Source organism: Siminovitchia acidinfaciens (assembly GCF_003605385.1).
Taxonomy (GTDB): Bacteria; Bacillota; Bacilli; order Bacillales; family Bacillaceae_C; genus Siminovitchia; species Siminovitchia acidinfaciens.
Genome location: NZ_QYTV02000010.1, coordinates 1 through 57,671 on the forward strand (window position 1 = coordinate 1; position 57,671 = coordinate 57,671).

The 57,671-nt window shown below is 41.9% G+C and carries 50 protein-coding genes and 1 riboswitch; of the genes, 26 read left to right on the top strand and 24 right to left on the bottom strand.

What is annotated here, in order from left to right; all coding sequences use genetic code 11:
- Positions 1-92: 92 nt before the first annotated feature.
- The 7 genes from D4T97_RS16985 to ypfJ all read right to left on the bottom strand — a co-directional run bounded on the left by D4T97_RS16985 (position 93) and on the right by ypfJ (position 6,917).
- A complete protein-coding gene (locus D4T97_RS16985; RefSeq protein WP_126051970.1) occupies positions 93-1,070 on the bottom strand; it encodes an alpha/beta hydrolase in 978 nt (325 codons plus the stop codon).
- 51 nt (positions 1,071-1,121) lie between these two features.
- Positions 1,122-1,655 carry a helix-turn-helix domain-containing protein gene (locus D4T97_RS16990; protein ID WP_126051971.1) on the bottom strand — a complete coding sequence of 178 codons (534 nt, stop codon included), beginning with the start codon at positions 1,653-1,655 and terminating at the stop codon, positions 1,122-1,124.
- 145 nt (positions 1,656-1,800) lie between these two features.
- Positions 1,801-2,238, bottom strand: coding sequence for a phosphate-starvation-inducible protein PsiE (gene psiE / locus D4T97_RS16995; RefSeq protein ID WP_126051972.1), 438 nt, complete (start codon positions 2,236-2,238; stop codon positions 1,801-1,803).
- A 214-nt stretch (positions 2,239-2,452) separates the two neighbouring features.
- Complete coding sequence (locus D4T97_RS17000; protein ID WP_126051973.1) at positions 2,453-3,904, bottom strand: alanine/glycine:cation symporter family protein; 1,452 nt, start codon at positions 3,902-3,904, stop codon at positions 2,453-2,455.
- A 187-nt stretch (positions 3,905-4,091) separates the two neighbouring features.
- The gene (locus D4T97_RS17005; protein ID WP_126051974.1) at positions 4,092-5,453 is read right to left on the bottom strand and encodes a PFL family protein; all 1,362 of its coding nucleotides are present in this window, start codon (positions 5,451-5,453) and stop codon (positions 4,092-4,094) included.
- A 15-nt stretch (positions 5,454-5,468) separates the two neighbouring features.
- Positions 5,469-5,744, bottom strand: a complete 276-nt coding sequence (locus D4T97_RS17010) for an ACT domain-containing protein (RefSeq protein ID WP_126051975.1) — start codon at positions 5,742-5,744, stop codon at positions 5,469-5,471.
- Between the two features lie 94 nt (positions 5,745-5,838).
- Positions 5,839-5,917: riboswitch (glycine riboswitch) on the bottom strand.
- Between the two features lie 154 nt (positions 5,918-6,071).
- Entirely contained in the window at positions 6,072-6,917 is an 846-nt protein-coding gene (gene ypfJ / locus D4T97_RS17015) for a KPN_02809 family neutral zinc metallopeptidase (protein WP_126051976.1), read from the bottom strand.
- A gap of 227 nt (positions 6,918-7,144) precedes the next feature.
- Between ypfJ and D4T97_RS17020 the strand changes: the two genes are divergently transcribed.
- Positions 7,145-7,729, top strand: a complete 585-nt coding sequence (locus D4T97_RS17020) for a 3D domain-containing protein (RefSeq protein ID WP_126051977.1) — start codon at positions 7,145-7,147, stop codon at positions 7,727-7,729.
- Positions 7,730-8,047: 318 nt separating this feature from the next.
- The gene (locus D4T97_RS17025; protein WP_235872294.1) at positions 8,048-9,217 is read left to right on the top strand and encodes an EAL and HDOD domain-containing protein; all 1,170 of its coding nucleotides are present in this window, start codon (positions 8,048-8,050) and stop codon (positions 9,215-9,217) included.
- Positions 9,218-9,243: 26 nt separating this feature from the next.
- Here the strand turns inward: D4T97_RS17025 and D4T97_RS17030 are convergent, their stop codons facing one another.
- From D4T97_RS17030 to fdhA, 6 genes are all read right to left on the bottom strand, one after another.
- Positions 9,244-10,005: an SDR family oxidoreductase gene (locus D4T97_RS17030; protein ID WP_126051978.1), complete on the bottom strand. Its 762-nt coding sequence runs from the start codon at positions 10,003-10,005 to the stop codon at positions 9,244-9,246.
- A 39-nt stretch (positions 10,006-10,044) separates the two neighbouring features.
- Positions 10,045-10,680: a GTP cyclohydrolase I FolE gene (gene folE / locus D4T97_RS17035; RefSeq protein ID WP_126051979.1), complete on the bottom strand. Its 636-nt coding sequence runs from the start codon at positions 10,678-10,680 to the stop codon at positions 10,045-10,047.
- 157 nt (positions 10,681-10,837) lie between these two features.
- On the bottom strand, positions 10,838-11,764 hold the full coding sequence (speB, locus tag D4T97_RS17040) for an agmatinase (RefSeq protein ID WP_126051980.1): 927 nt from the start codon (positions 11,762-11,764) through the stop codon (positions 10,838-10,840).
- Positions 11,765-11,970: 206 nt separating this feature from the next.
- Positions 11,971-13,848, bottom strand: a complete 1,878-nt coding sequence (htpG, locus tag D4T97_RS17045) for a molecular chaperone HtpG (RefSeq protein ID WP_126051981.1) — start codon at positions 13,846-13,848, stop codon at positions 11,971-11,973.
- A gap of 261 nt (positions 13,849-14,109) precedes the next feature.
- Positions 14,110-14,937 (bottom strand): MIP/aquaporin family protein, encoded by an 828-nt coding sequence (locus D4T97_RS17050; protein ID WP_126051982.1) that lies wholly within the window; start codon positions 14,935-14,937, stop codon positions 14,110-14,112.
- Positions 14,938-15,032: 95 nt separating this feature from the next.
- Entirely contained in the window at positions 15,033-16,283 is a 1,251-nt protein-coding gene (gene fdhA / locus D4T97_RS17055) for a formaldehyde dehydrogenase, glutathione-independent (protein WP_408021626.1), read from the bottom strand.
- Between the two features lie 202 nt (positions 16,284-16,485).
- Here fdhA and D4T97_RS17060 point away from each other — a divergent pair, with 202 nt between their 5' ends.
- Positions 16,486-18,234, top strand: a complete 1,749-nt coding sequence (locus D4T97_RS17060; protein ID WP_126051983.1) for a sigma-54-dependent Fis family transcriptional regulator — start codon at positions 16,486-16,488, stop codon at positions 18,232-18,234.
- A gap of 173 nt (positions 18,235-18,407) precedes the next feature.
- Here the strand turns inward: D4T97_RS17060 and D4T97_RS17065 are convergent, their stop codons facing one another.
- The 3 genes from D4T97_RS17065 to D4T97_RS17075 all read right to left on the bottom strand — a co-directional run bounded on the left by D4T97_RS17065 (position 18,408) and on the right by D4T97_RS17075 (position 22,025).
- Positions 18,408-19,847: a polysaccharide deacetylase family protein gene (locus D4T97_RS17065; RefSeq protein ID WP_126051984.1), complete on the bottom strand. Its 1,440-nt coding sequence runs from the start codon at positions 19,845-19,847 to the stop codon at positions 18,408-18,410.
- 187 nt (positions 19,848-20,034) lie between these two features.
- Positions 20,035-20,538, bottom strand: a complete 504-nt coding sequence (locus tag D4T97_RS17070; protein WP_126051985.1) for a DinB family protein — start codon at positions 20,536-20,538, stop codon at positions 20,035-20,037.
- Positions 20,539-20,597: 59 nt separating this feature from the next.
- On the bottom strand, positions 20,598-22,025 hold the full coding sequence (locus tag D4T97_RS17075; RefSeq protein WP_126051986.1) for a S8 family peptidase: 1,428 nt from the start codon (positions 22,023-22,025) through the stop codon (positions 20,598-20,600).
- Positions 22,026-22,220: 195 nt separating this feature from the next.
- Here D4T97_RS17075 and D4T97_RS17080 point away from each other — a divergent pair, with 195 nt between their 5' ends.
- On the top strand, positions 22,221-22,643 hold the full coding sequence (locus D4T97_RS17080; protein WP_126051987.1) for a DUF1801 domain-containing protein: 423 nt from the start codon (positions 22,221-22,223) through the stop codon (positions 22,641-22,643).
- A 412-nt stretch (positions 22,644-23,055) separates the two neighbouring features.
- Here the strand turns inward: D4T97_RS17080 and D4T97_RS17085 are convergent, their stop codons facing one another.
- From D4T97_RS17085 to D4T97_RS17105, 5 genes are all read right to left on the bottom strand, one after another.
- Positions 23,056-23,676, bottom strand: a complete 621-nt coding sequence (locus D4T97_RS17085) for a hypothetical protein (protein ID WP_206435589.1) — start codon at positions 23,674-23,676, stop codon at positions 23,056-23,058.
- Between the two features lie 19 nt (positions 23,677-23,695).
- On the bottom strand, positions 23,696-24,523 hold the full coding sequence (locus D4T97_RS17090; protein ID WP_126051988.1) for a DUF4352 domain-containing protein: 828 nt from the start codon (positions 24,521-24,523) through the stop codon (positions 23,696-23,698).
- A gap of 80 nt (positions 24,524-24,603) precedes the next feature.
- Positions 24,604-25,584, bottom strand: coding sequence for a helix-turn-helix transcriptional regulator (locus D4T97_RS17095; protein ID WP_126051989.1), 981 nt, complete (start codon positions 25,582-25,584; stop codon positions 24,604-24,606).
- Between the two features lie 16 nt (positions 25,585-25,600).
- Positions 25,601-25,894 (bottom strand): hypothetical protein, encoded by a 294-nt coding sequence (locus tag D4T97_RS17100; RefSeq protein ID WP_126051990.1) that lies wholly within the window; start codon positions 25,892-25,894, stop codon positions 25,601-25,603.
- 266 nt (positions 25,895-26,160) lie between these two features.
- On the bottom strand, positions 26,161-27,129 hold the full coding sequence (locus D4T97_RS17105; RefSeq protein WP_126051991.1) for an NAD(P)-dependent alcohol dehydrogenase: 969 nt from the start codon (positions 27,127-27,129) through the stop codon (positions 26,161-26,163).
- A 338-nt stretch (positions 27,130-27,467) separates the two neighbouring features.
- Between D4T97_RS17105 and D4T97_RS17110 the strand changes: the two genes are divergently transcribed.
- The 6 genes from D4T97_RS17110 (at position 27,468) to D4T97_RS17135 (ending at position 33,994) form a co-directional block, all read left to right on the top strand.
- The gene (locus D4T97_RS17110; protein ID WP_126051992.1) at positions 27,468-28,151 is read left to right on the top strand and encodes a response regulator transcription factor; all 684 of its coding nucleotides are present in this window, start codon (positions 27,468-27,470) and stop codon (positions 28,149-28,151) included.
- A gap of 3 nt (positions 28,152-28,154) precedes the next feature.
- Complete coding sequence (locus tag D4T97_RS17115) at positions 28,155-29,156, top strand: sensor histidine kinase (protein WP_126051993.1); 1,002 nt, start codon at positions 28,155-28,157, stop codon at positions 29,154-29,156.
- A gap of 99 nt (positions 29,157-29,255) precedes the next feature.
- Positions 29,256-30,017, top strand: a complete 762-nt coding sequence (locus D4T97_RS17120) for an ABC transporter ATP-binding protein (protein WP_126051994.1) — start codon at positions 29,256-29,258, stop codon at positions 30,015-30,017.
- Positions 30,007-31,950 carry an ABC transporter permease gene (locus tag D4T97_RS17125; RefSeq protein WP_126051995.1) on the top strand — a complete coding sequence of 648 codons (1,944 nt, stop codon included), beginning with the start codon at positions 30,007-30,009 and terminating at the stop codon, positions 31,948-31,950. Before D4T97_RS17120 ends, D4T97_RS17125 begins: the two co-directional genes overlap by 11 nt.
- Before the next feature lie 333 nt (positions 31,951-32,283).
- On the top strand, positions 32,284-33,318 hold the full coding sequence (locus D4T97_RS17130; RefSeq protein ID WP_126051996.1) for an ABC transporter permease: 1,035 nt from the start codon (positions 32,284-32,286) through the stop codon (positions 33,316-33,318).
- Position 33,319: 1 nt separating this feature from the next.
- Positions 33,320-33,994, top strand: coding sequence for an ABC transporter ATP-binding protein (locus D4T97_RS17135; protein ID WP_126051997.1), 675 nt, complete (start codon positions 33,320-33,322; stop codon positions 33,992-33,994).
- Between the two features lie 89 nt (positions 33,995-34,083).
- Here D4T97_RS17135 and D4T97_RS17140 read toward each other — a convergent pair whose 3' ends face one another.
- Positions 34,084-35,253 (bottom strand): TraB/GumN family protein, encoded by a 1,170-nt coding sequence (locus D4T97_RS17140; protein ID WP_126051998.1) that lies wholly within the window; start codon positions 35,251-35,253, stop codon positions 34,084-34,086.
- A 449-nt stretch (positions 35,254-35,702) separates the two neighbouring features.
- The gene (locus tag D4T97_RS17145) at positions 35,703-37,145 is read right to left on the bottom strand and encodes a sigma-54 interaction domain-containing protein (protein ID WP_126051999.1); all 1,443 of its coding nucleotides are present in this window, start codon (positions 37,143-37,145) and stop codon (positions 35,703-35,705) included.
- A gap of 1,102 nt (positions 37,146-38,247) precedes the next feature.
- On the opposite strand from D4T97_RS17145, the gene D4T97_RS17150 reads away from it, so the two are divergent.
- From D4T97_RS17150 to D4T97_RS17185, 8 genes are all read left to right on the top strand, one after another.
- On the top strand, positions 38,248-39,537 hold the full coding sequence (locus tag D4T97_RS17150; RefSeq protein ID WP_126052000.1) for an ArgE/DapE family deacylase: 1,290 nt from the start codon (positions 38,248-38,250) through the stop codon (positions 39,535-39,537).
- 155 nt (positions 39,538-39,692) lie between these two features.
- The gene (locus D4T97_RS17155) at positions 39,693-41,009 is read left to right on the top strand and encodes an MFS transporter (RefSeq protein WP_126052090.1); all 1,317 of its coding nucleotides are present in this window, start codon (positions 39,693-39,695) and stop codon (positions 41,007-41,009) included.
- Between the two features lie 243 nt (positions 41,010-41,252).
- Complete coding sequence (locus tag D4T97_RS17160) at positions 41,253-41,690, top strand: hypothetical protein (RefSeq protein WP_126052001.1); 438 nt, start codon at positions 41,253-41,255, stop codon at positions 41,688-41,690.
- The gene (locus D4T97_RS17165; RefSeq protein ID WP_126052002.1) at positions 41,678-41,968 is read left to right on the top strand and encodes a DUF2653 family protein; all 291 of its coding nucleotides are present in this window, start codon (positions 41,678-41,680) and stop codon (positions 41,966-41,968) included. The genes D4T97_RS17160 and D4T97_RS17165 overlap by 13 nt, the downstream gene beginning before the upstream one ends.
- Before the next feature lie 253 nt (positions 41,969-42,221).
- Complete coding sequence (locus D4T97_RS17170) at positions 42,222-43,544, top strand: short-chain fatty acid transporter (RefSeq protein ID WP_126052003.1); 1,323 nt, start codon at positions 42,222-42,224, stop codon at positions 43,542-43,544.
- A 466-nt stretch (positions 43,545-44,010) separates the two neighbouring features.
- Positions 44,011-44,667 carry an amino acid ABC transporter permease gene (locus D4T97_RS17175; protein ID WP_126052004.1) on the top strand — a complete coding sequence of 219 codons (657 nt, stop codon included), beginning with the start codon at positions 44,011-44,013 and terminating at the stop codon, positions 44,665-44,667.
- 2 nt (positions 44,668-44,669) lie between these two features.
- Positions 44,670-45,392 (top strand): amino acid ABC transporter ATP-binding protein, encoded by a 723-nt coding sequence (locus D4T97_RS17180; RefSeq protein WP_126052005.1) that lies wholly within the window; start codon positions 44,670-44,672, stop codon positions 45,390-45,392.
- A gap of 18 nt (positions 45,393-45,410) precedes the next feature.
- Positions 45,411-46,187 (top strand): transporter substrate-binding domain-containing protein, encoded by a 777-nt coding sequence (locus D4T97_RS17185; RefSeq protein WP_126052006.1) that lies wholly within the window; start codon positions 45,411-45,413, stop codon positions 46,185-46,187.
- 76 nt (positions 46,188-46,263) lie between these two features.
- Here D4T97_RS17185 and D4T97_RS17190 read toward each other — a convergent pair whose 3' ends face one another.
- Positions 46,264-47,910: a PucR family transcriptional regulator gene (locus D4T97_RS17190; RefSeq protein ID WP_126052007.1), complete on the bottom strand. Its 1,647-nt coding sequence runs from the start codon at positions 47,908-47,910 to the stop codon at positions 46,264-46,266.
- Between the two features lie 199 nt (positions 47,911-48,109).
- On the opposite strand from D4T97_RS17190, the gene D4T97_RS17195 reads away from it, so the two are divergent.
- The 8 genes from D4T97_RS17195 (at position 48,110) to D4T97_RS17230 (ending at position 57,594) form a co-directional block, all read left to right on the top strand.
- A complete protein-coding gene (locus tag D4T97_RS17195) occupies positions 48,110-49,462 on the top strand; it encodes an aspartate aminotransferase family protein (protein ID WP_126052008.1) in 1,353 nt (450 codons plus the stop codon).
- A 239-nt stretch (positions 49,463-49,701) separates the two neighbouring features.
- The gene (locus D4T97_RS17200) at positions 49,702-50,379 is read left to right on the top strand and encodes a CoA transferase subunit A (protein WP_126052009.1); all 678 of its coding nucleotides are present in this window, start codon (positions 49,702-49,704) and stop codon (positions 50,377-50,379) included.
- Positions 50,364-51,017: a 3-oxoacid CoA-transferase subunit B gene (locus D4T97_RS17205; RefSeq protein WP_126052010.1), complete on the top strand. Its 654-nt coding sequence runs from the start codon at positions 50,364-50,366 to the stop codon at positions 51,015-51,017. Before D4T97_RS17200 ends, D4T97_RS17205 begins: the two co-directional genes overlap by 16 nt.
- Positions 51,018-51,062: 45 nt before the next feature.
- Positions 51,063-52,244: a thiolase family protein gene (locus tag D4T97_RS17210; RefSeq protein ID WP_126052011.1), complete on the top strand. Its 1,182-nt coding sequence runs from the start codon at positions 51,063-51,065 to the stop codon at positions 52,242-52,244.
- Between the two features lie 51 nt (positions 52,245-52,295).
- On the top strand, positions 52,296-53,558 hold the full coding sequence (locus D4T97_RS17215; RefSeq protein WP_126052012.1) for a peptidase: 1,263 nt from the start codon (positions 52,296-52,298) through the stop codon (positions 53,556-53,558).
- A 122-nt stretch (positions 53,559-53,680) separates the two neighbouring features.
- Positions 53,681-54,529 carry a putative beta-lysine N-acetyltransferase gene (gene ablB / locus D4T97_RS17220; RefSeq protein WP_126052013.1) on the top strand — a complete coding sequence of 283 codons (849 nt, stop codon included), beginning with the start codon at positions 53,681-53,683 and terminating at the stop codon, positions 54,527-54,529.
- Positions 54,530-54,580: 51 nt separating this feature from the next.
- Positions 54,581-56,035 (top strand): Na+/H+ antiporter NhaC, encoded by a 1,455-nt coding sequence (gene nhaC / locus D4T97_RS17225; RefSeq protein ID WP_235872295.1) that lies wholly within the window; start codon positions 54,581-54,583, stop codon positions 56,033-56,035.
- A gap of 236 nt (positions 56,036-56,271) precedes the next feature.
- Positions 56,272-57,594, top strand: a complete 1,323-nt coding sequence (locus D4T97_RS17230; RefSeq protein WP_126052014.1) for a sodium-dependent transporter — start codon at positions 56,272-56,274, stop codon at positions 57,592-57,594.
- The last annotated feature ends 77 nt before the right edge of the window (positions 57,595-57,671 follow it).

A 57,671-nucleotide genomic window follows, 5' to 3' on the forward strand; every position in this document is an offset into this window, starting at 1 on the left:
ACAGAAATCATCTTCTCCATGCGGCATGACCTTTTTCAAAAATGTCCTTTACAAAGGGTACATTTTACAATTGTGATGTCACCTTTTCATTTTTATGAAACTTTTATTTTATTTTCTTTCCATTCATTCAACCAGGACGACAGATGCCTAATCAATTCCGGGTGAATAGGTTTGCTGATTGAAGCCAGATATTCTTTCTTAAAGTTTAACGCTGATATGGGGTTCAACTGCTCCTTTAAACCGTGATCCATATTTTCAACAAGAACACATGTTGATACACCTTGTGAATGTTCAGGTATTCTTTTTAAAAAGTCGGGACCTGCCTGGAAATCCTTCAATCCGTTGATTGCAAGCACCGGGCATGTTATCTTTTTTAGACCTCCAACAATATCGTACGCGAAGTGTTCACGGAAGTACTTTGCAGGTAATTTGACGAAACCGACGACCTTGATCACATCTTTGTTTGTTGAAGTCATTTTGTTAAACATTTTCTTTGCTTGTTTCTCATTTTTTTCCGGGGCCTTAAGGCTTTTGTAAATAAATCCTTTCATTCCCTTCGCCTGTCTCATGTCCTGGTAAAGCTGGCTCCTTTGAAAATCAAGGTTCTCACGGAGCCCGCCTCCACCGCCAGACAAAAGGATCAGTCCATTTACAGGCCTTCTTTCATTTAAAGCCGTTCCTACTATACACCCTTCGCTGTGACCCATCACCAAGATTCGATCCGGGTCCACTTGCGGATGGGATGCAAGCCATTCAACGGCCGCTTCTGCATCTGACACTGCATCCCACAGCCCCGCTCTAAGAGAATCTCCTTCACTTTCACCGACTCCCCGCTTATCATACCGAAGAGTTGCAAAACCCAAGGTCGTAATGTACTCCGCCAATTCTCTATAAATATTAAATTTGAATTTCCCTTTTACTGCATTTCCGTTTCTATCTATATTTCCTGAGCCCGGAAGAAGCATAACTGCCGGCAGCAATCCCTCATCTGTTTTCGGTAAAGTAAGCGTCCCTTTCAATACAACATCACCTTTAATGACAACCTTCTGTTGTTCCATTTCCATCTTCATTCGTTTCCTCTCCTTTTTTCCAGATGAGGGCGGAAAACCACCTTCAGCTGCCTAATTATTTTCTGCAGTAACAATCGTTGTCATCATCCGCCTGCGCCTTCCAGGTATTTCTTTATTCGACGTCAGCTTTGCCAGTTCCTTGCCCATTTTTTCAATAAAATTTCGGTATTCCTCATCCTTAGCATAAAAAGATACCTGTCGATATCCGGCTCCATCCTTCTGAAAATTGACATCTTCCTGATTCACATATCTCTCAAAATCACCCAAAACGATTGACATGAACTTCAGAAATGCATCCATATGTTCCTCTGCTGTCCACTTTTCTATATCATCAAGAGAAATAACCCCTGCCTGATCGGGTAAAGCATATACTTTTTCTACTGCTCCCCTGATTGGATTTTTTTCTACTACTTCCACTATTTTTGCGTCCAGCAGCTTTTTTAAATGTCGATACAAAGTTGCTTGGGGCACATCAGAGAGCTTTTCTCCAATTTGCTGCACAGTCCGCTTTCTTCCGTTAACTAATGTTTGAATAATTCTCATCCGTACTGGATGCAATATGATATCTGCTTTTGATTCTTTCATGGATAATCCCTTTCTTATTGTTATTATTATCAATAATGATAACAATGGGCTTAAAAAAAGAGTGTTATTACCTTTATCACTTTTGATAATAATACACCGAAGATTGATTGTCAATCACAAATTTTCGAATGACAATCTTCTTATTCTACTTTTTAAAAAACCATCTGCTGTCAGGCCTTTCGCGGGGTGTGATATTCATGATGAAATAGCCGATGATCAGGATAAGAATAACTAGCGAATAAAGCAATGTGTTGATGGGATGGTCGTGATCGACGATGATCAATCTGATCATAGCCGTGATGCCAATGTAAAGAAAGTACCTTAGAGGGAAATGATAATCCTCCTTGAAATACTTGACAATCATAGTGATGAACTCAAAGTATAAAAAGAACAGAAGAATATTCGCCAGGAATAGCTGGTAATCAATGTTTTCCTCCTGAAGCAGGATCTTGCTGAAAATGATCAGCTCCTGGACAAGCAGAACGGATAGAATCAATGCAAGGAAAACCAGAGAAATATTCAATACAGCCTGCAGTATTTTAGGGATCCACTGTACCAAAGTTAAATCCTTTATTTTAATCATCTACGCCTCCTTTGACTTTATTTACTTTTATTTTAAACGATTCCTTCTATGAGATTTCTTTAGAAAATTATCGATTGTATGACAAAGTTGGAAAAGTAACGTGTTCCCTAAGGAAGCGCAGAAAGAATTAAAAAAAGCGGGTTCAAATGGAAACCCGCCCAAACATTAAATAAGGAGTACCCCGCTGTCATGAAGGGTACCCCTGATTTTTCAATTAGCTTACATCTCGCTTATCAAAATCTTCACTTTCCCAAAAATCCGCATTTTTAATGCCAATCTCCGCTGGATCAAAGACAGGATCCTTACCTTCATTACGTTGCCGTTCATAGTCTTTTAAGGCGAGCATCGCCGGTTTGTATAAAATCAAGATAGCTATCAGGTTTAACCAGACCATGATTCCAAGGCCAATATCCCCAAGATCCCACGCCACTTTCGCGGTTTTTATACTTCCATAGAAAGAAGCAGCTAACAGAACAATTTTTACAAAAAACATTGCCAGCTTTCCGTCTCTTCCCCTGGTGAGATAAGCTACATTCGTCTCTGCAATATAGTAATAGGCCATGATCGTTGTAAATGCAAAGAAGAAAAGAGCGATAGCAACGAATCCTGAACCAAATCCTGGCATAACTGTTTCTACAGCAGCCTGTGTATAAATAGGACCTGGCTCGACATCACCCAAGCGTTTCACAATAAACGTCTTGTCAGGCCGAACAGTATTGTACATTCCTGTAATAATAACCATGAAAGCAGTGGCGGAACAGACGACAAGCGTGTCAATATAGACGGAAAAAGCTTGAACAATCCCTTGCTTTGCCGGATGAGACACTTCCGCTGCCCCGGCAGCATGTGCGCCTGATCCTTGACCTGCCTCGTTCGAATAGATTCCTCGCTTGACCCCCCATGAAATCGCCATCCCGATAATACCGCCAAATGCTGCGTCGAAACCGAAAGCACTTCTAAAAATTAATGAAAGAACTGCTGGTAATTCCGTAATGTTGAAAGCAATAACAATTAAGGAAACGAGAACATAACCAACCGCCATGAAAGGAACTATTAATTGTGCAGCTGCGGCAATTCTTTTAATTCCGCCAAAAATGATAAATCCCAATAATAATATGATGATGATGCCTGTAATTAATGTACTTAAACCAAATGCATTTTCAAGTCCCATCGCAATGGAATTTGCTTGGACACCTGGCATAAGCAGCGACATGGCAATGGCTGAAGCCACTGCAAAAATGACCGCATACCACTTTTTCCCCATCCCTTTTTCAATATAATAGGCTGGTCCACCGCGGTATTGTCCGTCCTGCTTCACTTTGTAGATTTGCGCCAACGTAGATTCGACATAGGCTGTACTTGCACCAAGGAATGCGATCGCCCACATCCAAAAAATAGCACCCGGTCCGCCAAATGCGATCGCCGTTGCCGTTCCGGCAATATTACCTGTACCAACACGGCCGGAAAGTGCGACAGACATTGCCTGAAAAGATGAAATCCCGGCATCCGAGCTTTTTCCGGAGAAAAGTTGAGTCACCATATCTTTAATTAACCGGACTTGCATAAACCGAGTCATGATTGAAAAAAGAATCCCTACTCCGAGTGAAAAATAAATAATTGGCGAACTCCACAACACTCCATTAAGCCACTCCACAAACTGTACCAATCATTTCCCCCTCCTTGATTATATTATTTTAAAATAATGTAAGCGCTTACCAAATTATACAATTAATTTTCTTAAATCTCAATCCCTTTTTTGAAGATTAAAAAAATAACAATAAAAAAGCCGCCGGAACAATATCCGGTGCTGACCGGCAGTGTTCCAGCGGGAGCTAAATATTTTATGTTTCGGATTAATTGATCAGTGACTGAAGCGGTGCAGGGATGCGCCCGCCGCGGCGGATGAATTTTTCTGAACTGAAGGCGTTGACTCCCAATACGGGTGCCCGCCCGAGCAATCCTCCAAATTCAACCATGTCCCCCTCTTTTTTGCCTGGGACAGGGATGACACGGACAGCAGTTGTCTTTTTGTTGATCATGCCGATGGCCGCTTCGTCAGCTATGATGGCGGACAATGTCTCCGCCGTTGCCTCTCCGGAAAGGGCAATCATATCCAACCCGACGGAGCAAACACAAGTCATGGCTTCAAGCTTGGAAAGCGTTAAAGCATTATCCATGATTCCGCGGATCATTCCCTCATCCTCGCTGACAGGGATGAACGCTCCGCTCAAGCCGCCTACATAGGAGCTCGCCATGGCGCCGCCTTTTTTCACTGCATCGTTCATCAATGCAAGCGCAGCAATCGTTCCGTGAGTTCCAACACGCTCAAGGCCGATTTCTTCCAAGATTTCCGCCACGCTGTCATTCATGGCATTGGTCGGGGCCAATGACAGGTCCATGATTCCGAAAGGCACATCCAATCGGTCCGCCACAACACGCCCGATCAATTCACCGGCACGAGTTATTTTAAAGACCGTTTTCTTAATGACATCCGCCACCTGGCCAAGATCCGCATCCGGATGGCGCCTTAAGGCATTCAAAACAACTCCAGGACCGCTGACCCCCACATTCAAGACGACTTCCCCTTCTCCTGTTCCATGGAAAGCGCCCGCCATGAACGGATTGTCTTCAACAGGGTTGCTGAAAACAACCAGCTTTGCGCAGGCAAGTCCGTTTTGGTCTTTCGTCCTCTCCGCTGCCTCTTTGATGATTTTCCCCATCAAACCGACAGCATCCATGTTGATCCCTGTCCTCGTTGTCGCCACCGAGATCGATGAACAGACACGCTCTGTCACACTGAGCGCTTCCGGCAGCGCATCAAGCAGTGTTTGATCTCCTTTTGTGATCCCTTTATGTACAAGAGCCGAGTACCCTCCGATAAAATCGACACCAAGTACCTTCGCCGCTTTATCAAGTGTTTTGGCCAATTCAATCGCCTGCTCTTTTGTGGCATTCCCTAATATTTCAGCAATGGGTGTTACGGAAATCCGCTTGTTTACAATGGGAATCCCGTACTCTTTTTCAACTTCTTCCGCCACGCTTTTTAAGCGGCCGGCATAGCCCGTGATTTTCTCATACACGCGCTTGTTCATTTTTTCAAAATCAGAATCTGCACAATCCGACAGGCTGATTCCCATCGTGACCGTTCGTATGTCCAGATTTTCCATCTGCACCATTCTGATTGTTTCCATCATTTCATTTATCGCTATATTCATGATTAATTCCCCTTCTTATATCCGGTGCATGGATTGAAATATTTCTTCCCGCTGAATGTTGATCTTCTGGCCAATCTTTTCGCCAAGCTCGTCAAACTGCTTTTGCAAAGAGTCCAAGTTTTCAATTTCGGAAACGTCGACCACCATCATCATTGTAAAAAAGTCCTGTAAAATCGTCTGGCTTATATCAAGGACGTTTACATGATTATCTGATAAAACTTTTGTTACATTTGCAATGATACCTACCTGGTCTTTTCCAACTACACTAACTACTGCACGTCTCTTCTCCATTCGCAAGTCACCTCTAATGTATAATAAAAACAAAAAAAGATTGGATTAGCTCCAATCTCAAAGATAGTAGAATAACATACAAAAATCGTTCGTAAGTTACTCTTCTGTCCTTTTGCCTGAGATTGTGAATCCTTCGGCGCCGCTCATTTCGCGGTCTCTCCAGAAGCTGCTCCTGTTATAGTGTTACCCATAACACTCATCGCTTATTTTTTTAGTTGCTAAGTTATTTTATCAATCAATACAATGGAAGGTCAATAGCCGATTTTGGCTTTTATCTTAGGTATTTGTTCGTCTTCTTGTCCAAAACAATCCCGGCCCCGCATCAGTTTAGAGATTCGGAGTGTTGAACGTGTCTCCCCCTTCTAACGTACCGGTTTGATACCCCTTGGAAAACCAGCGCATCCGCTGTTCAGAGGTACCGTGAGTAAAACTCTCAGGCACTACATACCCTCTTGCTTCTTTCTGAAGGGTATCATCACCGACAGCGCTTGCTGCCTGGATTGCCTCTTGAATATCTCCTTCATCCAGCAGATTCATTCCCTGCACATGATTGGCCCATACACCTGCATAATAATCAGCCTGCAGCTCCAATCTGACGGAGTACTTATTATATTCCTTTTCACTGAGCCTTTGCCGAAGAGCTGCCATTTTATCACTCGTTCCCAAAAGGTACTGGACATGATGCCCGACTTCATGTGCAATGACATAGGCCATCGCAAAATCACCGGGTGCATTGAACTTTCGCTGCAACTCATTATAAAAGCTAAGATCGATGTACAGCTTTTGGTCGCCTGGACAATAAAAAGGTCCTACCGCTGAACTTGCTGAACCACAGGCAGATTGAACGCTGTTTGTATACAGAACAAGCTTCGGCTTTTCATAAACTAGTCCATGTTCCTTGAATATTTCTGTCCAGACATCTTCCGTTTCAGCTAAAACAACTGACACAAAGTTGGCAAGCTCTTCTTCTTCCCTCGATGCTTCGTAAGGAGCTGATTGATCATAGCTGGTTGACTGGATATCATTCAACAATGCGCCGGGATCCCCGCCAAGAAAGGTAAATATAAGGACAAGGATCAAGCCGCCGATCCCTCCGCCGAAAATCATACCGCCCCCGCCACGGCCCCTGCGGTCTTCAATGTTTGTGCTGGCTCTTCTTCCTTCCAATCTCATATATTGTCAACTCCTAGTACTTTCATTTCAATAGATAATAGAGAGTACTAGTGTTTTACCCAAATTTAGAAGATTTATTTATCAGTATTATCACCTTTGCTATCGGATGTATATTTGGAAGAAAAACCAATATTCACCATTTGTAACACAAATACTATACCATTGAAACATTATTGTTACATTCGGTTGTTATACTAGCCCTACAAAGAACAAAGGGGAATATTATCTTGAAAAAAATTGTACTATCAGCAATTACAGCTTTAATTCTAGTATTTGGTTTCTCTGGAGCTTCTTCTGCCGCTGGCACTACATATAAAGTACAAAAAGGCGATACATTATGGAAAATTGCAACTAAGAACAAGGTTACCGTCAACCAGATTAAAAGCTGGAACGGGTTAAAAAGCGATACAATCAGAATAAATCAAGTTTTAAAGATTACTAAACCTAAAGCGAAAGCTACTGCTAAAAAGACAACTGCTAAAAAAGCACCTGCCAAAAAAGCGCCGGCTAAAAAAGCTGCTTATAAAACAATGACAGTAAGGGCTACCGCCTATACAGCGGGATGTAAAGGGTGCAGCGGCATTACAGCCACAGGTATCAACCTGAAGAAAAACCCAAATGCGAAAGTCATCTCTGTTGATCCAAAACAGATTCCTCTCGGATCTAAAGTTTATGTGGAAGGTTACGGAATGGCGATCGCAGGAGATACTGGCGGTGCCATCAAGAAAAATAAGATCGACTTGCACATGCCAACTAAAAAGAAGGCTCTTAATTGGGGCGTAAGAACTGTTAAAATCAAAGTCTATTATTAATATATAAACCCGAATACCATTATATGGTGTTCGGGTTTTTCTGTTTCAATCGTTAAAAATATTACTTCCATCCGCTTTAGATTTTTTTCCAAACACCCCTATCCGCTTGATTTCGACAAATCCCGCCAATATTTCCCGGGAAACAATATAAAAAGACAGGAAAATTATAATGCATCCTTTGACCTATCGTTATATAATTTAGATAGAATAGTTTTAATATTTTTTATACATAAGGTCCGAATTAGTGGGAGGTTCTTAGAATGGAAGTCTTTGTCGCACGGCAGCCTATTTTCAACAAAAAAGAGGATGTTTTTGCTTATGAGCTTTTATATCGAAGCAACGAAGTTAATAAGGTTCCCCTCAATTGATGGGGATAAAGCTACTGCCGAGGTTATTATCAACAGTTTTTTCAATATTGGAATTAACGAGCTTTCGCAGGGAAAGCCGTGCTTCATTAACTTCACAAAGAAATTATTGGAACTGAAGGTGCCGACTTATTTTGAACCGCGGGATATTGTCGTTGAGATATTGGAAGACGTTCCTCGTACGATGGAGCTGATTCGCATTTGCAAGAACTTGAGGAAGCATGGATATACAATCGCATTGGATGATTTTATCATTGATGAGGAAAACCCGTTTTTGGCCGAATTATTTAAGTACATAGATATTATAAAAGTAGATATGTTGAATACTTCCGTTTCAATGAGACATAGGATTGAAACTGTGGCGAAATCCAACAATATAAAATTACTAGCGGAAAAAGTCGAAACAAGAGAAGAATTTGAACAAGCGAGGGAAAGAGGGTACGACTATTTTCAGGGGTATTTTTTTTCAAAACCGGTCATTTTATCTTCTCACGATATCCCTTCCTACTTTCACTCGTATTATGAAATTATGCAGATGCTGTCTGAGAAGGAGCCTGATATCCAAGCCATTGCACAATTGATTGAAAGCGACCTTTCTCTATCTTTTAAGCTATTAAAGCTGATCAATTCGCCAGCTATCCGTACGAAAAATAAAGTCCATTCCATCACACAGGCCATTGTCCTGTTAGGGTTGATTGAAATCAGAAAATGGGTATATGTGCTCGCGGTAAGAGATACTCCAGTCAAGCAAAGTGAAAAATCAAAAGAGCTGATGCAAACTTGCTTAATAAGGGGGAAAATGTGCGAATCCCTCGGAAAGCTGTTCAATAGTTCCTCTTCGAACTCTGGTTATTTTATGACGGGGATATTTTCTTTAATGGATTGTATTATGGGAATTCCCATGGAAAAAATATTGAATGATTTGCCCCTGAGTGACGATATTTGCAATGCGTTAAAAGGTGAAAACAATCATTATAAACAGGTATTGAACCTGGTGGCAGCTGCGGAAAATGGAGACTGGGAAACAGTTCATCAATTGTGCAAGACCTTTCAAATTGAGGAAAGTGAAGTTTACCAAATATATAAGGAAGCTTTGCTCTGGTCCAACCATCTAATGAATTAAGTCAGGCTCCGCATCCGGAGCCTGACTTATTTTTTATTTCTATTGACCACATTTATTCCGCCAGAAGCAGAAATGATACTGCCGGTGATCAGATCTGAATCTTTATCACAAATAAAGCTGATCAGCCGTGCAATATCCTCTCCTGTCCCAGATCTTCCGATTGGAGTCCGCCCGTCTTTTATTTCTCTGGCCGTCTCAATATCGGATTCTTTCATTTCACCGACAATGTCCCCTGGACAGACCATATTAGCCGTGATTCCATATTCCGCTTCCTCCAGTGCGATCGTCCTCGTTAGAGAAGCGAGCCCCACTTTGGCCGCACTGAAGGCGGAACGATACATCCATCCAGGTGAACTTTCCGCATCCTGAAACCCGTAAGTGATGATTCTCCCGAATTTCTGCTTCCTCATGACAGGAATGGTCAATTTCAAAAAGTGGTAAACAGCATTTAAATTCCCATCAATCATTTCATACCATTCGCTGTCTTCATAATCCATCAATTTTTTCCGTTCAAAAATGTAGGGACCGGCATTATTGATTAAATAATCGATGCGGCCGAACCTGTTCATCGCTTGCTCAACGATATTTGCGATGTCTTCCTTTTTTGTGACGTCCCCTTGGATAAATTGCAATTGCTCTTTATAGGGTTCCCACCTGCTTTTTAGCTCATCAACCCTGTCTTTGTCGCTATGGTAATTCACTGTCACCGAGCAGCCCTTACGAAGGAATTCCTCAGTAACCTTCATGCCAATCCCTTTCGATCCTGCCGTGATCACTGCATGTCTCATATCCTTCACCCCTACCCTTTCAAAAAACCTGCGCCCAAATTATCGATTAATTAAGGACAAAAATTCCATACGTAAATCAGCTCTGTCTTCAAATAATCCCCTGACAGAAGTTGTTGTCGTTGAAGAACTAGTTTTTTTAATCCCTCTTCCGCACATGCACATATGCTTTGCTTCAATCACTACCATTGCCCCCTGTGGGTGCAACACTTCCTCTATTGCGTCTGCAATCTCGTTTGACAACCTTTCCTGGACCTGGAAACGTTTCGCATAGCCTTCAACCATCCTGCCGATTTTGGATAACCCGGTAATTTTGGCGTCAGGTATATAGCCGACATGAGCTACACCGAAAAATGGTGCAAAGTGATGCTCACACATCGAATGAAACTCGATGTTTTTTACTAAAACCAATTCTTTGTGTTTCACATCAAATGTCTTTTCCAAATGGATAGCCGGATTTTCCTTATATCCTTCCGTATATTCCAAGAAAGCTTTTAAGACCCTGTACGGCGTTTCCTCGAGACCCTCACGGTTTGGATCATCTCCGCAAAGTTCAATCAGGTTTCTAACACCTTCCATGAAGTCTTGAGATTTATCTATTTTATTTGCTATATCAACCGCGTCCCCGGAAAAAAGATCCGGAAGCTTTTCGGTAATTAATTTAGTATCAGTAGGCATTCCTTTTTGACCTCCTCTTGTACATACAGTTCTATTATACAATATCAAACTGTTAAGTTCTTTTTCGAAAAAATTGCTCGACAATAAAAATATTATCCACCAATTGCACACCCAGCAAAAAAAGCCACTCGAAAAGGAGTGGCTCCAGATTGAATTCTTATTTTACCTTGTCTTGATTTATTTGTACTGCTGCAAGGCTCCCAAAATTGTGGACGATTGTTGCCGCTAACAGTGCTGTTATTTCGGCCGGATCATATGATGGCAGCACTTCAACCAGGTCAAACCCGATAAAGTTCATGCCTGTAAGGGAACGGATCATTTTCAAGGTTTCATGACTATTGAAACCACCAACTTCAGGTGTTCCTGTCCCCGGCGCATAAGCAGGATCTACAAAATCGATATCAAAGGTTAAGAAGCACGGAGTGCCTCCTATTACATTTTTGATTTGTTGTACAACGTCATCAATTCCCCGGGTAAACAACTCATCCTGTGTGACTACGTTATAACCCAACTCCAAGCTGGAATCAATGTCCCAACCGCGCATACCAATTTGAATAACTTTATCCGGCTGAACGAGTCCCTCTTCATACGCGCGGATAAAAGGAGAGCCGTGCCAATATTTCTCATCCATATATGTGTCCCAAGTGTCTGTATGGGAATCAAACTGAAGCAAAGCAACAGGTCCATGCACCTTGGCTGCCGCACGCAGACTAGCCAGTGTAATAGAGTGATCTCCGCCTAACCCAATAGGGACAATATTATTCTTCATCAGCTCTAACATGGCATTTTCCATAATATCATAACTTTTATGAATATTTTGGGTAATAACAGGCAAATCGCCTATGTCGATTGCTTGGGTATCTTCAAAAGGTGAAACTTTTAACATTTCATTCCGCGGTGATAGAGTCAAAGATGCTTGTCTGATCGCCTGCGGACCAAATCTTGCACCTGCCCGGTAAGACGCAGCTGTATCAAAGGGCATCCCTAAAATGGCTAATTTAGTATTTTCTCTTTGGGAAGGCAATCGCATAAAAGTGCCTGACGTGCAAAAGTCCGGAGTAAAGTTCTCAAAAGGGTTTGACATGTCCATTCCTCCATTTTTATATATAAAGGGAGCTGCCACCTATTTTTGTAGCAGCTCCATATCCCCTGTGTGTGCAAAATTCGCGAAGAGTGCCTGCTGGAAATTGCGTATACTCTCCAACCTAGCGATATACTTTTCGGTTTTCAAGAATACTAGCCGGTTTACGGAAATACTGTCCGCCTTACAGAAGTACTCATCAATCTAGTTTAAACCATCACCTTGCAAATATCATTTGTAAATTCTATCGGGTCTTCAATAGGCAGCCCTTCAATGAGCAACGCCTGATTATAGAGGAGATTTGTATACAGGCCTGCCTTTTCCGTATCCTGTTCGAATACAGTTTTCAAGGATTGGAAAACTTCATGATCCGCATTGATTTCCAGGATTTTGTCTGCTTTCACTTCCTGATTATTTGGCATTGCGCTGAGGATTTTTTCCATTTCAATGGAAACCTCGCCATCTGCCGTTAAGCATACCGGGTGGTTTTTAAGACGGGTGGAAATCTTTACATCCTTCACTTTGCCAGACAAGGTTTCCTTCATATAGTCCAGGAGGCCCTTGTTTTCCTTTTCCTCCGCCTTTGTCTTTTCCTTGCTTTCTTCATCAATGTCCAAATCGCCGCTTGCGACGGACTTAAATTCCTTATCCTTATAGGACATCAGCATTTTAATCGCAAACTCATCGACATCTTCCGTGAAGTATAGAATCTCATATCCCTTATCCGCTACAAGCTCAGTTTGCGGCATCCGGGCGATTCTTTCGTTTGTTTCGCCAGTCGCATAATAAATATATTTCTGGGCTTCCGGCATTCTTGACACATATTCGTCAAGCGTGACCAATTTCTCTTCCTTCGAGGAATAGAAAAGCAGCAGATCTTGCAATACGTCCTTATCCTGACCGAAATTGTTGTACACGCCGAATTTGAGCTGACGCCCAAACGAGTTGTAGAACAGTTCGTATTTATCCCTGTCGTTCTTTAAGAAGTTCTCCAATTCCCGTTTGATTTTGCTTTGAATATTTTTGGCAATAAACTTCAACTGCCTGTCCTGTTGTAAAATTTCTCTCGAAATATTCAATGACAGGTCTTCGGAATCTACCATTCCTTTAACGAAACTGAAATAATCCGGAAGCAGGTCCGCACATTTTTCCATGATCAGTACGCCGCTGGAATACAGCTCCAACCCTTTTTCAAACTCCTTGGAGTAGTAATCAAAAGGAATGTTCTCAGGAATGAACAGGATCGCATTGTATCTGATCGTTCCATCGACTTTGATGTGGATATGCTTGAGCGGCTTGTCAAAACCGTAGTGCTTTTCCTGATAAAAATTCACGTAATCTTCGTCGGTCAGCTCGTTCTTGTTCTTTTTCCAAATAGGAACCATGCTGTTGATCGTCTGTTCCTCTTTGTATTCTTCGAATTCATCCTCGCAGCCTTCCTTCAGCCTGCTTTCAGTGACTTCCATCTTAATTGGATAACGGATGAAGTCAGAATATTTTTTGATGATTGATCTTAAACGGTATTCCTCTAAATACTCGTCATAGCTCTCATCTTCCGTATTCTCTTTGATTGTTAAAATGATTTCTGTTCCGACAGTCTCTTTTTCAGAAGGCTCGATCGTATAGCCGTCTGCGCCTGTTGATTCCCATTTATAAGCCTGATCGCTTCCAAAAGCTTTAGTGATCACAGTCACCTTGTCCGCTACCATAAAAGCCGAATAAAAACCGACTCCGAATTGGCCGATGATGTCATGGCCGTCTTTTATCTCATTTTCATTTTTAAAAGCCAGGGATCCGCTCTTGGCAATGACGCCGAGGTTATTTTCAAGCTCCTCCTCTGTCATGCCAATCCCTGTGTCCATCACCTTCAGGGTACGGCTATCTTTGTCAGCATCAATTTTTATGTAATAATCCTTTTGGTCAAACGTCAGTGAATCATCCGTCAGCGCCTTATAGTACATCTTATCAATCGCATCACTAGCATTGGAGATCAATTCCCTTAAGAAGATTTCGCGATTGGAGTAAATGGAGTTAATCATCATATCTAGCAGTCTTTTGGACTCTGCTTTAAAAGCTTGTTTTGCCATCTGTAAAACCCCTTCCCTCGGTTGCTAGCACTCTGTACGAGTGAGTGCTAATTACTATTTAAATATCATACAGGATTATCCTTGTCAACCAAAATAAAAGCATTAGCATGACCCCCGCAGCCTCCATAGGAGAACGCCTTGATTTTTGCGGGGCTCAGTTTTGAAGCTATATAAAGCCAAAACGGCACTGGGCCCCGATAAAGAAAACCAAAAAGCCGACCTGTGATGGTCGGCGGATATCGTGATCATATATTACGTATGTTAAGCTCCAATTGTCGTTTCATCGGCCTTTTTCAATTTACTCGACTTCCCGAAGTGATGGGCTGAAATCAGAAGTATCAATATGAGAACCGCACATGCCCAAAACGCCCATGAATTGATGCGCAGGAAAAACTGTTGGTAAAACAATGCTCCAAATACTCCTCCCAATAAGGGCCCAACTACCGGAATCCAGGCGTATCCCCAGTCAGATGACCCTTTTCCGGCAATCGGCAAGAAAAAGTGCGCAATTCGCGGACCTAAATCACGCGCCGGGTTAATCGCAAAGCCCGTAGTTGACCCAAGCGCCAGCCCAATCCCAAGGACAAGAAATCCTACAATTAACGGATTCAGACCTTCGGTAAATTCGTTTGCTCCAATAGCCAATATTCCAAGAACAAGGATAAAAGTACCGATCATCTCACTGATAAAATTGGACAGAGGCTGTTTAATAGCCGGATTCGTAGAGAAAACAACCAGCTTTGTTCCTTGGTCCTCAGTCGCTTCCCAATGCGGCAAATAATGAAAATACAGTATAACCGCCCCGATAAAAGCACCGATTATTTGTGCGATGATATAAGGAAGCACACTTGTCCATGGAAAGGAGCCGATGAAGGCAAGGCCAAGAGTGACAGCGGGATTGAGATGCGCTCCGCTAATTCCGCCAACCGCGTAGACCGCAATCGCCACCGCAAATCCAAATCCCATCGTAATGACAATCCAGCCGGAGTTTTGTGCTTTCGTTTTATTAAGAACAACTCCTCCAACTGTACCGCAGCCGAGCAGAACGAGTATCATCGTGCCTACCAGTTCGCCTAAAAATGCAGACATATGCATCCTCCTAAGCTGAACGTAGTTTCACTTTCACGCTTTTTTTTCTACATTCAAAAGCTCCGTTCCCTTCACGAGAACGGAGTGGTTGCTTTTTAAGACATTTTAATTGCGTCTTTTGCTGCGGCAGTCCTTTTCCTTATGACCCCATGCGGATCAATGATGAACTTTTTGGCAGCCCCTTTATCAAATACTTCGTAACCGGAAGGAGCCTCATCCAAGCTAATGACCGTTGCATTTACAGCTTTTGCGATCTGTGCCTTTTCACTTAAAATCGCCTTCATTAAGAATTCGTGGTATTTCATGACTGGTGTCTGTCCGGTCACAAAATGGTGTGCTTTCGCCCAGCCAAGCCCAATCCTAATTTTTAAAGTTCCTTCTTTCGCATCGTCGTCAATCCCGCCTGGATCACCCGTTACATACAACCCTGGGATTCCCAGCCTGCCGCCGGCACGTGTCACCGTCATAACGGAGTTCAATACTGTTGCAGGGGCTTCACCACTGCCAGGGCCATGGCCGCTCGCTTCAAAGCCAACTGCATCGACAGCACAATCGACTTCCGGCACCCCGAGAATCTGCTCGATTTGTTCCCCTAAGCGATCATGCTTGCTAAGGTTGACCGTCTCACAGCCAAAGCTTCTCGCCTGCTCCAAACGCTCTTCAATCAAATCTCCGACAATGACGACCGAAGCCCCCAATAATTGGGCGGAATGAGCGGCAGCCAAACCGACCGGACCGGCACCGGCAACATAAACCGTGGATCCGATTCCAACCCCTGCACTGAACGCCCCATGGAAGCCTGTCGGGAAAATATCAGAAAGCATCGTCAAGTCTTGAATTTTATCCAATGCCTGTTCCTTATCAGGGAATTTTAATAATTGGAAGTCTGCATACGGAACCATCACATACTCTGATTGCCCGCCGACCCATCCCCCCATATCAACGTAGCCGTAAGCCGATCCGGGACGATCAGGGTTTACATTTGTACATATATGGGTATCCTGCGACTTACAATTTCGGCATCGTCCGCATGCAATATTAAATGGAACAGAAACGATATCTCCAACTTTCATGAATTCCACATCACTGCCCACTTCAATGACTTCACCCGTGATTTCATGTCCCAATACAAGGCCGCTTGGAGCTGTCGTTCGTCCACGCACCATATGCTGGTCACTGCCACAAATATTTGTTGCAATCACCTTGAGGATAACGCCATGATCACACTTCCGGCCCACGTTAAGTGGATTGACACCTGGTCCATCTCTTAAAACCAAATCCGGATATTCAATGTTTTCCACAGCTACCTTTCCTGGCCCTTTATAAACGACTGCACGGTTTGACAATGACATTACCTCCTGAATATTTTTTAACTTCACTTCAAATATGATGCAATTAGCATGCCACTCTTCAAATCATTGACATAATGAGGTAAGGTGGCAACCAATGACTGAAAATTGTTTCATTTCTAAACAATCCATTGTATAATTTAGGGACAATCAGTCAAATCACAGTAGCTCTATTAATCGGATAGGGAGTGATTTTTTCATGCAACAGATAGGTGAAAAGAAAAGGATGATTACATTCTCATGGAGACGTTGTTATGAATTTGGGTTATCTCCGACACAATTTCAACTAAGTAAAATTCTGAACGATAGGCAAATTGACCAGCTGTTAAAGAAAAATGCCGATCTTACCAACGTTGCCATTCCCCTCATAAATAATCTGTCTCCATTATTAACTCAACCCGGACATCTTGCTTCCCTTGCAGACCGAAATGGAACAATCATCTATACGAAGGGGGACACAGCATTTGAAAAGTCGGCAAAAAAATTGCAAATGCAAGTTGGTGCCAATTGGTTGGAGAAAGAAAGAGGAACGAACGCAATAGGAGTGGCATTACGCGAGAAAAATTCAATTTGTATCTATGGTGACCAGCACTTTTATGTAAATGCCCATTACCTTTCTTGTTCAGCAGCCCCAATTTTTTCCCCTTCCGGTGAGGTGATTGGCGTCATTAATATTAGCGGGGAAAAAGATTTGTTTCACCCTCATAACCACGTATTGGCGCAACTGATTGCTGATTCTATCCATCATCAGCTCATGCTTCGCCATGTAGAGGATGAAAAAAAACTGGCCGAAATAGAAATTGACTATATTACAAATAAGCTGATTACAGTTCCCTATCTATCTTTAAATGCCAAACACCGCATTATCCGTGCGAACGATGCCGCAAGGCGTGAGCTCGGCAAAGATTTGACCGGTGAAAAACTTAAAGACAAACATTACTTTTTCATAGAATCAATCCCAAGCGCTAATCGGAATTTACATAGATTTGCAGCGTTAAAGAGGACGGAACATTCCGCCATAAACAGGGAATTATATACATTTTCAGACATTCAAGGTGTGTGTCCAAGTATCATGCAAGCCAAAAAAGTAGGCCGTAAAGCAGCCACCACTGACATTCCTATTCTCATTATTGGAGAAACCGGTACAGGGAAAGAGCTTTTTGCCCAATCGATTCATACATCAAGCTTGCGTTCACCCCATCCTTTTGTGGCCGTCAATTGCAGTGCCATTCCTGAATCTCTTATTGAAAGTGAATTATTCGGTTATGTCGGGGGGGCATTTACAGGCGCCAGCAAAGAAGGTAGCATGGGAAAGTTCGAAGCAGCTCAAAACGGGACAGTTTTCCTCGATGAAATCGGGGACATGTCTTTGAGGTCGCAGGCCAGCCTACTTCGAGCATTGCAGGAAAAGGAAATAACGCCTGTCGGAAGCACAACAAGCAAACAAATAAATGTTCGGGTGGTAGCAGCAACAAATAAAAACCTGCTTCAAGAAATAGAAGCAGGCCATTTTAGAGCCGATTTATATTATCGGTTGAAGGGGATTCAAATTACGCTCCCCCCTTTGCGCAAGCGTAATGATTTGATTGACTTGGCGTACTACTTCCTGAATGACAACGGATATCAGAATAAAACAATGTCAAAAGAAGCAGAGGAGAGAATTTTAATCCATGACTGGCCGGGAAATATGCGGGAGTTGATGAACGTCCTATTTGAAGCCGCAGTTTTATCCGAAGAAAATACAATCCATGCCCATGACTTGCGAATTGATCACTTCCCAGTAGAAGACTCTAGTGAAATAGCACCATTAAAGGACGTTGAAAAAGAAACGATCAAAAGATATGTAAGATTGGCCAACGGCAATATGAGTTTAGCCGCAGAATTATTGGACATTAGCCGTACGACACTCTATCGGAAAATCAATGAATATAAAATTGAACTTCGGTAAAAAACAGGCTTTATCCAAAAAATAGACTGTAGTATTAAAGAGGGCGCCCTGGCACACTTCTATTGATGCCCGTTTTTACTGTATCCTCCAGGTAACGGGCATCTATCAGTGGCCATTTTTACTTGTTAATACAACATAACAGCCGGCTCTTTTCCTTCCCTTCAAATTAATAATCATTTCAAACTGCCAAAATGTGGCCCTGCGCCCTGATCTTCTTTCCAATTCAGCAGTTGAGAGACAGTGACAAACTGATATCCTTGTTTTTCCAATTCAGTCAAAAGATCAGGCAATGCATCCGCTGTTGAACCGTGAATGTCATGCATCAGGACAATTCCCCCGGGAGCGACATTGTTCTCGATTTTATTTTTCACGGACAATGCATTTCGTATCTTCCAATCCAGCGAGTCGACTGACCAAAGAATGATAGAGGCACCATTTTCTTTTGCATATTCCATAAAATTATCATTGTATGCTCCATAAGGAGGACGAAGCACATCAGTAGTAATGCCGGTCGCTTCTTCAATCTTCTCCTTCGTATAATCCATTTCCTGCTTAATTTTCTCCGACCCCAGCTTTGAAAGGTTCGGGTGACTTTTGGAGTGATTTCCAATTTCATGTCCTTCCTCCGCCACTTTTCGAGCAAGTTCAGGATAATAATCCACTTGGTTTCCCAGCATGAAAAAAGTTGCCTTTGCATTGTGTTCCTTCAATGTTTTCAGGATTCTAGGCGTTACTTCTGCACTCGGCCCGTCATCAAATGTCAAAGCGACATACTTGCCATCCGGTGCTAACCTCATTTGCTCCTGCTGAATTATTTTTTCCTTTTCCAGCTTCTGTTTTTTTGGCATTTTTAAAAATGAATCAACGTCTTTTTGGAGAAAAATGTACATCTTTTCAACGGGAACATCAATTTCAATCGCCCCCGCCGCTCCTGCAGCAATTTCATATTCATCTATATATAAGGAAAAACTCTTCCGATCAATGGACCATTCCCAGACTTCCGGACGTTTGATCCATTGATTAAATTCTTCAACAATCAAGTATGGCTGGATGTCCTTACTTTTATGAAGCTGCTCCCAGACAACCTTTTGAATGGCAGCCAAATTTTCCTTGTTCAAATCCAATATGTCACTTATCTCCAAAAAGCGGTTGTTTTCAATATCTATATTAAAAACCTTCACTGTGTTTTGGCCGTTTGCTCCGCCAGTGATCATGTAGGTTCTGAATACGAGACTATAATAATCATCCGTAATTCGGTGGGTCTCCATCTGGATGTTGAGATCGGCACGCATGCTATCTGGAAGCCCTTCTTTGTTTTGTGCTACCTCTTTTAAAAATTTCTCTTTCTGCCCATTGATCCATCGATCAATGACTTGATTGAGTTTCTCGCTGTCCGTATCAGGTTCATTGATGGAATATGTATATTCGTCTGTCTGTTTCGTTGTAGTTTTCAGGTTGAGTTTTGGATATTTACTGATTACTTTTTCATCTTGAACTTCTTCCTGACTTTTTGATTTGATTGAGGCGTTTACCAATCTGCCAATTCCACCAATAAACAGGAAAATTGCCAAAAACAAAAGAATCCACCAAGTTAATTTAATCCGTCCAGCCAATTGAAATACTTCCCCTTTTTATAAAGTTTGCCCGCTAAAATTATGAATCTTTAACTCTCTTAATTTTACACCCGGGTTTCAAGTATTACAATTGCATTACAATAGTTTTCAACAAAAAGCACAAAAAAAGAACCCACCCATTAAAGCGGATTCTTGAAATGGACTAATTTATTTTGGAAAACCTGTGTTATTTTAATAGAAAAAATACATAATCAGTCGGGACGCCTTTTTTACCTTGTTGGTGGAGCATCGCTGATACATTTCCACGATGATACGTCCCATGGTTGACTACATGATGAATAAGATCTGCCAGCACGAATTCACATTGGCCATATTGGGGATGCTCCGCAACGATGGTCTGTTCCAAGTCCTGCTGTTCGCCTAAAAAATCGTAAAATTCACTTGAGAGTTCGTCATAGAACACTTCCAGTTCATCTAATGATGCTCCCGAGACTTCCGACTTTCGTCGCTCTATTTCTTTTATAGTATCTTGAAATCTGTTTCCTTTCATCGTCCCCAACCAAATCATATCTACTGTATAAAGATGAATCATGACATCATGGATTGATGTGAAAACACTTTTAACAGTTTCTTTATAAGCCTTATTGGGCAATTGCCTCAAGTGTTGAATCACTAGTTTATTTGCCCAGACATGATAATCGTACAACCTTATCGTTCGGTTATTTTCCATAAGCTTACTCCTAACAATTATACTGGCAGATTCAAATGATATTAGACAGTAGGCATCCTTTACTGTAAAGCTTCATACGCATTCAAGTGCCCGCTTCCAAAGTTCTTTTTATCCGTACTCTTTACAGGGTCCACTGCTGTTTTATACAGAAGATTTTCCAACTTCTTCGGTGACATTTTTCCGTGTTTGTCAATCAGCAATGCAGCAACAGCAGAAACTTTCGGAGTTGCCATGGATGTACCGATGGACCAATAGTAGCCGCCATCATCGCTTGCACTTAGGTTAAATTCTCGTTCAAATAGGCGTTTACCAATATATTCATCAAATCTTCCTTCTTGCTCATATTGGTCATACAATCTGGCATCTCCGCCTACGGCAGCAATATCAATAAACCCTGGTCCAAAATTTGAGTAGTTTGCCAGCACATCATTAGGGCCAGTGGCTGAAACGGTGACAACCCCAGGGGTTGTTCCAGGCACTTCAAATCCGGCTCCTACAAAGTACAACCCGTCTTCCGCATATTCCGCGTTCATGTACTCCATAACTTCTTTTTTGTTTGTCGCATTCAATTCTTCGTTTCCTGCTGCAACAACTACAAGAGAACCTTTATTCGTTGCATAATCTACTGCGCGCTTATAGGCTTTGAAGTCTGCTACATCGTTACCAAGGTTTTGCTTTTCTCCTGTAACAGGATCAATATAAAAGGCTTGACCGATGACATCAAATCCGCCCAAACTCATGGAAATGACATCTACTCCATCATCGGCAGCTGTAACCATTGCATCAACAATCCACGAGGTTTCAGCTGAACTTGTTCCAAATACACGGTAGGCACGAATTCCTGTGTCAGGAGCAACGCCAAGCATTGCACCATTTCCGGCTATGGATCCGGCTACATGGCTTCCATGCCCATGCAGGTCGTCAAAAGCATTAGGATTTCCGCTTTCATACGGCTCTGTCCCCTGGAACCCTCCTGCAGGGACAAAGTTCTTTGATCCTGGCATCAAGTTTTTCACCAAGTCAGGATGATCACGGTCAATCCCTGTGTCTACAATCCCAACTACGACATCATGGGAGCCCGTTCCTAGCTTATAGCTTTCACCGTTATTAGTGATGCGCTGGATATCCCATTGCAAATTCCAAAGGGCGGCTTTAGAAGGGTCTACATTGCTGGCTTTAATTTTTTGTGATTTAGGCATTTTCCATTTGACCGATGGGTTGGCCGCACTGACTCCGGCGATCCCTTTTAATCTAGAGAATGTATTCGATGGAGCTTTTACCTGCGCAAACCCAATTTCAGGAACGGTATATGTAACTTCTCCGCCCAATTTCTTTACTTGCTGTTCAAAGTTGGCCGGGATACTATTCTTGCTGAACAAGACGGAATAACGCTGCTCTTTTTCATTGCTGGCTTCCGCTTTATCATTTGACGGTAAGAGGCATAAAGTCAGAACTAGACTTGCAATCACTGCAAAAAACCTTTTCATCATGCTCCTCCTCTTTTAAAAAAGATTGTAAATACTAGTTTCGACGGAAGCACGCAACATTCCTGTAATTCTTTATTCCTAAAAAAAGAAAACATTACTGTCCCGGAACCTACTTCCATAATAACTATAGTCAACAATACATATCTAATATAGACTAACATTAATAGAATATTTCGAGAGAAGGAGGCAGCGGAAATGTATGAATTAAAAACAAAGCAAAATGACAACAGCGTGATTGAGTTCATAGAAAAGGTGGATAGCCCAAAGAAACGGGAAGATGCCTATCAATTGTTGGATATTTTTACAGAAACGACCGGATTTGAAGCCAAGATGTGGGGGCCCAGCATTATAGGGTTCGGTTCCTATCATTACAAATACGCATCCGGACATGAAGGAGAAGCGCCGCTTGTCGGCTTTTCACCCCGCAAAGCAAAAATAAGCCTGTACCTCTCGGCGTGTGACCCCGCAAGGGAAAGCTTATTGAATGAATTAGGCAAGCATACTACAGGGAAATCGTGCGTCTATATTAACAAATTAGCGGATATTGACGTGTCTGTTCTAAAAGATTTAATAGAGCATTCCATCAAACACTTAAGAGAAACTTATCCAGATCAATAACAAAAGCGCAAGCGCCTGTTTATCGACGTACAGACTGAGCCGAAATGCGGAAACGCCTTGGTCAGCCCCGACAAGCATAAGACGATTCCCGAGGAGGCAGTACTTCAGCCGCCACAGGGAATTGGCTTATGACCNTACTTCAGCCGCCACAGGGAATTGGCTTATGACCTCGAGGGGCTAGGCGTTGCAGCTAGACTGGAGTGACTTCGACGAGATAAAGGAAACACGGCGACGAAGGCCGCCTCAGACCGCCACATCCTCGAATAGGCTGCGCCGCAGGAGCACCAGAGGTGCGAAGTCTGCTAGTCGATAGGCGCTGGAGCTAGACGTGGCATAATGCAATAACAAGTTTTCCACATTATAGGGGTTATATAGTTTTTTCAATAACGAAAAGAGCAGCAATCTGCTGCTCTTACTCCTCGTTTTCTTCCTCTAAATCATCCGGGTAGACAATAGTATCGAATATTTCCCCTGTATCGGCATTTTCAACGGATATTGTCACCTTGGTTTTTTCGGCTGGGGTCCCTGCAAACACTTGGTGATATAATCCAGTCATTCCCAACCCTAGAGCAGCAAATCCATCGAAGCTGTTTTCGAATGCTTCTTGATCGACAACTAGAGTAAACTCGGAAAACTTTTTGTTATGGCTGACATCTTTGATGGAAGGAAAGTCTTCGCCATTCTTTAATTCATCAATATATTCAAGGGCACTCTTATCCACTTCCTTCATCATCTCTTTATAATCAGCCCTTGACATCTTGTAGGTGATTGACCCGTCCTCATTTTTTGTTGCTTCTTTTACCCCATTCTCTTTTGCTTGGGCGATCATTTCATCTACATTTTCATCTTCAAAAAAATCTTTTGGAAGTGTCACTTCAACATTCATTAACCCTTTATCAACCTCGACACCCTGTTCTTTTTCTTCAGCAGCCTTTTCTTCCGCTCCTTCGTTTTTATTTGATGTCGTGTCCTTACCACATGCGGAAGTGGCCACTAATAACAACGAAAACAACAACGTGATAACATTTCTCATAAAAAATTCCCCTTAACTTTTATTTTTTCACTTCGAAAACAAATGGCTTTATATCAATCTCCCAATTCTCGGAAGATCCTTCAAAATATAACTTGAACTGTTCAGCCTCTTCTGGAATAGCGGGAAAAGCAATGATCCCTTCTGTATCTACTCCTGGTAAAATGTCAGATTGCACTTCCGGATAATCGGCATCATAATTCATTTCTTCTTCATACTGTTTTCCGTCAGTTGTCAATTTTGCGTTGAATGAATAAAAACTAATTTTATCATCCATTTCATTCGACACTTTTACATAAACACGGGTCTCTTTTTCTGCGAGTTCCACTTTTTGCACCTCAAGCTTATACCCGTGCTGATTTTGTTCTTCATTCAGTTCAATCGTTTCTTCTGTCGGAGAAAAGGCAGTTTGATAATCTGCCTTCTCAATTGTATCTGCCAATATTGCGGGCGCTGTAATTTGAGCTCCAAAGGCGTTTTCCCCTTCAAAAACATCCTTGATTTTTCCTTTTACGTGAATAATATCCCCCTCAGCAATATCGAAGTCCGGGTCTTCTATGCCAATGATGGTATTTCGCTCGTCATTGTTATTTGCGTAAGCTTGCAAATAGGTCCCATCACCATCACGCTCAGGCTCTACAAAAACTTTGGCATAAAAATCAACGGTAGACCCTTTATACTTTTTGGGATCGGAATACATCTTTTCAAATTCTTCTTTTGTCAGCAACTTAGTTTCGGATGTTTTCTCTTTTTTAGGTGAATCACTATTTCCGCCAGTGGTTTTTGATTCACCACACCCTGCCAAAACAATAACAACAATAGCAATGATATATAAAAATGCTTTTTTCATATTGGTTCCCCCTCCTATATCCTATACTATAGAAAAAGGTGTACCAAAAACGGTACACCCTAGAAAATAGAGGAAAGCCCTTAATATAGATCCTGCATCAATTCTATTTCTTTTTTTACCTCTTCCACAAGCCACTCAGGAGAAAGGACTTTCGCTTTGTGCCCCCAGCGCATGATCCAGCTGACCAGCCCTGGGCTGAGCTTTGCTTTGGTTGTCAGCAACACGTGTTCTTCGTCCAGCTTCCTGATATCCGCATCCAGGCCGAATCTATCGATAATAATATTGATCATTTCATGCTTAAATTTAATTTTGATCCAGTCATCTTCCCCTGCAAACATATGAAAGGACTTATCGACATATTTAGTGATATCCAAGTCTTCCCGGCGGAATTTTTCTTCCGTTACCCGGATATTTCGGATGCGGTCCAGACGGTAGTGGCGAAATTCTCCTGTTTGAAGAAACTTTCCGATCAAATAGTAAAAGTCGTTTTGCCAAATCAATGCGTACGGCTCTACTTGATAAAAGTCACCTTCCCTGTTAAAAACAAATTCCTTGTCAATGTTGTATTTTCCATATTGATACTCCAATATTCTGTTGGTCGATATAGCCTTATGAACGCGGTCGATGTTTATTTTGATCAGGTTGTAGTCGATGTTGGACGAGGGATTAAAAATAAGCGGATCTGGCAATGTTTTGGCGATGTGCCTGCTCGTCAGCTTTTTCAACTTTTGAATGATTGTTTTCTTATCTTTTTCTGTGATAAATCGGGCTGATAGAACCGCATCTACCATGAGACGGAGCTGATAAGTTTCAAACAAGCGGTCATGATAGCTATACAGGACTTTTCCATAAATGCCTTTATTGGTTATAATTTCAAAACCCTGCTCATCAAGTGCTTCCAAATCCCTTTTAATCGCCCGCGGATCAAATTCGGCTTCACTTGAAAAAGCTAGCTTTAGCTTTTCGGCTAATTCCTTTATGCTTAACTGATTGCCCTCATCCGTTTCTTCCAACAATATTTTTTTCAATGCGAGCAGACGGTGGCTCCCCTTTACCTCCATAGCGGAACTCACTCCCCTAAAAATATTCCTTCTTTATATGAACCCTGAAGGCTTTTATAAAAGACTCCGGAGACGAAGGGACGGTATACGAAAATACCCCCCTAATCGTATGTACATATAGCAATCCGCCTTCATCACCCATTTTTCGAAATGATAAATCGGAAATGTCCCTTGTCGAAAACTCGCGGTACTTCGTAACCAGGCGGTCATGATAAAGATAAATTTTACGATTTTCTTCACTGTATATGATTTCAGCATCGATGATTTGCTTGTCGACTTTGACATATGGCTGTACGGCCAGCAACTCCATAAAAGCCCTCCAATTTCGTTTACACTTTCCATCAATTTTGATGTTTTTATGATTCGTTGTCAAAACCCACTGGTAACGAAACAATCCTTGTTCAACTAATAAGAAAGGTCATTTTTTTATTAAGAGGAATCTTCACCTTCCTTTAAAAAGTAAGGAACAATTGGAACGCACACTTTTAGTATGTTAAAAGTGTGCGTTCGCTATAATTTTATATAACTTAGTAATGGTATAGGTTTATTATTGTAAGTTTTTATTTCTAATAATGATTATACAGTAAGGACAACTTTACCTTGAGCGTGACCTTCCTGAAAATACTTGAATGCCTCAGATATTTCACTTAACTTATACCGTTTATCAATTACTGGTTTTACCTTGCCAGCTTCAAGTAATTCTTTTACATAAATTAAATCTTTTTGGTTTGCTCTCTGTAAAAGGTTACTTATTCTCTTACTTCCAGTCATTGAAATAAAAGGCCCAAAAACTAAAGATTGAAACATTTGGGACTCGCTCCCTCCTACGTGAACAAAATTCCCATTTGGTTTTAACACACGTTTATATGCTGAAATGGAATTAGACCCGTTAACACCAAGAATCAAATCATAACGCTCCTCTTTTTGGGTGAAGTCCTCTTTTGTATAGTCAATGATTTGGTCTGCTCCTATCGAATGCAATATTTCTAAATTTCTTGTACTACATACACCCGTTACTTCAGCCCCAAATGATTTGGCTATTTGTACCGCGAAAGTACCGACACCTCCAGATGCCCCACAAATTAATACCTTCTGTCCCGGCTTAATCTTACCTTTATCACGTAGTCCCTGTAAGGCTGTCACGCTTGCCATAGGTGTGGCAGCAGCTTCCTCGAAGGAGATGTTGGTTGGCTTTAAAGCTAAAGCATATTCCGGGACAGTCACATATTCAGCAAAACCACCCCAGCCACAACCTGAGAGGTCACCGAATACCTCATCACCTGGTTGAAACTGCTTAACATTCTTGCCAACATCTTCAACTATACCAGCAATGTCACCTCCCGGTATGGAGTATTTTGGTCTCAGTAGTCCGAAAGCAAAGCGAGCTAAGAACGGTTTACCTCTTAAAAGAACCAAGTTACCAAAGTTCAAGGATGCGGTATGCACTTTTACCAATACTTGATTCTCTAAAGGCAAAGGCTTTTCTATCTCTTTGAATTCAAGAACATCAGGTGAACCATATTTGTTACAAACGATAGCTTTCATAAAATGCCCCCAATTTCCTTAGATTTATTTTGTATTTACAAAGGCATAAAAAGTCCTATATCAAAGATAGTGAAGTGTTGTTTTTATTAATACGGAATAACGAATGAACAGATTCGAAAATTATTAAAAACCAGGAATCAAAAGTGTGTGAAATATTATATTTAACAAACGAGTGCTTTAGTTCAACAAGAAACCGATTTAATTCGGTTTTTTTATGTTTCAAAAGTGTCATAACTATAACGAACGACTCTTCCGTCTAACAGGGTTTGATAAAAAGCTTTTAAACTTCTTTTCGTATACAATATTTGTAGAATACGTGAAAAAAGTATGGTGATCCCATGTTTAAGATTTTTCTTATTGAAGATGATTCGACTTTATTCAATGAAATCAGAGACAGGCTGGAACAGTGGTCCTATGATGTGTACGGCGTGACAGATTTTGGCCAGGTTCTTCAGGAGTTTACCGCCATCAAGCCTGATTTGGTCATCATTGACATCCAGCTGCCGAAGTTTGACGGTTTCCATTGGTGCCGGATGATCCGCTCCCATTCCAACGTGCCGATCATATTTTTATCTTCCCGCGACCACCCAACGGATATGGTCATGTCGATGCAGCTCGGTGCGGACGATTTTATCCAGAAGCCTTTCCATTTTGACGTATTGATTGCAAAAATACAGGCTACCCTCCGCCGCGTCTATAACTACAATACCGAAACTTTAGACATAAAAAGCTGGTGCGGCGCCACGATTGAATACGCCAAAAACGTTGTTTCCAACGAAAATGGGACAATTGAATTGACTAAGAATGAAATGTTCATCTTGAAGATTCTTATTGAGCGAAAAAATAACATTGTGAGCCGCTCCGACTTAATCAAAAGTTTATGGGACGATGAGAGATTTGTCAGTGACAACACATTGACAGTCAACGTGAACCGTTTAAGAAAAAGCCTTGAGAAAATAGGCCTCGGACAATTCATTGAAACAAAAGTGGGACAAGGATATATGGCGAAAGAAGAGGATTAGTAGATGTTAAAAAAATTTTTGATTGAAAGGTGCAGCTGGATTTTACTGTTTCTCTTTATGCAGCTGCTGCTCCTTTTTATCGCTTATATTGATTCATCGATCCCTATCATGTCCGTTGTGTATATTGTTTTTTTATCAATCATCATCTTCGTCATCTTTTTGGCAATCCGCTACAATAAAGAAACGCCTTTTTACAAAAGCCTGGAAGAATGGGAAAGCGGTCTTGATTTATCGGGTATCTCCGAAGCGACAAAGCCGTTTGAGAAAATAGTAGAAAAAAGTATCACGGACCAAACAGAAAGACAAGCACAATTAAACAATGATAATCGAATGGCATTGGAACAGGAAAGGGATGATTTATTACCTTGGATTCATGAAGTAAAGACGCCTTTGACTGCCATGCATTTGATGATCGAGCGGCTTGAGGACGAAAAGATGAGGACCCAGCTGACGTATGAATGGCTGCGGATCCACCTATTGCTTGACCAACAGCTTCACCAAAAGAGGATCTCATTCATTGAAAACGACCTGCATGTTGAAAAGGTCTCCCTGGAACCGTTGATTTTTAAAGAGATCAAGGACTTGCAGTCTTGGTGCATGCAAAAAGGAATCGGATTTGATGTGGATCTAGGAGTAGACGAGGTGCTCACCGATGACAAATGGCTTGCTTTTATCATGAGGCAGCTACTGACGAACGCAGTCAAATACAGCGAAGCTTCCGATATCACCATTAGGAGCCGGATGGAAAATGATCATGCAATCCTTCAAGTGCAGGATTTTGGGAGGGGTATCAATGCAAAGGACCTCCCCCGAATATTTGACAAAGGTTTCACCTCAACTACACATCTCGATCAGGCCGCAACAGGAATGGGGCTGTATTTGGCCAAAAAAGCGGCTAAATCCCTATTGATCCAAATTAAAGTGAAATCTGCGCCGGACGCAGGAACCACTTTTACCATGGTCTTTCCAAAACCGAATGAATTTGTGAAACTCACAAGCATGTGACATGATTGTCACATGCTTTTATCTTTTGTTCGGCCAATCGAAGGAAAAAGCCATTCAATCCTTTTATGATGAGATTATCGAATAAAGGAGTGAACATATATGAGTATTCTTGAAGCACAAAAAATTCACAAAAGCTACGGGAATAAATTCAATAGACAGGAAGTTTTAAAGGGATTAGACATTCAAGTGGAAAAAGGCGATTTTGTCAGTATCATGGGGGCGTCAGGCTCTGGAAAAACGACATTGTTGAATGTCCTTTCTTCCATCGATAAAGTAAGCCAAGGTACGATAAAAATTGAGGGAAAAGACATCGTCGGCATGAAGGAAAAGCAACTGGCCGAATTCCGGAAAAATCATCTGGGCTTCATCTTTCAGGAATATAACTTGCTTGATACATTGACTGTGAAAGAAAACATTCTGCTCCCCTTATCCATTACAAAGACGCCTAAAAAGGAAGCAGAGCAAAAGTTCCGTCAATTGGCTACAGAACTGGGCATCCTTGATCTGAAAGACAAATATCCGAATGAACTTTCCGGTGGACAGAAACAGCGGACATCAGCCGCCAGAGCTTTTATCCATGAACCCAGCATCATTTTTGCTGATGAACCGACAGGTGCGCTGGATTCCAAATCCGCTTCTGATCTTTTAAATAAAATAAGTGGCTTAAATGAAAAGCTCGGTGCAACAATCATCATGGTCACCCATGACCCTGTAGCCGCCAGCTATTCCCGCCGAGTGATCTTTATTAAAGATGGACAAATTTATACGCAGCTGAACAAAGGGGAAGAAACAAGGCAGTCTTTCCTTAAAGATATTATGAAGACCCAAGGCGTACTGGGCGGTGTTCATGATGAACATTAATCAAATCGTAGTCCGCAATCTGAAAAAGAATATAAAGAATTATTATCTCTACGTTTTTGCGTTGATTTTCAGTGTTGCCCTTTATTTCGCTTTTGTCACATTGCAATATGACCCTTCAATGGATGAGACAAAGGGCACCATCAAAGGCGGAGCCGCTGTCCGTGCAGCATCGGTCATTCTTGTAGCCATCGTTTCGGTCTTCCTTTTGTATGCCAACAATTTGTTTATCAAAAGAAGAAGCAAAGAAATAGGGCTTTTCCAATTGATTGGAATGACAAAAAGCAAGATTTTCCGCCTTTTGAGCGCCGAGAACTCGATTCTTTACTTCGGCTCTCTTGTCATAGGCATTTTTATTGGATTTTCGGTGTCAAAGTTAATCATTATGATTTTTTATAAAATAACCGGCATTAATTCGATTGCCACTTTAACATTTTCATCAAAGGCACTGACTCAGACAGTGATTGTTTTTTCAGCCGTCTATCTTTTCATCCTGTTGATGAACTATATTTTTATCAAAAGGCAAACCATCCTGTCTTTGTTCCATGTCCTTTCATCAAGCGAATCAAAAGTCAAAAATCTTTCCAAGCTTCAAGTAATTATTGGAGTGCTTGGAATCATTATGATTGGAACAGGTTACTATGTGTCATCAAAGCTGTTTAGTGGTGACTTCACGACTATGCCGCAATTATTTGGGGCTATGCTGTTTATTTTGGCTTTTGTCATTATCGGGACATATTTTTTTTATAAAGGATCTGTCAGCTTTATCTTTCATCTTATTCGGAAACGGAAGAACGGCTACCTGAATATTAACGAGGTGCTGTCCCTTTCTTCTATCATGTTCCGGATGAAATCTAATGCCTTGCTGCTGACTATCATTACAACAGTTTCTGCACTGGCAATCGGACTTTTGTCTCTCAGTTACATTTCGTATTACTCGGCAGAAAAAACCGCGCGTGACAATGTCCCTGCAGATTTTGTCTTAACAGATATAAAAGAAACGAAGGAACTAAAGGATACGTTTAAAAGCAATAAGATCGCCTTCAGTGAAACGATGATTCATGTACTTCAGGTTGAGGTTAATATTAAGGATATTTTGGACAGCGACCTGAAGGGAATGGAGTTTGACCCCAATGTAACAGCCTTATCTGTTGTAAGTGACAAAGAGGTTGATGATATTGATGTTTCCCCTGACGATACCCTTTTTACAGGGTATTCCGACGCGATGCAGAAGTTTGTACCTTTCAAAGATCAAGGGATAATCAAGTGGACAATGCCAAACGGAACAATTACGCAAAATTATAAAGGCATGCGTAAGGAGCACCTCCTCTCCTGGACTTTTACAAACGGAGGCATGCCTGTCGCTATCGTGGACGAAACCGTGTTTAACCGTCTGAAGAAAGATTTGGATCCGGATATACAGACGAATCCGATCTACATCGGGATCGATATCGAAGACAAAAAAGATATCGAAAAGGCAAACGATATCTTTAATTTTCTTGGTTTTGATGAGAATGGAACATACCATTCGCTTTATGAAATGGTAAAAACCCAGAAGCAACTTTTTGGCCTCACGATGTTTATCGTCGGATTTTTGGGGCTCACCTTCCTGATTACATCAGGCTGCATTTTGTATTTCAAACAGATGGACGAAAGTGAAGACGAAAAACCGAATTATACAATCCTAAGAAAGCTAGGGTTCTCGCGCGGCGACCTGTTGCGGGGCATCCGGGCCAAGCAATTGTTCAATTTCGGCATCCCTCTCGGGATTGGACTGCTTCACGGCTATTTCGCTGTCAAATCCGGATGGTTCTTTTTCGGAACCGAGCTCTGGACACCGATGTTCGCGGTAATGCTTCTGTACACAGCGCTGTATTCTATATTTGGCCTGCTGTCTGTCCTTTACTATAAAAAGGTGATTAGAGGGGCGTTATAACAAGAAAAGCGCAAGCGCCTGTCCATCGACGTACAGACTGGAGTGCCTCCAACGAGATAAAGGAAACACGGCGACGAAGGAGCCGATGTTGACTTATCGTAGGCGGAGGCGCGAAGTCTGCTAGTCGATAGGCGCTGGAGCTGGACAATAGAAAAGCGGAAGCGCCCGTTGGACGTTGAATGTTAACCATTTGAATAGCTCCAGGCTAATAATGCCTGGAGCTTTTCCATTTGGGACCCGTCAATAGCTTTTAAATTTGTAATCAACTGTTAATCTTCCGTTCATCTAAGCTGATTACACTAAAAACATCAGATAGAAACGGAGGTACAACAAATGAAGATGGCATGGAAAGAAATGAAGAAAAGTAAAGTAAAGTTTATGATTTTGGGATCCATCGTTTTTCTAGTCAGCCTTTTGACCTTTATTATTTCAGGCTTATCCAATGGCTTGTCCCAGGATAATGCTGCTTTGATAAAAGATCTGCCCGATGGGCAATTTTATATGGCTAAAGATGCAAATGAAACCTATAACCTATCTAGAATAGATAAGAGCGTCCAAAGCAAGATATTGAATAAACAGGAAAATGCAGTCGCCTTTTCCATCCAAATGGGTTTTGTGAATGATTCTCGCGATAAACAGCACAGTGTTGCCTTCGTGACTTCCACCGATTCCAGGTTGTTTGAAAAAGCCGGACCGGGAGAAATTATTCTGGATCGCACATTGGAAAAGGAAGGTATCCATAAAGGGGACATTTTGACAAACAACCAATTCAGCGGTGAATTCAGGGTGAAAGGGTTTGTGGATCAAAAGAAATACAGCCATGCTCCCGTAGCTTATATTAATATGGAAGACTACAAAGAAATTTACCATGTGAATGAAATGCAATTGATTTTCGTGCCAAACGAAAATCAAGGACAGTCCATTGCCGGCCTGCAGTCATTTTCAAATAAAGAATTACTAAATACAATTCCAAGCTACAACGCTGAACAAATGTCACTCAATATGATTGTCTGGTTTTTAGTAATCATCAGCGGTATGTTGTTTGCCATATTTTTCTACATGATGAACGTTCAAAAGATTGGATTATACGGAATCCTGAAAGCAATCGGATTAAAAACAAGTTCTCTGTTCAGCATCATGTGGTCACAAATGCTTTTCATTACAGTCATAGCACTTGTGTTGTCCATTGGATTGAGCCAAGGCTTTAACATGATTGCACCTGAAGGAATGCCATTCAGCCTGACCTTTGAAACAACTGTTCAGCTATCCACCATATTTTTGATTATCGGCTTTTCCGGAGCCACTCTCTCCGGCATACAAATTAAAAAAGTAGAGCCTTTACAAGCCATTCAGCAAGGAGAGATGTGACATGACAACTTTTATCGTTGAGGCAGTGACAAAGTCATTTACAAATGGCGAAGTAGATGAACATATACTGAAGGGAATTAACCTTTCCCTTCACGAGGGTGAGATTACCGCACTGGTTGGTGCTTCAGGATCTGGCAAGAGCACTATCCTTACCATTGCGGCGGGTCTTCAGCGTGCATCAGGCGGCCGGATAATATTTGAAGGGAAGAATATGACGGAAATGAGGCAAGAGGAGCTTCGAAGGATCCGAGCAAGCGAGTTTGGATTCGTTTTTCAATCTTCCCATCTCGTCCCTTTTCTTACTGTTGAGGAGCAGCTTATACTTATGTTGGAAGTATCTGAAACAAAAATGAGAAAACGGGAACAAAAGAAAGAAGTGCAGAAAATACTCCAAATGGTTGGAATGGACCATCGTAAAACTGCTTACCCGGCTTCATTATCAGGCGGAGAAAGGCAACGGGTAGCAATAGCTCGGGCTATTATCCATAAACCTAAAGTATTGTTTGCTGATGAGCCTACCGCAAGCCTGGACTCTAAACGATCCAAAGATGTCATGGAGCTCATCAGGGACTTGACCAAGTCATTAAATATCACTACCTTGATGGTGACCCACGATGAAGAAATGCTCCCATTTGCCGACCGTATTATCACTATGAAGGATGGGTTGATTTTATAAAAGGGACTCTCGGGAAGTTTTTTTACGCAATCTTTCTAATCTAAAAAGCTCCGACAGTTTTCTGCCGGAGCTTTATTTTTTCATAGTATTCACTTCATATTTTCAAAAAACAGCCGGATGACATCCGCACCACCCACGAATGTGCCGATAGAACTTCCCAAATTGGCCAGCACGACAACAAGCAAAATCCTAGTCACTTTGTTATGCCAAAAACCCTTCAAGCTGAAGACATCCTCAGACAGTTTCTCAAAATCACTCACATTAGGCCTCCGCATATATGCTTGGGCTGCACCAGCAAACCAGCCGGCCGCGAGCAAAGGGTTCAAAGAAGTGATTGGTGCAGCAATAAATGCAGTAACAATTGCCAATGGATGTCCAAACGCAATTGCTGTTCCGATGGCAGATAAGGAACCGTTCCATAAGATCCAGCTCATGGCCTGCTGCCAGCCCGCAGAGGGATTGGCGTAAAATGTATAGGCTATGATAGCCAAAATCAATACCGGGATCGACCAGCCGATGATCTTAGGGACATTTGACTTCGGCGGACGTTCGTTCAGGCGCTTAAGGTCGTGTTCCTTATGAATTTCTTTCATAATTCCCGGAACATGGGCTGCCCCTAAGACCGCTACTACTTTTTCCCCAGGTGCTTCTTTGATTTTTTGCGCCAGATACTGGTCACGTTCATCGATTAACGGGGTTTTCAGTTTGGGGAAGCTTTCAGTGAATTCCTTTAAAATAGCATTGATTGTATCCTGGTTTTTCATTTTTTCCAGCTCTTCTTCCGTAATTTCTTCTTTGTTGAAAATACTGAAGAACACTTGTGAAAGCAACTGTGCCTTTCCCCAAAAACCGACATTGTTCCAAATGCGGGCAAACGTGATTTGAATATTCCGGTCAGCCAAAACCAGGTCGGCTCCTACTTCCTTCGCAGATTCAATGCCTTGAATCATCTCCTGCCCGGCCTCGATACCAAACTGCTTAGCCATCCGTTTTTGAAAAGAGGAGATTGCCAGGTTCATCAAAAGCAAAGTAGCTTTCCTTTCCTTAATTACCTTAAAGATATCCATGTCTTTCCATTTGTTTTTATTTCTGATCGATTCATATCTTTGTTCATCCAGTTCAACGCAGACTGAATCCGGCCTTTCAGCTTCGATGACCTCTTTTACCTGCTCCGCACTTTGCTTGGATACATGGGCTGTTCCTATCAATATGAATTCCTTGCCATTTAATTCTATTCTCGTAATATTTTCTTCTGACATAGGTACCTTCCTCTGAAAAAACGGTATTTTTTTCGATGATTTTTATTGGCTTATCAGACTAACCAAGAAGTAAATCGAATCCATGTCTTTCTTTGTATAAGGTCTCCAACATCCGAAATCCCTGGCCACATTTTTTTTAATCTTTCTTTATAAAACCGCATTATGTTTGCTGTTATATTAAGATTTTCAATTACAGTTTCATTAAATAGATCATCTCAATCTCTTAGTAAAAAGTATATCATAAAATGACTATTCTTTATTTATTCCTTCTAATATATATAGCATTTGAGTAGAAAACCTGACCAAGATAGGCAAACGATAAGAAGGGTTCCCGAAGAGAATTTTCTTTTTTTTGAGACCATAATATATAAAACTTTCAGTGAATGAAATACGGCCGGCAAAGAGATTATAAGTCTAAATTAATGAATTTTTATTGCCAATTCACGAGACTATTTTACAAATGTTTTGCTCTCTTCAACCACAAGCTGGATATTATATTTTTTTATCCTCCTCATGAGCAGCGATTGTGACACGCCCAAAAATTTGGCTGCTTTTCTTGTCGAATTTTCTTTTTCAAGAGCATCGATAATCATCTTTTTCTCCATTTCTTCCAGTATCTCCGTCATTGTCCCACGATCTGATATATATGGTGAGTTTGAACTCATGTGTTGCTCAACCATTTTTTGTGGCAGATCTTTTTCTTCAATAAACTCATCCTCTGATAAAATCACCAGGCGTTCAATTAAATTTTCCAGCTCACGTATATTTCCCGGCCAGGAATATTGAATAAGTTTTTTTAAAACCTCGTTTGAAAAGCGTTTATTTTTATTATATTTCTCATTAAACATATTTAAAAAATACGTGGCCAGATCCTCAATATCATCGCGGCTTTCTCGCAAAGACGGTATCTTGACTGTTAGTATATTTAGTCGATAAAACAAATCCGAGCGGAACGTGCCTTCTTCAACCATTTGTTCCAAATCCCTGTTAGTAGCTGCAATAATACGCACATCCGCGTTTCTCGGCTCCCTGGCTCCAATAGGCATATATGTTTTTGATTGAAGAAAATGTAAAATTTTCGTTTGCAAGTGTAACGGCACTTCTCCTATTTCATCTAAAAACAAGGTGCCAGCTTCAGCAGCCTTAATTAATCCCGTTTTCCCTTTTGAAGTTGCCCCTGTAAATGATCCTTTTTCATACCCGAATAACTCAGACTCCAATAAGGATTCGGGTAAGGAAGCACAATTAATCTGTACGAAAGGCCCGTTTCTTCTTTTACTTAACAAATGAATTTTTTCAGCAGCCAAACTTTTTCCGGTACCTGTCTCACCTACGATTAAGGCTGTTGTATCTACAGCAGCAATTTTTTCTATAATTTTTTTAGCAAGTATCCGGCTATTGCTTTTCCCGCCCAGTTTAACATTTTCCACACCATTTATATTAGTTTTCGTGCTTGTCAGCTTTCTTATTTGGGCACTATATTTTTCCAGCAACTCTTCAATTTCCTGAAGTTTTGAAGTGTTTTTTACTGCGTCCGTAATATCACGTAAATGTGCGACAGCAGCAATTACTTTCCCTTCTTTATTTTTGACTAAATGCCCTGTTGCAATGTATTTCCTACCTTCGCCCACTGTTTGTACAGTACTGACATTTTTACCTTCTTCAAGAGCCATGCGCAATACGGATGGTTTGAATAGGCCTTCTTTTTCCAAATCTCTTACATTTCTACCAGTAATTTTATTTTTAGGGACACCGCACATCGCTTCACTCGCGGAATTCAACCATAGCGTTGTTCCTTCATGATCCGAAATAAAGATTGCATCTTTAATCGATTCCAAAATATCAACAAATAATGCCGGGTTTTGATGGCTTAGTTCAAACAACTTCTCCAAATCTTTTTCCTCCATTCCTCTAATCGAGTCTATTTCGATTCAATATGATTTAAAAGGATATATTCGACAAAAAATTCGAATCGGTAACGAATCAGGCGAGTTGATTTTTTGAAATTGTACCTCTTTATTGCAGGACTTTCAAATAATATTTGAGCAATAGACGTTAAAAAGACTGATATTACGTTTTAATATATAAATTTTAATTGGCACGCATCTTGCAATATTAAACAATATCGGGAGGTGACGTATGATTCTAGGCGAAAAATTGCATTTCGCTTACCAGACATAAAAGTAAATTATTACATGCTCGGCTCTGAAATCGCAGCCAATTCTATTCCAACTGAAGAAATATTAATTATTGGAGATAAAATCATTTACGATTTTTAGGTGAATTGGAGATACAGGTTCTGCTGACAATAGACTGAATGAGTTATATTGGTATCTCGTATTTAGCAAAGACCGGTTCTCGAAACAAACAGTCAAACTATGTACCGGAACGGATAGTCAAGGTATCGGTACCCTGGGAGTCACCGTTAACGGACGACAAGTCATGCAGGCACTACCCCCGATGGAAAATAGGATTGATGCCATGTTAAGCACGGACAAGTTGATGCAGTATGTTTATAAGTTGCGTGAAAGCGCTCCCTTGACGGCAGGCAAATTCAAGCGTTTTCCATTGTAGCGAATTCGGTTGCAGATCAAGGTTTTTCATTTGCTAATTGTTCCCCGAAAAAACCGTTAGGATGTTGTTCACATAAGAATTAAGAGAAAAGCCTAGTACAAGTTTGCCCTCATTGAAAATATTAGCCTTATCAAGGTGCTCATGGATATAAAGCTGAAAATTTTACCGTAGAAAATTCAGATGTAATCCAATCTCAGCAGATAAGCCTGGAATAGATCAATGAGATTGATCAGCGGTGCCAGCCATGATGCAAAATATATGAGCCAATTGGTTCCTATCGGGATGATATTCGTACCGAATAAGCAGCAGCCCCTGTAAAGAGGAAGTCAGAACCGATGAAGATAGAAATAGTGCTTGAATTGGTTTTGCAATTTCAAAACCGTATAGAAAGACTACAAAGGTAAGGAGAAGACATATGCGATGAAAACAGAAACCGATATGACTTTAGAAAATGTATTCCAACAAATAGACGCGTCGTGGGATGAAGAAGTAGATTTTTTACAAAAGATTTGCCAATTCCCGTCAATTCTTGGCAACGAGGCACCGGTCCAACACTTTATCGCTGATTTTTTGGAAAAAGAAGTAGGCTTGGCTGTATCAAAGGTGATTCCTGATCCTGAAAAACTATCCTCTCATCCCGGTTATTCAGCATCCGACTGGTCATATGAGGATAGGCCGGTTGTCATCGGAGAGTATCGCACTGAAGGAGAAAAGAAAGGCAAAAGCGTGATCTTTCAGGGGCATATAGATGTTGTCAGCCCGGAACCTGTTTCGTTATGGAAACATGATCCATGGGGTGCAGAAATCGTTGGCAATAAAATGTACGGTCGTGGAACAGCTGATATGAAATCTGGTGTGGCTGCTATGATCTTTGCGTTAAAAGCCGTTCGCGACGCAGGAATCAAGCTTTCATCCGACGTCATAATCAAAACAGTAACTGAGGAAGAATGTACAGGAAATGGTGCACTTGCAGCAATAGAAGCAGGATTTAAAGCAGATGCAGCGCTTATTCCTGAACCCGTACTAGGACAAAGAGGGCTAACCGCTCAAGTTGGAGTGATATGGGTCAAGGTGAAAGTCAAAGGTTTAGGTGCGCATACTGAAAGGGCTGACAAAGCTGTAAACTCCATTATGGAAGGTTATAAAATGATCAACGCCCTCTTGGACTATGAAAAAGAGCTGAATAGCTGGGAAAGGCATAAGGACTTTGCTGATCACCCTCATCCATATAACGTCAATATTGGAAAAATCCATTCAGGAGATTGGCCTTCATCGGTTCCTTCCGAATGTATTGTGGAAGCAAGAGTAGGATTTCCTCCGGGGGTCAACCCGCAGAATGTAAAGGACGAATTAAAGGCCTTCTTGTTAGCAGCTGCAGGAAAGGATGAGTGGTTAAAAGAAAATCCGCCGGAAATCTCATTTTACGGCTTCCATGCAGAAGGATTTTCAATTGATCCGAATCAAGAGCTTTTCGATGTTTTAGGTGAGGCTCATACAGCTGTTGTAGACGAACCAATGGAAACGGGATCATTCACAGCTACGACTGATGCGAGATTTTATAACCTGTACTACGATATTCCTTCCACTTGCTATGGTCCTACAGGCGATGGGCTTCATGCACCAAATGAGTGGGTTGACCTTGATAGTGTCAAAACAGTAACAAAGACATACGCTGCATTTCTGCTCAAGTGGTGTGGCTATAGTAAGTAGATTGTTGGGGAGTCACGAGCGAAAAAGCTGAGTGATCCCACGATTTGGTCTTTGTTGAAGAGATTTATCTATAATTGGAAACCTTATAATCGGTATTTATTAAATAAAAAGTAATGATTCAGCAAATAATTTTAACTAAAGAGATGGTGAAAAAGATGTCAACTGAAATAAATCACGATAATTTAACTGAAAAAGAGCGAAAAAGCATGGCTAGAAGAGCCGGGCTTGCCAGCTTAGTCGGAACAACGATTGAATGGTATGATTTCTTCCTGTTTGGAACAATGGCCGCTTTGGTCTTTCCACAATTGTTCTTTCCGGGAGCTGATCCGGTCGCTGGACTGCTGCAGTCATTCGCAGCACTATTTGTAGGATTTGCTGCCCGTCCGCTTGGGGCTGCCTTTTTCGGTTACTTTGGTGACCGTATCGGGCGTAAAGCAACACTAGTTACAACACTTCTGCTAATGGGGATCGCCAGTACGCTTATCGGATTATTGCCTTCATACGAAACCTGGGGTGTTGCTGCAACAATTCTGTTAGTGTTTTTCCGTTTTTGCCAAGGCTTCGGTGCCGGTGGTGAGTGGGGAGGATCAGTTGTTCTCTCTGTTGAATGGAGTTCTAAGGGTAAAAGAGGTTTAATGGGAAGTATGACGCAAGTTGCATCGCCTATTGCCCTGCTCTTATCGTCAGCCGTTGTTTCCGCCACAATCTTTTTGACAGGGGATAATTTCCATGTTTGGGGATGGAGAATTCCTTTCCTAATTAGTATCATACTTGTGATCATCGGCTTTATCATTCGTCGTGGCGTTGAAGATTCACCGTCATTTAAAAAAATGCAGAAAGAAGATCGTCTATCCAAACAACCTGTTCGGGATGTATTTAGAAGATACCCCAAAACATTATTCTTGGTCATTCTGGCTGGTTTAGCGCAAGGAGTTCCTTTTTACGTCTTTACTACATTTGCCATCAGCTATGGTTCAGGGCAACTACAATTGGAATCACAGTTTTTGACTAATACACTTATGGTTGTATCAATAGTTGAGATTGCTGTAATCTTTTATGCAGCACATTTATCAGACAAGTACAATAGAAAATCTATATTTTATGTCGGGGCTCTCATAACTGTATTAATGGCCTTCCCATTCTTCTGGCTTTTCGATACAAAGGTCGCAGGATTGGTTGTTCTTGCGATGAGCCTTGCCATAATTGGTGCTGGAACAGTTTATGGTCCTTTAGCTGCGCTCATTGCTGAGTGTTTCCCTGCCGAGCTGCGGTATAGCGGAACTTCACTGGGTTACCAGCTTTCAGCTGCCATCCAAGGAATTTCTCCTATGCTATGTGTGTACCTATTAGATACATTTAACAGCACGGCGCCTATCAGCATCTATCTTGTTGTTGCTTCATTGATTGCTATCGTGGCCGTTGTCAACTTAAAAAAGGCTAAATATATGGATGCTGAAGATGTAGCCAGCTAATTAAAATTGCTACTTCAAGCAAAGGTCTTTCTGAAGTTGATTCAGAAAGACCCTTTTTACTTTTATGACTGCGAAGCGATTTTCCAAACGCCTGCGTTGTTGGGCTGCTTCTTTATATGGGCGCCCTGCATTTCCCAGCATGAATCTCCAGTTGAAATCGTTTAATGCCAAGCCATTTTTATTAAGAAAAAATAAAAATTAAGTTATAATTATAATGGTACACAAAATTAACGGAGGATTAAAATGAAAAAAATAATTACAGCATTGCTTACTGCAACACTTCTATTGTCTCCAGTCGGAAGCTTTATTTTTCAAGACCATGCCACAACAGTTGAAGCCAAAGGCTATAAATCTGGCAAAAAAGGTTTCAACATGAATAATAACCAGTCGAATTTCCAACAAAAACAAAAACAGGAAGCTCCAAAAACAAATTCGACCAAACAGCAGATGAACCCGAAAGGCGGACTCTTTTCCGGAGGCTTGATGAAAGGTCTAATGTTCGGCGGATTAGCCGGATTGCTTTTCGGAAGTCTTTTCGCAAACATGGGTGCGCTAGGGTCCTTATTGGGATTAATGATTAACCTTATTGCTATCTACGTGTTGTTTGTCGTGATTCGTAAAGTATTCACTGCTTTAACAAGGCAGAAAAGAAGCGAGGATACGGGACCGTGGGGCAGATAATCATTTCCGAGCAAGACATCATTAATGCTATCTGCATTGATCAAGCTAGAAAAAAATATGTCCAGCCCGAAGAAGTCGAAGTTGAACTATTGTATGACGATGACAATGGCTTTTCGGCAGAAGCCTATATTAACGGACTACCGCATAGACTACAAACGATCCATATCATTGAAGCGTTGCGTTTATGGCTGGACGAAGTGTTGGACACAGATCCGTTCGCTGGAATAAAGCTTGTCCTTGATGACGAGGAAGGAATTATTGCAGAAGTCAATCAATAATATAAAGTAGAGGGCTGCCCGCTAGATTAGCAGGGGCGGCCTTTATTTCTGACTATTCAAAAGCTCCGAAAACCCTTTTAGCCGAAAAAATGCCAATGGCTTTAATATCCTAAGATCTGCTCTCTCCCACTAATTCAATTCACTTTATACTGCATGTATAAAAATCCTCATCCATTTCATACTTTCAGATAATTCCTAATCCTGTAACTGTATTGTAGTATGTAATTTAAATTAAATTGAAGGAGGATAAAGTGTGTTAGCTCAAATAGCAGATCGTTTTACAAAAGTTGTCCAACGATATCTCCCAGATGCATTTGTAATAGCTGTATTAATGACATTGGTTGTCTTTGCTATAGCTTTAGCGATGAATCCAAATCAAACTGGGATGATTTTTTCAGCATGGGGCGACGGATTTTGGACTTATTTAGCTTTTACAATGCAAATGGTCCTTTTATTAATGACCGGAATGACTCTCGCATCCGTACCTTTCATTAATCGAGGTCTGGCCGGCCTGGCAAAATTAGCGAACAAACCGTGGAAAGCCTATTTAATTACTTTTCTAGTTTCCGCTACTGCCTATTACATAAACTGGGGGTTGGCTGTAGTTGTTGGAGCAATCATTGCACGGGAAATTGGAAAGCGCAATGAACATGCCCATTTTCCCCTTTTGGTAGCCAGTGCGTACTCGGCAACAGTACTTTTTCCTGGCGGAATATCGAGTTCCATAGGATTAACCATTGCGACTGAAGGGCATTTTTTGGAAGAAGTTATGGGGGTTATTCCAACTTCTGAGACATTATTTGACCCAGCAACGATTATCATTTTCCTTTCTTTGGTTGCTACCATGTCCATTTTTATTATTCTGATGGCCCCAAAGAAAGACATCATTAATTACGGACCAAAAGAAGAGCCAGAAGAACCGCAGAAAATTAATGTTTCTGAAAGAGGTCCCCTCACTCCTGCCCTGAAATTGGAATATACTCCTGTTTTAGGTGTGCTAATCGGAGCAGTTGGAATCATTTACACAGTTATATCCTTTAAGGGCGGCCGAGATTTAGATTTGGATATTATTAATATATTCTTCTTATCGTTAGGGCTTCTGCTACATCGCTCTTTAGGCCAATATGCAAAGGCTTTCGTGGATGTATCCAAGTCAATTTCTCCTATTGTCCTGCAATTTCCTTTTTACGCAGGGATTATTGCAATATTGTCCAATTCGGGACTTGGCCAGTTAATCATTGATGGTATGATTTCGGTTGCAACTCCTGAAACATTCAACGTCTTCACATATTGGGTAGCCGGCTTCGTTAATATTTTTGCTCCATCCGGAGGTGGACAGTGGGCATTGCAAGGTCCTTTACAGATCCCGGCAGCCATCGAGCTCGGCGTCGATCCGGCAAAAACTGCAATGGCGGTTGCTTGGGGAGACGGCTGGACCAACTTGATCCAGCCATTCTGGGCACTGCCGATCCTATCAGTCGTTGGACTTCATATCCGCGACATTATGGGTTACTGTATTTTGCTAAGTACATTAGTTGGTGTTGTGACGAGTATATTAATTTATTTTTTATATTAACTTCATATAAATGCCGCCACTATCTAATGACCATACAACGGATTGATTAACGAATGAGTAACTACCCTTTCGAAAAAGTTAGTTTTTAAAATGTTAGGCCACTGAGTACAAGAGCAGATGGAAAAAAGTTCCCTTTTCCATCTGCTTCTTGAGCTTTTTTGGCAGTTGTTTTTTTATATTTTTCGGTTTCAGGATAGTAAATTTTCGAAAATACTAGTCACCTTTTTCAAATACTCTTCGGTTTCCCGAAATACTCATTCTTAGAATATACCCTCCGCTTATCTTTCGGATTTATACAACATGTATAAAAATCCTTTCAACATTATGATGAATTGGATAATGAAATCGCTGTCAGTCTACTGTTAATATATAAATATATTTCAAGCAAAATCTAGAAGAATCAATTGTAAAGGCTTACTTCCATCTCGTGAAAAGCCATAGCAAACTAAAAAGGGTGTATGTACTTATGGGACAATTTACGGATAGTTTAGTTTCGACTTTTAATGGCTTTATGCAGGCTGCTTTAGTGACATTGCAAATCACAATCGTATCGTTGGTCATTGCCAGCATTATAGGATTGTTTGTTGCATTGATGAAACTGTCGAATAAGAAGGTCCTTTCTTGGATTGCGAATCTTTATATAGGGGTCATTCGTGGAACTCCGCTCATTGTTCAAATTATGTGGCTGTATTTTGGAATAACGCAAATCGTTGTTTTATCCGCATTTTGGGCCGGGGCAATTGCGCTCGCAATCCATAGCGGGGCCTATATTGCTGAAATCTTCAGGGGCGCCATCCAATCGATTGACAAAGGGCAAATGGAAGCAGCCGAATCGCTGGGTATGACGAAAAAGCAGGCAATGAGAAGGATAATTTTTCCTCAGGCCTTCAAGCGTTCCATTCCTGCGCTCGGCAATCAATTCATTATCGGTTTGAAAGATTCTTCACTTGTCGCCTTCATCGGTATTACTGAAATCTTCAACCTTTCTATGAGTCAGGCAGCCGCCACCTTCAGACAGCTGGAGTTTTACACGATTGCAGGAATTTATTACTTAGTCTTGATTGTTATTTTCACGCTCATTACGAACAAAATTGAAAAACGCCTAGACACAGGGAGAGTATAAAGATGATCAAAGTTAAAAATCTGCACAAATACTTCAAGGACTTACATGTATTAAAAGGAATAGATTTGGAGGTTAAAAGTCAGGAAGTTGTCGTCATTCTTGGAGCGAGCGGGTCAGGAAAAAGCACGTTGCTCCGCTGCCTGAACTATCTGGAAGTAAAAGACGACGGTGAAATTTGGTTTGAAGAAACGAAGGTCGATCCAGCAAGTATAAAGCTTAACAAGGTTAGAGAAGATATCGGAATGGTATTTCAGCATTTCAATCTGTTTCCCCATAAAACGGTGATTGAAAACATCATCGAGGCGCCCCTTATTGTCCGAAAAATGGACAAGGAGAAAGCTAGCCAACAAGGGATGGAGCTTTTGAAAAAAGTGGGATTGGCTGACAAGGCGCACGTTTATCCAGAGAAACTGTCCGGAGGACAGAAGCAGAGGGTGGCGATTGCCCGATCATTAGCTATGAATCCAAGGGTCTTGTTGTTTGACGAACCGACGTCTGCGCTGGATCCCGAATTGGTTGGCGAAGTATTGAATGTTATGAAGGAACTTGCTCAAGAAGGCATGACGATGGTGGTAGTGACACATGAAATGGGCTTTGCACGAGAGGTGGCCGATCGGGTTGTATTTCTGGATAACGGAGTTATCGCAGAAGAAAGCACACCTGAGCAGTTTTTTACAAATCCAAAGAGCGAGAAAGCTAGACAGTTTTTGGGAAAAGTTTTATAAAAACAGGGGGTAATTATTTTGAAAAAGTCAATTTATTTAATGTTGGCGGTTTTAATTTTAATGAGTCTTTTAGCAGCATGCGGGTCAAAAAACAGCGAACCCGCAGCCAGTGAGGAGAAAAAAGAAGATTTTGTCTTTGCATCAAGCGGACTGTATCCGCCGTTCAACTATCAGAACAATAATAAGCTTGTCGGATTTGATGTGGAAATTGGTACTGCGATTGCTGAGGAGCTTGGTATGAATCCGAAGCCGGTAACAAATCCATGGCAAACGATCATCGCTGCATTGCAAGCTGAAAAATTCGATGCCATCATCGGAAGTATGGCAATTACGGATGAAAGATTGAAGGAAGTTAATTTTACTGACCCTTATTATGAATCAGGCGCGCAAGTATTCATAAGTGAAGACAATGACTCTATTAAAACTGTTGATGACTTGAAAGGCAAAACAATCGGCGTTGTTGTGTCCAGTACGTTTGAAGAAAATGCCAAAGAGTATACAGACGATGTAAAAACATATGACAGTGACGTAACGGCGTTGCAGGATCTTTTAGTAAAAGGACGTTTGGATGCTGTAATCACTGACCAACTCGTCGGAATGTATGCAGTCAATGAAAACAACTTGAAGATCAAGCAGATTGATGAGCCAATCTACCTGGATAAAATGGGAATTGCCATTAGAAAAGAAGACGAAAAGCTGTTGGAAGACGTAAATAAAGCTTTGCAAACCCTTAAAGAGAATGGAAAATATGGTGAAATCAGCGAAAAATATTTTGGTGAGGATATTTCCAAATAAGTTTGACAAATTTCGGGGAGCGACAGGCACCTTAAGGTCTGAAAAGTGAAAACGCCACGCCCTTGAAAAAGAGCCATTACGGCTCTTTTTTCAATACATTCACTAATTTATACGCCATGATACCCAGCTGCAGCTTTAGCAAATCCTCTGTGGATTTTATGTCCAGCCCTGTCCGGACTTCAATCTGGTTCAACCTATATCTTAACGTGTGACGGTGAATATACAATTCTTCCGCAGCTTTTTGGATGCTTTGGTTATTTTTAAAATAACTGTCCAGCGTTTCGATCAAATCGATTTCTTTATCGTGATCGCCGATCAAACCGCTTATATGCTTCTCATAAATTGATCTCAAATCAATACCAGAACGCTCCATTTCCAACAGCAAATCGTACATTCCCAAATCTTCGTAATGGACGATAGTCACATTTTTACCGATCAGCCCGCTCAATTTTACAGCATGCTGCGCCTCCCGTGCACTTTTTCCAAGTTCATCCACCTTCTTGTAACATTGTCCAATTCCGATGATCAACTCGATTCTAGGAAAATAGTACGTCCAACTTTTCAATAATTCTTTTGCAAGGTTCATGCAATATTTATATTCTTCCTCTTTGCTCTCCCCTACTACGTTGGTCAAAAAAATGATGGAATTTAATTTTGTCTGGATCAGATGCTGCTTTTTTGTTTGACCAAGGATCTGGCCGGTTATATGGTACAGCCGATCAATCACATTGACGTCGGCATCTTTACTGTTTTTAAAAGCCAGATGGAAAACTGACTGATCTAATGTCAGATCATAATCAAGCTTCAACCCATGGTCAATAATGACCCTCTCGTTTATATAATTTCTGTTAAAAATATCCTCGAGAAAATTGCTTTGAATCCGCAGCTGCGTTTCTTCTATTGCCTGTTTTTTCAAAAACTCCATGGCATAGATAGGTGCTGCCTGCTCAATCGCAATGTCATCAAGTTCCTGCCAATCGGACACCATTTTTGTCATGACAATCCAGCCGTAGCAAGACTGCTTGGCAATGATTGGATAGACGGTTGAAATAAGATCTTCAACTGTAAAATTGACTTTGGTCTCCTTATTTAAACTGTCTATCAGATGTTTAGAAATGTCGAAGTCTTTATCGGTATGGAATTTCGTTTGAACGAGCTTCAAATCACCACTTTCGTATATCACGTCGTAAAACTCATTATAGATGGCAATGTTGGCACCTGTAAGCTGCCCCAGCCGCTCCGTGACATCCGTAAGGCTTTGATCATTTAAAATTAGATTCGTTAGTTCACGGTGAATATTTTCCGCCTGCTCCAGCAAATGCATCTGGTTGTTCACGATTTGTTCCAGCAAAGCTTTCGTGATCTCAGAAAAATTGATATCTGTTGGTATTTCGATTAATGGCAAGTCATTTTCATTGGCTAATTCTATGAAACTGGCCGGAACTTCTTTCATATAAAAGCCCGTGTATATAGCGATTCCGGATAATAGCCTTGATTTAAGTAAATTGTGAAATACCTCCATCTGTTCCTCGTTTTCCATTAATCCGAATCCGGTTGTAATTAAAAACTCCCCCGGCTGTAATCGCTCGATATCTTCCAATACTTCCACGATGGTTACCCACTTAATATTGTTTTCGATCCCTTTGTGCCCCGCTGCCAACCTTGTTTTTTTCATAACAGGCAACTGGAGCGCCTTTTGAATACTGATTGCTATTGTAACCATCCCCTATTTTCAAAGATTATACACGGCGTACAATGAACACTGTTTTTTTTTACAATTTGGTCGAATAGAATGACTCTTTGACCTTAGCTATAATTTTATTATACACATATTACCATTGATCGCATGAGGATAGCACAGTAAACGCTTTCCATCATGGTGATTAAATGTGAATTTCAGATAATAATTGAGGTGGATACCTATGAATCAAACAAATTTAATCAAACCTGTCCTAGATCATGAATACCCGTTAATTACGCACGGAAAAGGCATTTATTTATATGACGAACAAGGAAAACAATATATTGATGGTTCTTCAGGTGCCGTAACAGCCAGTATTGGACATGGTGTACAAGAAATTATTGATGCGATGGCCGAACAATCCAAAAAAGTGTCTTTCGTTTACAGGTCTCAATTTTCCACGGAAGCGGCTGAAAAACTGGCGAAAAAAATCAGTGAAATATCCCCTGGAGATTTAAACTGGTCTTTTTTTGTGAACAGTGGTTCCGAAGCTACAGAAACTGCGATGAAAGTAGCCATTCAATACTGGCAGGAAAAAGGAATGAAAACAAAAAATAAAATCATTTCCAGATGGATGAGCTACCACGGTATCACTATGGGCGCCCTGTCCATGTCGGGTCATATCACCCGCAGGCAGCTCTTTGAACCGATGCTAGAAAAGTATCCATCCGTTTCAGCTCCTTACTATTACCGTGACGCCGCTCATAAAACGATAGAGGAATGCGACGATTTTTATGCACAAGAGTTGGAGAAAGCGATATTACGAGCCGGTAAAGATAATGTTGCCGCATTTATCGCAGAGCCAATGATCGGAGCAGCAGGTGGAGCGCTTATCCCTTCAGACCAATACTTCCAGAAAATGAAGGCTGTCTGCGATGAGTATGACGTTTTATTCATAGCTGATGAAGTCATGACCGGAATGGGGAGAACCGGAAAAATGTTCGGCATGGAACATTTCAACGTGATACCTGACATTATGGCGACTGGTAAAGGCATGAGCGCCGGCTACACGCCGATGGCCGCAACCATTGTAAGCGAAAAAGTGATGGAGCCGATTTTAAACGGATCAAAAATCATTATGAGCGGCCACACATTCAGCGCCAACCCGCAATCTGCCGCCACATCGCTGGCAGTATTGAATTATATCGAGAAAAATAACCTTGTTGAAAACTCCGCCCGTATGGGTGCTTATTTAAAAGAAAAAATCAATGAGCTTGCCAGAACAAGTGAAATCATTGGCGATGTCCGCGGAAAAGGCCTTTTTGTCGGCATCGAGTTTGTAAAAGACAAATTGACGAAAAAGTCATTTGCGCGCGAATTGGATGTCGTTAATAAAATCGTCCAATTGAACTTTGATGAAGGCCTTCTCGTCTATCCGGCAAACGCAGGTGCAGAAGGATTAACCGGAGACGCAGTCATCCTGTCACCCCCTCTTACAATAACGAAAGAAGAAGTCGATGAACTGGTTAGAAGGTTTGCAATGGCTCTTGGGAAAGTTGAGCGGGAGCTTTTGGGTGAACTGTCTAAAAGTTGAGTGCAGGCCCATAAACCAGGAAAAATGTTGGATGTTTTTGAAAAGCGGAGAGTATTTTCGGTAAGGCAATAGTATTTCTGAAATGTGGACAGTATTTCTGGAAAGCAGACAGTATTTTTGAAATGCGGACAGTATTTTGGAAAAGCAGACAGTATTTTCACAGGATAGCTTTCAAGAACAGCAAAAGTGTTGCCAAAAAACTGAAATCCGAAAAATATAGACACAAAGGAGCGTTGACGATGACAAAGGTACGGTCCGTCCAGGAAGCAGTGAAAAATATAAAAAGCGGTTCCTCTCTGATGGTCGGCGGGTTTGGAGGAATCGGGAATCCGCCTACTTTAATTAAAGCCATCTTGGATAATGGCATCGGCGAATTAACATTGATTTGCAATGATGCAGGGTTTCCACATATAGGCATCGGCCAGCTCGTTACGGAAGGAAGAGCAGCGAAGCTTGTGGCATCGCATATTGGGTCCAACCCTAATGCCGGCAGATTCATGCATGAGAATAAATTGGATATTGAGTTTTCTCCCCAAGGAACGCTGGTTGAGAGAATCCGTGCGGGCGGCGTTGGATTGGGCGGTATTTTAACTGACATCGGAGTGGATGGCCTCATAGCCGAGGGCAAGGAAAAAGTCGTTGTTGATGGAAAGACTTTCCTGATAGAAAAGCCCCTCACAGCAGATGTATCCATCGTTTATGCCAAAAAAGCCGATGAGTTTGGGAATTTAATTTTTGATAAAAGTGCAAGGAATACAAATCCGTTAGTGGCCATGGCGGGAACCATCACCATTGCGGAAGCGGATGAAATTGTACCGGTCGGCGAACTCGATCCAGAGGAAATTGTCACACCTGGTGCGTTTGTGGACATTGTAGTAAAAAGCGAAGGAGTGAATTGGACATGGGCATGGGAGTAAATGTTCGTGAAGCCATCGCGAAAAGGGCTGCGGAAGAAATCAAAGACGGAATGGTCGTAAATCTTGGAATCGGCATACCTACTCTGGTTGCCAATTATATTCCTCCAAACATAAACGTCATGTTCCATGCTGAAAACGGTGTTCTGGGTACGGGGCCTGCTCCGTTAACAGGCGAGGAAGACGCCAATCTTTGCAATGCCGGCGGGATTCCAATGACTGTCGTGCCAGGGGCCTCTTATTTTGACAGCACAATGGCTTTTGGCATCATTCGCCGTGGATTGCTTGACGTTACAATACTGGGTGCATTTGAAGTCAGTGAAAAAGGCGATTTGGCCAACTGGATTGTTCCTGGAAAAATTGTTTCAGGAATGGGTGGTGCAGTTGATTTGGCGCAGAAAGCCAAAAAAGTGATTGTACTGATGAACCACACAGACAAATACGGCAATTCGAAAATTGTACGCGAATGTTCGCTCCCACTTACAGCAGAGAAATGCGTCAATTTGATCATTACGGACATGGCAGTTATTGAAATCACTAATGAAGGATTGCAATTAATCGAAGTGAAAGAACCATACTCAGTCGATGAAGTGATCAAAGCCACGGGTGCACCGCTTCACGTGCCCGACTATGTAAAATAGCAGGACTCTCACAGTGCCTACTTTGGAAATAACGGAGGATGAACTATGCAGGATGCAGTAATCGTAGCAGGTGTCAGAACAGCGGTCGGCACTTTTGGAAAGTCTTTAAAAACAGTTGAGGCCGCAGAACTGGGCAAACAAGTTCTCGAGCAACTGATGAAAAAAACAAACTTCCCTAAAAATAACGTGGAAGAAGTGATTTTCGGGCATGGATATGTGCACGGCGGCGGCTTGAACTCCGCTAGAATCGCTTCCCAGAAAGCAGGCTTCTCTGAAGAGACGCCGGCATATGTCGTCATCAAAGCCTGCGGATCAAGCCTGAAAGCCATCACGAATGCCACAGCTTCCATTCAAACAGGGCAAAATGAAGTAATTGTAGCTGGCGGAACTGAAAGTATGAGCAACGTGCCATACTTTGTCAAAAATCGTTGGGGTTCAAAGTTTGGAAATATTACAATGGAAGATGCACTCATGGCTGACGGCCTTGTTTGCTCGCTTGGCAATGAACATATGGGAGTTACGGCCGAGCGGCTCGCTGAAAAGTACCAAATCTCCCGTGAAGAGCAGGATGAATTTGCTTTTAACAGTCACGTAAAGGCTGCCAAAGCAATCCGTGAAAATAAGTTTTCAGATGAAATTATTCCCGTTGAACTTCAAACAAGGGATGGCATCCAATATTTTTCTGCAGATGAAAGCGTCAGAGAGTCTATTGAAAAAGAGAAATTATCTTCGTTAAAGCCGGTTTTTAAAAAGGATGGTCTAGTAACAGCAGGCAACGCCTGCCCTATGAATGACGGGGCCGCCGCTCTTCTGATGATGTCAGCAAAACGTGCGGAGCAGGAAGGATTGCAGCCGCTTGTGAAAGTAAAAGCTTATGCAAGTGCAGGTGTGAACCATTCAGTCATGGGGATCGGTCCGGTTCCGGCAACCAAAAAAGCTTTGGAAAAAGCGGGACTAACCCTGGATGATATTGGGTTAGTCGAATTGAATGAAGCTTTTGCAGCCCAGGCGATTGCCGTCATAAAAGAATTGGGGCTGGACGAAAGCCGGGTAAATGTCAACGGCGGAGCCATTGCTCTTGGACACCCTGTTGGAGCAACGGGCGCCAAATTAAGCGTCACTCTTATTCATGAAATGATTCGCTCTAAAACGAAGTATGGCATGGTCACCATGTGTATGGCCGGCGGTATGGGAATAACTGTTATCTATGAAAATATGACATTATAAAGTGAAGCGGCTTCATGCCGCGTCTACATATCCATTTAAGGAGGGCAAACTATGACACTCAAAGAACAGGTCAATCAATGGATTGATGAAAACAGACAAGGACATATCGATTTTTTACAGAAGTTAGTTCAACTTGCAAGCACGCAAGGACATGAAAAAGAAGTCCAGGAAAATGTCGCGCGCTTTTTAAACAAACTCGGCCTGGAAGTCGATGTATGGGACTTAGACGGGGAAAGATTACAAAAGCATCCCTACTTCTTTTCAAATCGGGAAACATTTGAAAACAGCCCCAATGTGATTGGCGTCTTAAAAGGGACCGGCGGAGGTAAATCGATTATTTTAAATGGACATGTCGATGTGGTTCCTGAAGGTGATCACGATCAATGGGATGACGATCCGTACAGCGGGAAAATCGAAGACGGCATCATGTATGGCCGCGGAGTCACAGACATGAAAGGCGGCAACGCCTCTCTTTTGATCGCACTCGATGCCCTCAAATCACTTAATATCCGCTTAAAAGGCGACGTTATTTTCCAAAGTGTTGTGGAAGAAGAAAGCGGCGGTGCGGGAACGCTGGATGCAATATTGAAAGGCTATAAAGCGGACGCCGCCCTCATTCCCGAGCCGACGAACATGAAAATTTTTCCGAAGCAGCAAGGGTCCAAATGGTTCCGCCTCTTCGTTACAGGCAGAACGGCCCATGGCGGGACAAGATATCACGGCGTCAGTGCGATTGATAAAACATTCATCGTCACCGAACACGTAAAAGAGTTGGAAAAGCTGCGCAATGACCGGATTACGGATCCGCTGTATGAGAAAGTCCCTATTCCGGTGCCCATTAACATCGGAAGTATAAAAGGCGGTGACTGGCCTTCTTCCGTTCCGGATATCGTTCAATTGGAGGGGCGGATTGGAATTGCCCCGAACGAAAAAATGGAAGATGTGCAGGCGGAAATGGAAAAATGGCTTGAAAAACTGGCGGAAAAAGATGACTGGTTCAAAGATCATCCCGTTGAGGTCGAGTGGTTCGGGGCAAGATGGGTTCCAGGCGAAATTGAGACGGACCATCCGCTGATGAATTCGCTGATCAGCAATTTTAAAGATGTGCTAAATGAAGATCCGATCATCGAAGCGGCGCCATGGGGCACAGACGGTGGCCTGCTGGCGCAGGTCGGGGATACACCAGGGATCGTTTTTGGCCCCGGCATAACAAGTCTCGCCCATTTCCCAAATGAGTCCATCGAGATTGAAAAGATATTTGAAGCAGCAAAAGTCATTACAGCCACCATCATTGATTGGTGTGAAATCAGTTAAAACAGCTTAAACCAAAGTGCCGGAGGTTCCCGGCACTTTAAATAAAAAGGAAATTTGTAAGCGCATTCCCATGCAATACACATTTGATCGAAAAGTATCAATAACATCAAGGGGGAAATACAATGCTCGCCACCTATGAAGCAATAAGAGAAAAGGACTTCCATATGACCATTTGCATCGATCCGCCAAATAAGCGCCTGCGAGTGGACGAATATTTGGGAAATCCAGCTTCCATGATGACCCGTATCAACGAAATGGCTAAAGAACACGGCATGACAAAAGCCATTGTAAAAGCTAAAAGGAACGATGTGGAGCTGCTTTTATCGCGGGGATACATCATTGAAGCAATCATAAAGCAATATTACAGAGGGGATGACGCATACTGCATGTCCCTCTACTATGACATCGAGCGCCGGACGAGCGAAGAGTGGATTAAAGAGGACACTATCCTGAACGATGTTTTGAAGCTTCCTTTATCTACTGCAGCAAAAGAACTTGACGATGCCTTTGAAATGCATTTAGGGAAAACCGAAGACGCCGCACAATTGGCTGAACTATATGGCAGTGTATTCGAGAGCTATCCCACTCCCATGAACCAGAAGGACTACATTGAAGAGGTAATGGATGAAGGAACTATTTTTTACATCATCAAAAAGGATGATGCAATCATTAGTGCTGCCTCTGCAGAAATTAATTACGAATACAGCAACGCTGAAATAACAGATTGTGCCACTTTGCCTCAATTTCGCAAGCACGGTTTTATGAAACTGTTAATCACTGAATTGGAAATAGAATTGTTCAACAAACATATCTTCTGTGCCTACTCATTAGCAAGGTCTCTTTCTTTCGGGATGAATGCTTCATTCCATCAGCTTGGTTACACATATACAGGAAGGTTAATCAAAAACTGCGATATCTTCGGAAAGTTTGAGGATATGAGTGTCTGGGTGAAAGACTTGTCCAAATCGTAATGGAGAAAATTAACTAGCGATTATCAAAACATACAATTCAGGGGGACTATCATGAAAGCAACAAACACAAACGAACCAATGGACAAAAAAATAAAGGTCAGCCTATGGGCGGCCCTCATCCCTATCGTTTTTCTTGTAGTTAGCCTGGCTGTTACGCTCATTAAATTCGGTGGCGAAGCACATATACCACTTCTTTTGAGCACGGCAGTTGCCGCTATCGTTGCCTTAAGCATCGGCTTCAAATGGGATTTCCTTGAGAAATCAATCATTCAGAGTATTTCAATAGCCATGCAAGCCATTCTGATTTTGATGGTTATAGGGGTAATAATCGGTACCTGGATTGCCGGAGGCGTCGTACCTACAATGATTTATTACGGGTTGGATCTGCTCTCGCCTACCTTCTTCCTTGTCACCACATGCTTACTTTGCTCAATCGTTTCCTTCGCCACCGGTAGTGCTTGGACAACCGCGGGCACTGTCGGCATAGCAGTATTGGGAATCGGGCAAGGTCTGGGCATTCCAATGGCAATGATTGCCGGCGCGGTCATTTCCGGAGCTTATTTTGGTGATAAAATGTCCCCGCTCTCGGATACTACCAATCTGGCACCTGCCATCGTAGGCGTCAATTTGTACAAGCACATTGGGCACATGATTTATACAACCGGACCGGCGCTAATCATTGCCTTGATTATATACGGCGTGCTTGGTATGCGCTTTGCGGATAAAGCTGTTGATACCGAACAAATTCAATTGATCAAAACCGTACTTTCCGAAAGCTTTTTAATTAACCCATGGCTGTTTATACCGCCTTTAGTTGTCATTCTCCTAGTGGTCCTAAAGATGCCTGCCCTTCCTGGCATGATGATTGGCGGACTTTTGGGTTCCGTCTTCCATGTTTTCGTGCAGGGAGGCAGCTTCGGAGATACAGTAAATGTGATGTACGCTGGCTTTTCCAGTGAAACCGGTGTTGAAATGATCGACAGCCTGCTAACACGCGGTGGACTTGAAGGAATGATGTATACGATTTCATTGATTATCATTGCCATGTCCTATGGCGGAATCATGGAAAAAACCGGAATGCTTCAGGCGATTATGGAAAAACTTCTTTCGCTCACCAAATCAACAGGAAACCTGATTGCTACAACAGTAGGAGCATGCGTCCTTTCCAATGCCATTGCAGCCGACCAATACCTATCCCATGTTATACCTGGGAAAATGTTTGCAGAGAAATATAAGGAAAAAAAGCTGGAATTAAAAAACCTTTCCAGAACATTAGAGGATGCTGGAACAATGACCTCCTCCTTCTTCCCGTGGAATACTTGCGGAGCTTTCATGATGACAACACTGGCGGTGCATCCATTTGAATATGCCCCATATGCTTTCCTGAACATATTATCGCCTGTCATTGCCATCGTTTTTGGCTATCTTGGCATAACGATCGCCAAAGAAAAAGCTCAGGAGCAAACGCTTCAAGTCATTGATGAAAGTAAAGCAGAAAACCTTTGAAAGAGCTGCCTCAGGGCAGCTTTTTTTGAATTCTATAAGTTCCCGGTATTTCTCTGCAGTACTTTCAAATTTTATCTGAAATACTTTCCAACATTGCAAAATACTGCCTGAACATTGAAAATGCTGGCCACGCTTCGATAATATAGTTCTTCTCTCCGCTATCTTAAAACAATAGTTTTTTTTTCTAGTTGAAAAAGCTATAATGGAAACATTGTGTAAAGAAGCGAGTGATTTTGATGAAACAACGAGAGCAGTGGACATCTAAGATCGGTTTTATATTGGCTGCAGCGGGCAGCGCAATCGGGCTTGGCGCTATTTGGAAATTCCCGTACATGGCGGGTACCAATGGCGGCAGTGTCTTTGTGTTTTTATTTATACTTTCAACGCTGGCTATTGGCCTGCCTATCCTACTGGCGGAGTTTGTCATCGGGCGCAGAGGTCAACACGACGCGGTCACATCCTTGAAGCTATTGGCTCCTGGTGGAAAGTGGCATTGGATCGGCTGGATGGGACTGGTCTCGTCTTTTATCCTATTATCTTTCTATAGTGTGGTGGGAGGATGGATTCTTTCCTATTTAGCGAGAGCGTTGATGTTCCGTTTGGACAACACAGATTATGGGGAACTGTTCGGCGCAGTCATCACGAACCCGTTTGAAGTGTTAATCGCCCAAGCAGCCTTTATGTTTTTGACGATTTGGATTGTCCAAGGCGGCGTCAAGGGCGGAATTGAACGGGCTAGCCGGTGGATGATGCCCCTGTTATTCATCTTTTTCATTGTCCTTGCCATCCGTTCCCTGACATTGGAAGGCGCGATGGAAGGAGTCCGATTCCTCTTTGTTCCCGATTGGTCTTTTTTAACAGGGAAAACATTTTTGCTTGCTCTTGGTCAGGCTTTCTTCTCACTGAGTGTCGGTGTTACCGCCATGATGACCTATGCATCTTATTTGCCGAAAGAAGAGCGTCTGGGCCAGTCAGCCTTGAACGTAACCATATTAAATATATTTATTTCTTTACTGGCGGGACTTGTCATTTTCCCCGCGGTCTTTGCGCTGGGCCATTCTCCCGAAGAAGGCCCGGGCCTTGTTTTCGTAATCTTGCCAGCCATCTTTAATGAAATTCCGCTTGGCAGCGTGTTTATGATTATTTTCTTTATTCTAATGCTATTTGCTACACTAACATCTTCCATCGCTATGTTGGAAATTGTCGTGTCGACCGGAATCCGAAAGAGATATGACATGAGACGCCCGATGTCCTGGATATTCGGTATACTTATTTTTCTTGTCGGGATTCCAAGCGCCTTATCGTTTGGAAAATTAGCTGGTGTCCAGCTTCCAGGCGGAACATTCTTCGACTTCGCAGACATTTTGACAAGCAGAATCGGCATGCCGATCAATGCCCTGCTCGTATCCCTGTTCGCCGGATATGTATTGACAAAATCGGAGACAGCCGATGAACTGCGGATGAATCCAGCATTACATGCTTTATGGAAAATCCTTGTCCGATATATCGCACCAGCGGCAATTATCGTGATTTTCCTGGCTTATTTTATTAATGGATAATGTAGGAAACATACCTTAGAAGTCTTGCCGGATTGTTTGCCACTTTCACCCCCCAGGGAAATCGGGAAGATCGCGGT

Excerpts from the sequence above, each read along its gene's own strand:
- D4T97_RS16990 (WP_126051971.1), bottom strand. The coding sequence starts at position 1,655 with ATGAAAGAATCAAAAGCAGATATCATATTGCATCCAGTACGGATGAGA.
- D4T97_RS17105 (WP_126051991.1), bottom strand. The coding sequence starts at position 27,129 with ATGAAAGCTATCGTTTGTAACAAATATGGTTCACCTGATGTTCTTGAA.
- D4T97_RS17140 (WP_126051998.1), bottom strand. The coding sequence starts at position 35,253 with ATGTCAGAAGAAAATATTACGAGAATAGAATTAAATGGCAAGGAATTC.
- D4T97_RS17190 (WP_126052007.1), bottom strand. The coding sequence starts at position 47,910 with ATGGTTACAATAGCAATCAGTATTCAAAAGGCGCTCCAGTTGCCTGTT.
- D4T97_RS17005 (WP_126051974.1), bottom strand. The coding sequence starts at position 5,453 with ATGAATATAGCGATAAATGAAATGATGGAAACAATCAGAATGGTGCAG.
- D4T97_RS17200 (WP_126052009.1), top strand. The coding sequence starts at position 49,702 with ATGACAAAGGTACGGTCCGTCCAGGAAGCAGTGAAAAATATAAAAAGC.
- D4T97_RS17180 (WP_126052005.1), top strand. The coding sequence starts at position 44,670 with ATGATCAAAGTTAAAAATCTGCACAAATACTTCAAGGACTTACATGTA.
- D4T97_RS17075 (WP_126051986.1), bottom strand. The coding sequence starts at position 22,025 with ATGAAAAGGTTTTTTGCAGTGATTGCAAGTCTAGTTCTGACTTTATGC.
- D4T97_RS17060 (WP_126051983.1), top strand. The coding sequence starts at position 16,486 with ATGCAACAGATAGGTGAAAAGAAAAGGATGATTACATTCTCATGGAGA.
- D4T97_RS17115 (WP_126051993.1), top strand. The coding sequence starts at position 28,155 with ATGTTAAAAAAATTTTTGATTGAAAGGTGCAGCTGGATTTTACTGTTT.
- D4T97_RS17210 (WP_126052011.1), top strand. The coding sequence starts at position 51,063 with ATGCAGGATGCAGTAATCGTAGCAGGTGTCAGAACAGCGGTCGGCACT.
- D4T97_RS17175 (WP_126052004.1), top strand. The coding sequence starts at position 44,011 with ATGGGACAATTTACGGATAGTTTAGTTTCGACTTTTAATGGCTTTATG.
- D4T97_RS17135 (WP_126051997.1), top strand. The coding sequence starts at position 33,320 with ATGACAACTTTTATCGTTGAGGCAGTGACAAAGTCATTTACAAATGGC.
- D4T97_RS17195 (WP_126052008.1), top strand. The coding sequence starts at position 48,110 with ATGAATCAAACAAATTTAATCAAACCTGTCCTAGATCATGAATACCCG.
- D4T97_RS17125 (WP_126051995.1), top strand. The coding sequence starts at position 30,007 with ATGAACATTAATCAAATCGTAGTCCGCAATCTGAAAAAGAATATAAAG.
- htpG (WP_126051981.1), bottom strand. The coding sequence starts at position 13,848 with ATGGCAAAACAAGCTTTTAAAGCAGAGTCCAAAAGACTGCTAGATATG.
- D4T97_RS17070 (WP_126051985.1), bottom strand. The coding sequence starts at position 20,538 with ATGGAAAATAACCGAACGATAAGGTTGTACGATTATCATGTCTGGGCA.
- D4T97_RS17030 (WP_126051978.1), bottom strand. The coding sequence starts at position 10,005 with ATGAGACATGCAGTGATCACGGCAGGATCGAAAGGGATTGGCATGAAG.
- D4T97_RS17230 (WP_126052014.1), top strand. The coding sequence starts at position 56,272 with ATGAAACAACGAGAGCAGTGGACATCTAAGATCGGTTTTATATTGGCT.
- D4T97_RS17130 (WP_126051996.1), top strand. The coding sequence starts at position 32,284 with ATGAAGATGGCATGGAAAGAAATGAAGAAAAGTAAAGTAAAGTTTATG.
- D4T97_RS16985 (WP_126051970.1), bottom strand. The coding sequence starts at position 1,070 with ATGAAGATGGAAATGGAACAACAGAAGGTTGTCATTAAAGGTGATGTT.
- D4T97_RS17100 (WP_126051990.1), bottom strand. The coding sequence starts at position 25,894 with ATGGAGTTGCTGGCCGTACAGCCATATGTCAAAGTCGACAAGCAAATC.
- D4T97_RS17080 (WP_126051987.1), top strand. The coding sequence starts at position 22,221 with ATGTATGAATTAAAAACAAAGCAAAATGACAACAGCGTGATTGAGTTC.
- ypfJ (WP_126051976.1), bottom strand. The coding sequence starts at position 6,917 with ATGAGATTGGAAGGAAGAAGAGCCAGCACAAACATTGAAGACCGCAGG.
- D4T97_RS17205 (WP_126052010.1), top strand. The coding sequence starts at position 50,364 with ATGGGCATGGGAGTAAATGTTCGTGAAGCCATCGCGAAAAGGGCTGCG.
- folE (WP_126051979.1), bottom strand. The coding sequence starts at position 10,680 with ATGCCTACTGATACTAAATTAATTACCGAAAAGCTTCCGGATCTTTTT.
- D4T97_RS17025 (WP_235872294.1), top strand. The coding sequence starts at position 8,048 with ATGAGCTTTTATATCGAAGCAACGAAGTTAATAAGGTTCCCCTCAATT.
- speB (WP_126051980.1), bottom strand. The coding sequence starts at position 11,764 with ATGTCAAACCCTTTTGAGAACTTTACTCCGGACTTTTGCACGTCAGGC.
- psiE (WP_126051972.1), bottom strand. The coding sequence starts at position 2,238 with ATGATTAAAATAAAGGATTTAACTTTGGTACAGTGGATCCCTAAAATA.
- nhaC (WP_235872295.1), top strand. The coding sequence starts at position 54,581 with ATGAAAGCAACAAACACAAACGAACCAATGGACAAAAAAATAAAGGTC.
- ablB (WP_126052013.1), top strand. The coding sequence starts at position 53,681 with ATGCTCGCCACCTATGAAGCAATAAGAGAAAAGGACTTCCATATGACC.
- D4T97_RS17095 (WP_126051989.1), bottom strand. The coding sequence starts at position 25,584 with ATGGAGGTAAAGGGGAGCCACCGTCTGCTCGCATTGAAAAAAATATTG.
- D4T97_RS17010 (WP_126051975.1), bottom strand. The coding sequence starts at position 5,744 with ATGGAGAAGAGACGTGCAGTAGTTAGTGTAGTTGGAAAAGACCAGGTA.
- D4T97_RS17110 (WP_126051992.1), top strand. The coding sequence starts at position 27,468 with ATGTTTAAGATTTTTCTTATTGAAGATGATTCGACTTTATTCAATGAA.
- D4T97_RS17155 (WP_126052090.1), top strand. The coding sequence starts at position 39,693 with ATGTCAACTGAAATAAATCACGATAATTTAACTGAAAAAGAGCGAAAA.
- D4T97_RS17085 (WP_206435589.1), bottom strand. The coding sequence starts at position 23,676 with ATGAGAAATGTTATCACGTTGTTGTTTTCGTTGTTATTAGTGGCCACT.
- D4T97_RS17160 (WP_126052001.1), top strand. The coding sequence starts at position 41,253 with ATGAAAAAAATAATTACAGCATTGCTTACTGCAACACTTCTATTGTCT.
- D4T97_RS17150 (WP_126052000.1), top strand. The coding sequence starts at position 38,248 with ATGAAAACAGAAACCGATATGACTTTAGAAAATGTATTCCAACAAATA.
- D4T97_RS17120 (WP_126051994.1), top strand. The coding sequence starts at position 29,256 with ATGAGTATTCTTGAAGCACAAAAAATTCACAAAAGCTACGGGAATAAA.
- D4T97_RS17050 (WP_126051982.1), bottom strand. The coding sequence starts at position 14,937 with ATGTCTGCATTTTTAGGCGAACTGGTAGGCACGATGATACTCGTTCTG.
- D4T97_RS17090 (WP_126051988.1), bottom strand. The coding sequence starts at position 24,523 with ATGAAAAAAGCATTTTTATATATCATTGCTATTGTTGTTATTGTTTTG.
- D4T97_RS17215 (WP_126052012.1), top strand. The coding sequence starts at position 52,296 with ATGACACTCAAAGAACAGGTCAATCAATGGATTGATGAAAACAGACAA.